This is a genomic window from Vibrio sp. OY15, from assembly GCF_000742455.1.
Lineage (GTDB): Bacteria > Pseudomonadota > Gammaproteobacteria > Enterobacterales > Vibrionaceae > Vibrio > Vibrio alginolyticus.
Genome location: NZ_JPIL01000009.1, coordinates 691,116 through 748,786, shown reverse-complemented (window position 1 = coordinate 748,786; position 57,671 = coordinate 691,116). Strand labels below are relative to the sequence as shown.

Sequence of the window (57,671 nt, the reverse complement as noted above, 5' to 3'; positions counted from 1 at the left end):
TGAGAGTGTTCCGCTATTCGGCTTCTTTGTCTGAGCCAACGTATTCCGACAAGATAATGCCAATTTCAAGCGCATCTAGCAGCTCTAGGCTCTCATCGTTTTGGTATTGGTCGCTCATTGTGACCTCCTTTATTTTAAGCTCTCTTGCTTTTACTTGCTGACGGCCTGGCTCTTGCCATATCCACATCAGCAACTCCTTTTTATAGTCTTTATATGACACATTCATGACAGCGAGAAGTAAAGATTTAAAAACCTATGAGCATAATCAAAAGTAAACGATTGCAATTAGATTTCATATCCGCTTAACACTTTAGAGAAATGACTCTTTTATCAACATTCATGTCAATTTAAAGATATAACATACTGTTATAGGCGTCCTTAGATCTCATTTCTTAAACTAAATTTAGTATTCGTTACATATTTTGCTGATTAACTTCGCATATTTTGTTTCGATATAGCAATAGATTTGGTCAATATCTTTTATCTCTAATGGAGCTTTAAATGAGAGAAGTTGAGTTTAGAACGATAGACAGGCTGTTTATCAAGATGTCTATCAACGACAAAATGTGGGTTATATTCCTACTATTTTTAGTAGCCCTCACTTCAGTGGCTGGAAGCCGCTACTTCAATGAAATACAACAATTTGAGCAGCAAGCCATCTCGGCGAGCGAAGCGAAGCTTTCTGGTATCGTTGATGCTCAATCAAACCGCGCTACAGAAATTGACGGCGTATCGAAATCGAACCGCGTAAGCGAGAGTTCTTTTGTCGATGGGTCTGTGACCGCTTATGCCAAGTTGCATTCTGGAGAAGTGATTAAGCTGACTCAAAATGTGTCCACACAATACGAATCGTTAAAATCATCAGCTCTATCGTCACTATTACTCAGCTTCTTATGGGTTATTCCTTTTGCCCTATTCTCTTACTGGGTGGCAACGTTTATCGGAGGAGCTCTGTGGGTTTTATATACAACAACCGAAAAAATTGGTGACGGTGACTTAACCTCTCGTCTTGGTTTCCATCCAGGTCGAGATGAATTCGGTACCATCGGCTGTGCGCTAGACAAGTCTATGGATACCTTAAGTGAACTGGTTAATAGTGTTAAAAATAATGCAACGATGTTGAGCGAGACATCTTCTGCATTCGAAAAAGATATGCAGTTGAGTGAAACCCAGATATCTCATCAATATCAAACGCTTGATTCAGTCGCGACGGCAATGGAAGAAATGACAGCCTCTGCAAAGGAGGTATCAAGTATTTCTCAACAAGCAACGACGCAGTCAGACCAAGATGCCCAGAAGATCGAACTAAGCAGAAGCCGTGTACAAAACGTGATTGGCGAGATAGAGACGTTATCTAGCTATATTGAACAAGCCTCTACGTCAGTAACCAATTTAAACGAGAATACGACGCAGATTAATGACGTGATCACAACGATTAACGCCATTTCAGAACAAACTAATCTGTTGGCACTAAACGCAGCAATCGAAGCAGCCCGTGCTGGTGAACAAGGTCGTGGATTTGCAGTGGTTGCCGATGAAGTACGTACATTAGCAAGCAGAACTCAACAGGCAACAGTAGAGATCCAAGCCATGATTGAGAAGCTTCAAATTGAGAGCCAGAACATTGCTTCAATCACCAACCGAACCGTTCAGCAAGCTCAAACCAGCAGCCAGCTTATTGATGAAATCGGCCATGATGTTACCTCTATTGCCGAGTCAGCACGCTCATTAATGGACATGAGCATTCAGATTTCCACATCTGCTGAAGAACAAAGCGCAGTGGCTAACGATATTGCATCGGAACTTTCAGAAATTCGTAGTCAATCAAGCACAATCAGAGAAGTGGCGGAGCAATCTACCGCTGGCGTCGCTAATCTCACGCAAGCCTCCGTTTCTCTTGGTGAGATATTACAACGCTACCGCACCGCATAACATTGTGGAACTTATGATCAACAAGGGCTCCTTAAGGAGCCCTTTTCTTTAAACCGTGTTCAACTATTACCTTCGATATTTTCTACGACATCCAAGTGGATATTTGAAGTGAATCTCAAGTTCTCGCTGTACCGGATGAAATAATGTTCTTAAACAAAGCGTTCCGCTATGCTTGATCTTGCCAATTCCAATTTGCTGCTGGAAAACAATATGAATAATTACAAAGACACAAAAGACATAGAGAACCTGAATTGCCCACTCTGCCAAGGAGATGAATATCTCATTTCATCGGATGGCGAGAAATTCACATGCGCTGCTTGCGGATTTCATACAAAAAACTTCTCATCTATCCAATGTCTACATCAAACGCCTTACCTACAGTCTAAACTTAAGCACATCCACAGCTTGAGTCCGGTTTGCCATTAGTAGGTCAAACAGAGCAGCCACACAGCTGCTCTTTTAATTCATCTAAATGATGGATGCGAATTACACGCTCGTCATCAACAAGATTGATAGCTTCACCATTAAATAACTGTATCGTTTTTATACCGGCGTTTAGTCCCGCCTCAACTCCTTTAGGCGTGTCATCAATATAAAGACAGTCACTTGGTAAAAAGCCCATGCTCATAGCACTGTACATGATTAAATCGGGCTCAGGCTTCCAACTATTCGCATCGAATGCCGAGAACACTTTCCCTCGGAAAGCATCGAGTAAACCGGTTAACTCCAAAGCGTATTCAATTTTATCTTTAGGTCCATTAGACGCCACACAATATTCGATATTATGCGAATCCAAAAACTGAATTAATCGTTTTGCGCCATCCATCGGCTGTAAGTGACGCACAAAAAGAGACTGGACTTCTTCTCGGTATTGCGGCTCTAAAACATCAATTGGGACTTTGATATCTTTCAATTCTTTAGTATCTAAAAGGATGTCAGCGAGCTTTCCTCCTTTAAAGTGAGAAACGCACTCTTCCATCGTTAACTCAGCCCCATGCTGGTTAAATACATTGACGAGCGCTTGGCAACACAGTCTTTCGCTGTCGACCAACGTACCATCACAGTCAAATATCACGCACTTAATATTGGTAATTGCCATAGCCATCTCCAGACGTCTTAAAGGCTCAAGCCCAAGCTGATTTTAAGAATGTTTGGATTAATCTTATTTGAGTTTGGGATTGTTGAAACGACGAGCTTGGCATTTCATGGAAATAGAAGGGAGCAATTACAGTTTTTCTAAGCAAGATCACCCAACGTCATCTTGCTTTACTTTTTATGCACATTGATGTGTAAGTTAGTTTTCGATAACCACTGAGTCTAACAGTTTTTGCTCGGTGCTTAGTCTTTTAGCCAGATCAGCCACAAACGAGCTTTTGTATTTTGATTCAGAAACAGCAACATCAGAGATGAGTGTATTTCCTTCGAGATGGCTAACAATAGCAGCACCAATTGGGACTCCAGATTTAAAACCAACATATAATTCAAAATCTGGCGTGAGGATAATCTGTGTCAGATATTCAATGATCATATCTTTATCATACTGCTGTTCCCAGCGCTGAGATTGCAAGATAGAGAACATAATGGTCAGTCGATGAAAATCGACCAGAAAAATATCGTCGGGGTTAAATTCAGAGTCACTTTCCAGTAGTGTGTCTTTGTCGACTACTTGATACGTTGCTTTTTCTAGCGTTTTGAAATAGACATCGCGCCCTTTCAAACTCTCTGGTGTCGGAAATTCAACTTCGACCAGATCATACAGCCATGTATTTTTACGCTCGATACTGGCTAACTGTTGTTCATTCATCTTGATACCTTCGTTTAGAGCAGTACATTAGCATGAAGCCCGCAACAAACCTAGCGCACATAGACCTTTCCGTGGCTAAATTTTGTTTTAGGTGCAAACCTCTGATAGATTTCATCAATATCTTTCCTAGTTAAGGACAAAAATAATGAAAAAGATGCTGTTAAGTGCATTGCTTGCTACTACTCTAGTTGGTTGTTCAGATAACGATGTTGCTGACGTGGGGCTCGGTTGGTTTACTTTGAAAGACATCAAAGTCGGTGAGTTGAAAGACGAGGTGGTAACAGGTGTCACATGTCACATCGCCTCTATCGAAGCGGATTTCAGCTTAGCAGATCCAAGTGATAGCTCAATATCATGTCGTCAGACTGGCGAAATCACACCGGAAATGATTGCAAAAATAGATAAGAGTAAGTCCGGTGAAATTGTATTTAAGAAGTCAAAAAGCATTTTCTTCAAAACAATGAAGGTTCGCCGTATTTATGATGCCGATAACCAAACCTTACTCTACTTGTCTTATACAACAAAAGAGACCGATGGTAGTTTTAAGCATAGCCTTTCGACAGTCCCACTTTGGGGTACCAAGGCTTACGTTGAGCCAACTGAAGTGAAAAAGTAACGCGGGTAAATTTAGTTAGCGCGGAGCAGGCTCTTTCCGGGCGCTGCTGAGCAACAAGTTTAAAAAACAACCCATTACAATACGACAAGCGTCATAAATTGCAGCTGCTTTGGTTGCTATTTACTCAGCTCGCTGATTTTTTCAGCGAGCTGACTTCTTTGTAATAAATCGCCACGATTTTCATTTTTTTGTGATACAATCCCGCCTCTTTTTTTTCTCACTCAAGAACAAGCATGAAGTTTCCTGGTCAGCGTAAATCTAAACACTACTTCCCAACTCACGCTCGAGATCCATTAGTAAACCAAATCCGACAGGCACCTAAGCTATATCGCCCAACTATTGTTGGTGTCGGTCAAACCATTGTAGATATCGAAGCACGTGTAGATGACGCGTTTTTAGAGAAATACAACCTGAGTAAAGGACATTCGCTCGTTCTTGAAGAAAGCAAAGCAGATGCACTTTACGAAGAACTGGTTGAACAAGGCCTGATCACACACCAATACCCAGGTGACACGATTGGCAATACTCTTCACAACTACTCAGTTTTAGCCGACAGCAAATCCGTTTTGCTCGGTGTGATGTCTAAGAACATTCAAGTCGGTTCTTTTGCTTATCGCTACCTTTGTCGTACGTCTTCACGCATGAACCTTAACCATTTACAAACGGTAGATGGCCCTATTGGTCGCTGCTACACCCTAATTTCTCAAGACGGTGAGCGTACATTTGCTATCAACGAAGGTCATATGAATCAACTACTTCCGGAAAGCATTCCTGAAGAGATCTTTGAGAAAGCATCAGCCCTGGTTGTTTCTTCTTACCTAATGCGTGGTAAAGAAGAAGATCCAATGCCTAAAGCGGTACAAAGAGCGATCGACTTTGCTAAGAAGCACGATGTCCCTGTTGTACTTACGTTAGGGACGAAGTACGTTATCGAAGGTAACGCACAGTGGTGGCAAGAATACATTCGCGAAAACATTTCTGTTGTCGCTATGAATGAAGAAGAAGGTGCGGCGCTAACAGGTGAAACAGAGCCGCTAGCAGCTGCTGATAAAGCACTTGAATGGGTTGATCTCGTACTTTGTACGGCAGGACCAAATGGTCTGTACATGGCTGGTTACACCGACGAGAAAGTAAAACGAGAAACCACACACGACATCCTTGAAAGCTCCCTCGAAGCCTTTAACCAGTACGAGTTTAGTCGTGCGATGCGTAAAGAAGACTGTCAAAACCCAATGAAGGTCTACTCTCACATCGGCCCTTACCTTGGTGGACCATTAGAGATTAAGAACACTAATGGTGCAGGTGATGCAGCCCTTTCAGCCTTACTGCATGACATGGCAGCAAACTCTTTCCACCAAAAAGAAGTGCCTAACTCAGAAAAGCACGAAGTACGATGCTTAACCTACTCCTCTCTTTCTCAGATTTGTAAATACGCAAACCGAGTAAGCTATGAAGTGTTGACGCAGCACTCTCCTCGCCTATCGCGAGCGCTTCCTGAACGAGAAGATAGCTTAGAAGAGACTTATTGGGATCGTTAAAACGACAGCTTTAAAGCTGAAAATATATCAAGGTCACCATTTGGTGGCCTTTTTGTTTTTATCTAGCACTGTAACGAGTAGATTTTGTTAGTATGTCGCACAATACGAAGCAGTAAACTCTTTACAAGCCTAACCGAAACAGTACCATCACCAAGCAGACCTTTGCCTCACAATAATACTCGTTATAACTCAGGTAGTTTTTCAACGCTACCTGTGTGCCACTTTGGGGATTCTCCATGCAGTCAGATATCGAAATTTGCCGAAACACACCACTTTCTTCTATTGATGTTATCGCGGAAAAAGTAGGACTATCACCCGAAGAGTATGACACTCACGGGAAGCACAAAGCCAAAGTCCACCCAAAATGTTTGGAACGACTCAAAGCAAATGATGACGGTAAACTTGTACTCGTCACTGCGATCACGCCGACTCCTCTTGGCGAAGGAAAAACCGTTACGACGATAGGCCTGGCGCAAGGTTTAGCAAAGCTTAATCAATCTGTTATTGCATGTATAAGGCAGCCTTCGATGGGACCTGTCTTCGGTATTAAAGGTGGCGCTGCGGGCGGCGGTTACTCTCAAGTAGCTCCAATGGAAGAGTTAAACTTACACCTTACTGGTGACATTCACGCAGTGACAGCGGCGCACAACCTTGCTTCAGCCGCTCTTGACGCTCGCTTGTTCCATGAACAACGCGAGGGTTATGATGCCTTTGAATCACGCACCGGGTTAAGAGCACTTAAAATCGACACGGCCAATATTACTTGGAAACGAGTGATGGACCATAATGATCGTACACTACGTAAAGTCAAAATTGGCCTCAATGATGCGGGAAAAACCATCAATGGTTTCGAGCGTGATGAAGGGTTCGATATTTCAGCCGCTTCCGAGTTAATGGCTATCATTGCACTAGCCAAAGATTTAAAAGATTTACGCCAACGTATCGGGAAAATTGTCGTAGCGTACGATTTGAACGGAAATCCCGTCACTACGGAAGATCTACAAGTTGCAGGAGCAATGGCAGTAACACTAAAAGAGGCGATTGCACCAACACTGATGCAAACTCTAGAAGGTGTTCCTACGTTGATCCATGCAGGTCCATTTGCAAACATCGCCCATGGAAATTCATCCATTATCGCGGACGATATTGCGCTAAAACTATCAGGTTACACGGTAACTGAAGCCGGTTTTGGTTCGGATATGGGATTTGAGAAAGCGTGTAACATTAAAGCTGCTGCCGCCAACAAAGCTCCAGACTGTGTAGTGATCGTAGCAACATTACGCGGCCTCAAAGCGAATTCTGGACACTACGATTTACGGCCAGGTATGGCTATTCCAGATTCCATTTTTAATCCGGACCAAGCAGCATTGGAGGCTGGGTTTGAAAATTTAAAATGGCACATAAATAACGTTCATAAATACGGTTTACCTGCTGTCGTTGCCATTAACCAGTTTCCACAAGATTGTGTGAAAGAGCTTAAAGCTCTTGAAGATCTAATTCACCAATTTAATCCCGAAGTTAAAGTAGCCATCAGCACCGCTTTTTCGCAAGGCGGACAAGGCGCAACGGAACTAGCTCAACATGTTATTGATGCGTGTAACACGCCTGTAGAGTTTTGTCCGTTATACAACAAAGAGCAATCATTACTCGAAAAGCTCATGGCAGTATGTGAAGCGGGCTATGGAGCAACCAATATAGAAATGACTCCTATCGCGACTGAACAGCTCAAACATTTTGAGCAATTAGGCTTTAACAACTTAGCGGTTTGCATCGCGAAGACACCACTATCGATAACCACAGACTCCGCAGTCAAAGGCGCACCAACTGGTTTTACCGTCCCAATCCGCGAGCTGCGCTTGTGTGCGGGCGCAGGATTCGTTTATGCATTATCTGGTACCGTGATGACGATGCCAGGCTTACCTGATAAACCCGCATTTATGAATTTAGATCTTGATGATGAAGGAAATATCGTCGGTCTCTCTTAGTGCAGTGATAACGTATCGCTATCAGTGAAGTGAGCATATTGTGAGTGGTCTACTTACCTATCCACTCACTCTCAACAACTGTGAAAAGAGTTATCTCAGGCCTTCTACTCTTGAATCGTTGATACAAAGCTCTCCTGCCTTACATCAACGCGCCTGTTTTACACCTTTAGAGTTAAGACGCTAACCCTAAGCCTTGTTTAGCCATAGTTATTAAGCTAGAAAACCCTATTTATCTTCTTGTTTTGTCGCCACTTTACATTGTAAATCCATACTTGTTGACTTCTCCTTTCTACAATTTTGCGCCAATTTGATGCACGGGTTATTTAGCACTTCACTAATATGGTGCAGTTGTCTTACAGTGAAATTTTAACCTCCTTGATTTTTAAGGAGATATTCTATGGCTCGATTCTTGTAGTAGACTTTTCACTAATAAGCACATTAGCACATGCTTTTCAAAACCTCTGCGTTGCATACCACCTCCTTCAGGTTAGCACCGTTTTGATGCATGTCAGAAAAGGGAAAGGGAATACTATGGAAGACGCACTCGCCGTAATTTTAGCAGGAGGGATGGGGTCTAGACTCAGCCCACTCACCGATGACAGAACCAAGCCAGCCGTACCTTTTGGCGGAAAATATAGAATTATAGATTTCACACTAACCAATTGTTTACATTCGGGTTTACGCAAGATCCTTGTTTTAACCCAATATAAATCTCATTCACTTCAAAAACACTTACGAGACGGCTGGTCGATATTCAATCCAGAGCTAGGCGAGTACATCACTGCTGTTCCACCACAAATGCGCAAAGGTGGTGCATGGTATGAAGGAACCGCCGATGCGATTTATCACAACATGTGGTTGCTATCGCGAAATGATGCAAAGTATGTGGTTGTGTTATCTGGCGATCATATCTATCGAATGGACTACGCCGCAATGCTTGAAGAGCATAAAGAGAAAGGTGCTAAGCTCACCGTTGCCTGTATGGATGTTCCCGTAGAGGATGCTTCAGCATTCGGTGTAATGGGCACCGCAGAAAACGGGCTCGTTACTTCGTTTATAGAGAAACCTGAAACCCCACCTACTCTTCCTGGAAGCGCGACCAGAAGCCTTGTTTCTATGGGAATATATATCTTTGATATGGATGTTTTGAAAGAAGCGCTTGAAGAAGACTCAAAACTCGATTCATCAAGCCATGACTTCGGAAAAGACATCATACCTAAGCTGATTGATACCGAATCCGTTTACGCTTATCAATTCTGTGGCAGTAAAGGGCGCGTCGATAAAGATTGCTATTGGCGCGACGTGGGTACCATTGATTCCTTCTATGAAGCGAATATGGATCTACTAGAACCTGTGCCGCCAATGAACCTTTATCAGTCTAATTGGGCGATTCGTACTTACGAGCCGCAGTTTCCACCAGCTCGTACTGTATCGTCGGCTACGGGTAATGAAGGCATTTTTATTAACTCCATCATTGCTACCGGTGTCATCAATTCCGGAGGCTCAGTACAGCACTCCATTATTTCCTCTAATGTACGCATTCAAGATAGTGCAACGGTAGTCGATTCCATCATTTTTGATGACGTAGAAGTCGGTGAAGGAAGTCAGTTGGTCAACTGCATAGTTGATAAACATGTTCGTATTCCGCCACATACTCAAATTGGCATCAACAAACTTGAAGATGCGAAGCGATTTAAAATCTCAGACAAAGGTATTGTCGTCATACCTGAAAGTTACCAATTCGATTAAACGACAAACTATCACAACAAAAAAGCGCACGATAATCATCGTGCGCTTTTGTTTAAGTGCCTGTAAACATTAGGCTATAACAAGTAATCCATAATAATTAGATGTTACATACCGTTGACCAGCTACCATCTGTACCCGGTTCAGCCGCTGTCCACCAGTTCGCTTGGTAAACCACACCGTTGTGGATGATCTTATCACCTTGGTTAGCGTGGCTTGGATTACCTGCCCAATCCGTTTGTGGCAGAGCTGGGTATGTCACTAAACCTGTCGTATCACACGTACCTGGTTCAGTGGTACCACCACCCGTGCCCGCATTGAGATCACCAATTGGTAGATCTGGCTGTTCAAACTTAAACGCAAACTCTTTACCACCAGAAATCACTGAGTAGTTAGCAGGACCAGAGATTGGTAGATAGTAAACCATATCAAGCTCGTAAGTGCCGCCCGCTGGCAAGTCTTTCCATGCTGGTAGAGAGAACGACACACGGTGCATTACGCCATCTAAGCCACCAATGTTGTTTGCTCGAGTATGTCCAGAAGCAATCACTTTCAAACCACCACCTGATTGGTCTTTCGCATTGTCCGGCGCAGATACTGGGATATCGAATTGGAATTCAGTACCGCCAGGGATCGCTTGACCAGTGTTATTTGTAAACGTGATTTTCGGGTTAATTGGGTAGTTTTGGTCGCCAACTTTGAAGCCGCCAACACTAACAGTAATGTCTACTGCTTCAGTTGGTGTTGGACCAGTAGCTACTTTGTTACCGTAAGGCGTCGCAGACTTAAACTTGTCGTAGATAGCTTTGGTCATAGTGTTACCCATGTGGTATTCACCATTACCCGCCGCACAAGCTTGTTCAGTGGCATCTACTGCCGTACGATTACCATTTGCATCCAGTACGTAACAGTTGTAGTCACCGGCTAGTTCCCAGAACATGATACCGCCGATCTCTTTATCGATAACGTAATCGGCTTTCACCTCGATAGAAGCTTTATCTTCCGTAGATAGGAATACGCTCTTCTCTGCGTTCCACAACCAAGGTGCCACAGCAACGCTATCGTAATGACGGGTATAAGTACCAACAAACTTATCTGAAGGATCGTTGACAGGGTCGAGACCGTAAGCAGCTGCGTAAGAGCCCCAAATACCGTTTTCTAGGTTCTTAGCATGCCACATTGGGTTAGAACCAGCGCCCATTTCGTTTCCTTTAGGGTCGGTATCATGCCACATGTTGTCGATACCAATAGCACCGTGACCACAGTTGTTCTTCTCACCTTCACCTGTGCCCGGTTGGCACTCTGCTTGGTTTGGTAGTGCCGCTCGGCCCCAAAGGCCATTTTCGCCACCAGTAACACCTTGCCAACCACGGGTGTAGTAAGGAACACCAATGTTGATACGACCTGCTGGCATAGAACCACGGAAGTAATGGTAAGCCCAGTCTGTGTTCAAGTAACCGATACCACCGTATGCAGCAGTGCCGTATACGTTCCACTGCGCTAGCTCAGAGTCTTTACCTGTATCGAATAAAGCCGCGTTATGACCAACGTGATCATTCCAAGCCCCATGCAAGTCGTAAGACATGATGTTTACGTAGTCTAGGTACTTAGTTACATCGAAGGTTTCCATCCCACGTAGCAAGTAACCTGAAGATGGTGCTGCGATAGTCAGCATATAATGAATACCATCTTGCGCGGATGCCACATCAAGTTTCTCACGCAATACTTTCATCAGCTCTTGGTAAGACGCCCATAAATACTGACGACGTGGTTCCATGAAGTCTTTGTCGTAAGGGTTACCAGCACCAGCCATTGACGTCGGGTATTCATAGTCGATATCCAGGCCATCGAACTTGTACTGACGCATCATTTCAACGGCTGAAGTTGCGAATTTCTCAATACCAGCATGATTAATAGAACCGTCCGCATTCGTCGTCATGGTGTAGAAGCCACCATCAGCTACACGATCGCCGTTCGTATCGAAGTGACCGCCCGTTTCAGCCCAACCACCAATCGAGATTAGCGTTTTAACATCATGTTTTTGCTTGTAAGTTGCTAGTGCACCAAAATGACCTTTAAAACCAAGAGCAGGATCTACCTCAACGCCTGGCCAAGTTTTGCCTGTAGCAGGGTTGTTTGGATCATTAACGTCGCCAACGTTTACTTTGCCGTCAGAACCAATGCTCACAAACGCGTAGTTAATGTGAGTAAGTTGTTCCCAAGGAATGTCTTTAACAAGGTAAGTCGATTGTGGGTCGTCACCTGCTCGCCAACTGGTGAAGTAGCCGATTACACGACGTGGGTGATCAGCCCCCATTTTCTCACGGCCTTCTTCGTCATAAATAGAACAGTAAGGAACATCTACACCCGTTGTTTGATAAAGACCATCAGGACGACAATTAGATGTCACTGCGCCGCCGTTTACCGTTAACGTTGCAAGTGCAGAATCTGCTGTTGCTCCAGCATCATCGGTTGCTTTCGCATAAACACTTAATGAGCCAGCTTGTGAAGGGGTTACATCCAGCGTGTATGGCGCTGTTGTAGCAGTGCCAGCAAGCACACCTGCAACATAAAAATCAACTTTAGCAACGGTACCATCCGCATCCGTAGCATTTGCAGTCAGTGTTACGGAACCACCCAGGTCAATAGAGTTCGCAGAAAGCACGACATCCACTGTCGGCGCTTCATTACCAGGTTGCGCTGATGCCACAGTTAACGTCACAACACTTGCCGTACTAACGGCACCTGCATCGTCATAGGCCTTGGTAGAGAACTCGTGCTGTCCTTCAGTTGCTGTCCACGATGCAGCATACGGCGCAGACGTTGCCTGACCAACTAATACACCATCAACAAAGAACTCTACTTTGCTAACAGTCCCATCAGTATCTGCCGCATCTGCAGCTAGGTTAACAACATCACCCGCAGTCACAGAAGCCGACGCAGAAGGCGATGTCAGAGTAACCGTCGGGACTTCATTCTGAGGTGGATCAACCGGTCCAGTGCCATCACAAGCGCCAAGTGTTTCCCACTCGCCCCACTCACCAGATTGCGCTGGATTGTTGTTTTGCGTCCAGTAACGCGCTTTATAAGCATTACCTTCATGCTGAACTTGGTCGCCACCGTTATAAACTTTTGATGATTGCCAAGTTTCTAGAGGGGCACAGTCAACTGCTGCGTAGCTATTGAAGGCCATAAGACAAGAAGCGGTGAGTGTGCTTAGTGTGAACACGTTTTTCACTGCGTTGCCGTTGTTAAGGTGCATAATCGCTCTTCCTTAAGTTATTGTTAAAACAATACTAAATGCGCTAAACGAAACGCATCTATACTTTTATTTCGACGTAAAATAACTTAAGTACAAGTTGGTGATTTCACACTATCTATTTACGAGTTTTCCACACCGCCTCGCAACAATCCACTAAATGATTGCAACAACGTACCTATTATTTGGCACCAGTAACTAATTTTATAACTCAAATAAATATGTCACTCGCAAATTAATAAAAAAGGTAAAAAAAGTCGCCATTTTGAAATAAAGATCACTAAGCCTTTGTTGACCTTGGCGTTTCATTAAAATGCCGCTTGTACTCGCGACTAAACTGTGATGGGCTCGTGTACCCGACCATTCTCGCTGCATCATTAACACGTCGCCCCTCTAACTGGATCAATTCGCGCGCTTTGTTAAGTCGAACTTTCTTAATATATTGCAACGGAGATTCAAGCGTGACATTGCGAAATGCTTGATGGAAAGCAGACACACTCATGTTGGCTTCTTCAGCCAATGCTTGTACGTTCAACTGTTCATGATACGCTTGATGTACACGATTTAGTGCTTTAGCGACCCTCGCGTAAGAACCTTCTTGATGTGCTAGGTCAAATAAAACATACCCCTCTTTGCTCACCAAAGTACGATACACAATTTCCTCAAGAAGCAGCTCGCCAAGCATGATAACATCAAGCTCGTCACACATTGCTTTCATTAACCGCTTGCACGCATCCAACATACCTTCATTCATACGTACCGACTTAAGGCCGCAACGGGTAGCATCCAGACACTTATTACTGAATTTCTCAGCCTCTAATTTTTTAACGAGTTTATGAAGAAGCGTTGGCGAAATATCTATCGAAATGCCAAGTAAAGGCTCATTGTTTGTCGCAAACGCTTCGCACTCTAGTGGCATGGGAACCCCGACAACAAGGTAATCATCGGGCCCATATTGCACTGGTGTATCACCAATATGAATGTTCTTATGCCCTTGACCCAAGACGATGATGCCGGACTGATAGACAAACGGCTGGCGATGATTCCCTTTGCTACTGCGATAAAACCATACGCCATCTATCGCTGTTTTCTTCATACCTTCTAGGTCATGCAGCCCCTGCTTTTCAACATATTGCTGCATGATATCTGCGAGAGTGTGCATTAGAGCGCTCCATCAATGACCAACGAGTTTGGTCTCTATTATCGTTTCGAGCACTATACTTCCTCTCGACTTTAACTTTCTAGCTCAAGAGCATCAATTTTGTAGAAATAGGCAAATTATTTGCAGAAATCGACCTGTTAACCATCGTTAATCAGGACTAATATGCATGTATTCAATCTCCTTCACTGGAAGCAAGAGGGCTAATAATGAACTTTTCTTATGTAAACCCAACCAAGATTTTCTTTGGTCAAAAACAAATCGCAGCAATCAAAGAAGCTATCCCATCCGACCAAAAAGTTTTAGTGGTATACGGTGGTGGCTCCATCAAAAAAAATGGCGTGTACGACCAAGTAGCAGAAGCTCTTGAGGGACATGAATGGCTAGAGTTTTCAGGTGTTGAACCAAACCCAACCAAAGAAACACTCGATAAAGCAGTCGCAATGGTAAAAGAGCATGGCGTTGACTTTATTTTAGCGGTAGGTGGTGGTTCAGTCATCGATGGCTCCAAATACGTAGCAGCGGCATCAAAGTATGATGGTGATGGTTGGGATATCATGATTGGTAAGCACCAAGTCACTGAAGCGACGCCTCTAGCTGCAATTTTGACATTGCCAGCAACAGGCTCAGAGTCAAACATGGGCGCAGTTATCACTAAAAAAGAAACTCAAGACAAACTTCCGTTCATGTCTCCAGCAGTGCAGCCAAAATTTGCCGTGTTAGACCCAGATGTAATGAAAACACTGCCAGAACGCCAGCTTATCAACGGCATTGTTGACGCATGGGTGCACGTATGTGAGCAATACTTGACGCTTCCTACCGGTGCAATGGTTCAAGATGGTTACGCAGAAACACTGCTGAAAACTTTAAAAACACTCGGAGAACAGTTTACGGAACGAGACGACGATATGTGGCGCGCAAACTTAATGTGGTCTGCTAACCAAGCATTGAATGGGTTAATTGGTAGTGGCGTTCCACAAGACTGGGCAACACATATGATCGGCCATGAATTAACGGCTCTATGGGGCGTTGATCATGCGCGTTCTCTTGCAATTGTCCAACCGTCGTTACTTCGTAACCAAATGCAGTTTAAGCGCCCTAAGTTAGAACAAATGGGTCGCAACGTATTTGGTCTTGAAGCAGGTGAGGATTTAGCAGAGCGCACAATCGAAGCTATCGAAGCGTTTTATCATCAACTTGATGTCGCAACTAAGCTCGAAAACTATGGTGAGAGCCGTGAACAAGCTATCGATGCCATCATTGATCAACTAAACAAACACGGCATGACTGTTTTAGGTGAAAACCAGGCGATCACACTTGAACGTAGCCGAGAAATCTTAGAGTTAGCTGTCTCATAACTGCAACAATTCTTCACTGCCCTTCCTAGGGTTTAACGGTATTGTGACTTAACAGTCACAATACCGTTTTTTTATGCTATTTTGTAAGCCACATCACGTTCAAAACGAGGAGGCTTCTAAAAACAACGATTCCCTCCAGACAAAAAATCGGCCGTGTTGGTTAGTAAAGAGACAACTGTCCAGCTTTACACAAATAAAAATAATTGAGATCAAAGAACGAGTTAACTCGTTAATTAAGTTTTGATTTGTTGTAGTGATGTACTACATAATTTTGTCTGTTCGAGAAAACACTTTATGTGGCTAGTTGTTGTCGTATTAGCATTCATACATATCATCAGTATCCGTAAAGGCTCTAAATGGCTCTTTTACGTTTCTAAACCATTACCAGTGCTCTGTATGCTTGGTATTTTAATTCAGTCCCCGGCTTACCCAATGCCATATGCGCATTGGATTTTGATTGGCTTATCGCTCTCGTTGCTTGGTGACGTGTTATTAATGCTCCCTAGAGACAAGTTCATTACAGGATTAGTGCTCTTTTGCTCTGCCCATCTCTCCTATAGTTATGGTTTTGCCATCATGTCAGCGTGGCATTTTACACCTTGGCTCCCAATTGCCTTGTTCGGACTCGGTATATGCGTCTACTGGTTGTTCCGACCGGATCTCGGTAAAGAAAAACGGCCAGTTGCTAGTTATATATTGGTACTGATGACTATGTGCTGGGCTTCGATCGAGTATTATTTGAGTGGGAAAACACAATCCTCCTCTTTTGCAGTGCTCGGAAGCTTTATCTTTATTATCTCTGGCATCGTATTGGCTTTCGAACGCTTTGGAGGACGGTCAATATTTTCACGACAAGTTGTCATGGTGACCTACTATTCTGCACAGACACTAATGGTTATGTCTGTTGTTGCGATTGTTGTTCGTTATCCGTATCTCGTTGAACTGAGTTAGTCATACTCTAGACTGCACCAACATTAAAGAAACATGGATGTATCTTGTAAGCGATCTGAATAGAGTCTTAAAATCATCGCCTAAACATTAGCTTATTCTTAATGAAATTACGCGCACAACTTGCTATTGTAAAAGGATATTTTTCCGTTATAGCGTGCCCCTTTGAAAGAGAATACTCCCGTCGTTGAGTTTAGCGACGTAAATAAGTGGTATGGCGATTACCACGCTCTAAAAGACATCAACTTCTCCGTGCATTCTGGCGAGATCGTCGTGGTGTGTGGCCCTTCAGGTTCCGGAAAATCAACGCTCATTCGTTGCATCAATCATCTTGAATCGATTCAAGAAGGCCAGCTTCATGTGTTCGGCCAGCCTTCTCACGCAAAATCTCTCAAGCCCGGTAAAATCGGCATGGTGTTCCAACACTTTCACCTTTTTCCTCATTTGACTGTACTGGAAAACCTCACCTTAGCGCCGATTCGCACACACAAATTATCAAAACAAGAAGCTGAAAAACGCGCAAGACATTACCTAAAGCGAGTCAATATTGAAGAGCAAGCGAGTAAGTATCCTATCCAGCTTTCTGGCGGTCAGCAGCAACGCGTCGCGATTGCCCGCTCCTTGTGTATGGAACCGGATTTACTCCTGTTTGACGAACCGACTTCGGCGCTTGACCCGGAAATGATCAACGAAGTGTTGGATGTCATGGTTGAACTGGCTCAAAGTGGAATGACGATGATTTGCGTCACGCACGAAATGGGATTTGCCAAAAAAGTAGCGAACCGCGTGGTATTTATGGATGAAGGCCAAATCGTGGAAATGAACTCACCGATCGCCTTATTTGAAACACCACAGCATCCACGAACCCAAGCATTTTTGAACCAAATTTTAAGTTACTGATGATAGTTCGCGTAATCAAACCCGTCCTTCAAGCTTTGCTGCAAATGATGCTCCTCTTCATCGCGATTGTGTGGGTGTTGGACTCTGGTGCCGCTGCTATGGGCTATCAATGGCAATGGGAACGCGTACCTGATTACATCGCTTTTTATGAAGATGGGGAATGGTGGCCAGCAGAACTTATCGATGGGTTATTGGTCACGCTAAACATCTCGGGTATTAGTCTATTCTTCACCTTAGTGTTGGGGTTGGTCACCGCGTTACTAAGGCTTAGCGATTCGAAAGTCGGCAATGTTATTGGCACCACTTATGTCGAGGTAATACGCAACACGCCGTTGTTGGTGCAAATCTATTTGCTCTACTTCGTGTTTGGCCCCGTGATTGGTTTGGACCGATTCAGTACCGCCGTTTTGGCATTGTCCCTTTTCCAAGGTGCTTACACTGCAGAAATATTCCGCGCAGGTTTAAACAGTATTCCTAAAGGGCAATTCGAAGCAGCACAAACACTCGGGTTATCACCGTTTTACACTTACAAAGACGTAATTTTGCCCCAGGTTTTACAGCGCACATTACCGCCATTGACCAATGAAGTGGTTTCTTTGATCAAAAACTCTTCCATTGTAAGCGTGATGGCGATTTTTGATTTAACAACACAGGCACGCAACATCGTCTCAGAGACGGCGATGCCGTTCGAAATTTGGTTTACCGTGGCAGCAATTTATCTTGCTCTCACTCTGTCACTTTCTGGCTTGTCTGCATGGCTAGAACACAAACTCGGAGCCAGTTGGCGCAAATTATAAGGAGATAACATGAAGTTATTCAAAGCGACCATTACTGCATTATTAGGGCTAGCCATAGCTATGCCTACAATCGCGAAAGAAGATGTCGCCACACCCAATGTAGATCAAATCAAAGAACGAGGAACTTTGCGCGTTGGTATGTCAACATTTGTACCTTGGGCAATGCGTAACAAGCAAGGTGAGTTAATCGGTTTTGAAATCGATGTTGCCAAACGCTTAGCACAAGATTCAGGTTTGAAAGTGGAATTCGTACCGACTGCGTGGGATGGCATTATTCCCGCACTACTGGCGAAAAAGTTCGACGTGATCATTGGTGGCATGTCTGTTACGCCTGAACGTTCCAAAAGCGTCTTGTTTACTGCGCCCTACTCGCACTCAGGCGTTCAAGTAGCAGCAAACAAAGAACTCGCCTCTGGTTTTAGCGAATTTTCGGATTTTGACTCACGACGCGTAAAAATTGCGGCTCGTCGCGGCGCATTCACCGTTCAAGTAGCCAGAGAAACCTTCCCGAAAGCGAAGATCCTGCAATTTGATGACGACGCGCAAGCGTTCCAAGAGGTGCTGAATGGTAACGCCCACGCGGTCATTGCTTCTAGCCCAAAACCTGAACATGAGACAGTGAAACACAGCGACAAACTATTCCTTCCATTCTCTGAGCGACTATCAAAAGGTAACGAAGCCTTTGCTGTTCGCTTGGGGGAAGAAGATAAAAAAGCCTTTTTCAATAAATGGATTGAAGCAAGAACCCAAGATGGATGGTTAAAACAACGTTATGAATACTGGTTCTCGACATTAGATTGGCAAGATCAAGTCGCGCAAGGCCAGTAATCTAAATGGCTCGTGGACGCCGCGAGCCTATACTTTTGAATCATCTATTTTACTTTTCCATCATCTATCGGAGTTAAATTTTTGGGCGAACACACTACCACTCGCACTGCACCCGCGAAATCCAGCACAGGCTACCTTTTACCGCAATTAAACACACTAGACTGGGTACTACTTGTTATGTGCGGTATCGGTGGTGTTTGGCTGTACCATCGGTCCACTATTGGTGTGCATTATTTGTGGCAGTGGAAAGAGGCGCTTGAATTACTTTTCACGCCTAGAGCAGATGGTGGTTTGCCCTACTTCTTCCAAGGTTTGATTTCGACGTTAAGGCTCAGTATTTGGGGCATCAGCTTCGCATTAGTGTTTGGCACTTTGTTAGGCTTAGCACGCTTCTCTCGTTCCGTTTGGTTGCGCACACCTGCCAATGCGTTTATCCAGTTAGTGAGAAACATCCCTCCGTTGGTGTTTGTTTTTATTTTCTACTTTTTCATATCTAACCAATTGATCCCGTTACTCGGTTTGGAAGATCTTCTACGAAACTACAACGGCGAACCAAATACGCTACAGCACTTTCTGTTTGGGCCTTCGAACCTTTGGGAAAACCTTGCCTCTGGCGTGTTATGTGTCGGCTTACTTTCTTCTGCCTACATTGCAGAAGTTGTGCGCGGTGGCTTACTAAGTATCGACCAAGGTCAGTGGGAAGCGGCTGACTCATTGGGCTTGTCTCGATGGGTGAAATACCGATTTGTTATCGCGCCACAGGTGCTTAAATCAATAACACCTGCACTTGCCGGTCAAACCATCTCTTTGGTGAAAGACACCTCTATTGTTTCACTGATTTCGATACAAGAAATGACGTTTGTTGGGACAGAGATGGCAAATTCATCAGGGTATATATTTGAAATTTGGTTGATTGTCGGCCTCGCTTACTTCTTAATTTGTTTTGGTCTGTCACTTATTTTTCGCCATATTGAAGCAAAATCGGAAGCCATTTCAAATTAACTCAACCGCATATGTAATTAGGCACATTTGATTCTTCAAATCAGAATTGCACCCTGTTACATTGGCAAGATGCTAAATTTTCGGCGTTTTTCATGGAGTTAAAGAATCAATCCGACTACGAGCGATACATAAAACAAGATAATCTTGGTGAATATTACGTAGTTCTCAATCAATTCACTTTTCACAGTGTTTATCAGCCAATTTTTGATAGACGCCAACGTATTATTGGTATGGAAGCCTTACTGCGTATTCGTGGCATTGATGGTTCCCTAATTCGTCCTGACGTGTTTCTGGCCAATAATGGTCTTGATCCCTACTTTCGCTTATGTGTAGAGTTTTTATCTAGAGCAATGCACATTCGAAATTTCGCACGCTATTTCGCAGGGACGCCGATCAAACTGTTTCTTAACGTCATGCCTCAAACGCTACTCACACTAACCAAAGACATGGGCTTTAAAGATAACGGCCTGCTTTACAAACGCCTTTCCGAACTTGGTATGAGCCCATCAGACGTAGTTTTTGAAGTAGTCGAAGAGTCATGCGGAGATACGGATTTATTAATCAAAGCCGTACAGTTAATGAAAGCAAATGGTTTTATCTTTGCTATCGATGATTTTGGCGCCCAACATTCTGATATCGCACGTGTTCAGCAGCTCTGCCCTGACATCATCAAAATCGATCGTTCCTATTTGCTAGACTACTGCGCCGGAGAAACCTTTTCCATACATAGCGCCGTTGATCTAGCGGATCATATGGGAGCAAAAGTCATTATAGAAGGGGTTGAAGAAGACGTGCAGCTACAAGCTATGTATCAACTTAATTTGGATTATTACCAAGGCTTTTACTTAGGAAAGCCTTGCGCCATTCATCACTGGACAGATCGCCTAAACATCGAGACGACAGTGCATTAACACTGCCCACTTACAGCACAGTGAAACCAAAAAAGCGCCGATATAATATGCTCGGCGCTTTTTAGTTTTACTCAGATGTCACTTATTTAGTTAAGCGTTCATTTCCCTAGAAAAAATCAATAGAATTACGACCGCTCTTCGGATCACGAGTGGCTTGTGGTTTGTCTTCTTTTTTGCCTTTCTTAGCAGACTGAGACAACGCTTCTTTCTGCGCTTTACGCTCTTTATGTGCCGCTTTGCGGCCTGTTGATTTAGGCCCAGAGGCTTTAGGTGACTTACTTTGACGAGACTTATCTTTACGAGAAGACTGCGCTTCTTTTTTCGCTTTCTTTTCTGCTTTTTGCTCTGCCGTTTCAGGTTCGGTTACTGGCGCATCGCAAACCACAACATAATATTCCTGGTTAAACTCGAAAAAGTCACCATCATACATCTTGCGGCGCTTACGTGTTTCTAGTTCACCATTCACCGCGACGTAGCCTTCCTCGATGATATGTTTTGCTTCGCCGCCACCGCTGACCAAGTTTGCGATTTTAAAAAGCTTGTACAGTTCGATTGGATGCGCATCAACATCGATGCCAATCGCTTCGATCTCAATCTCTTCGCCTTCTAAATACTCTTCGTGGTCGTAATCTTGGGTCATGTTACTTACTCTTACTATTTGATGCCCTGAAGTTTAAACGCAATGCTTAAAAATAGAAACCTCTGCCGATGTTCAATCACCGATTCGCCTTGGCATTTGAGCACCTCTTAACCCATTTAACTTGTCGCTTGTTAACTTGTATACCGATGCGTAGCTCAAACGAAGCTGCAATTACGCAACCTGAAGGTATATACTCTCTAAGTTATTGTTGAAAAGAGCGAATACTTTGTCTCAACCAAGTAGAATTACCTTTGTCACTGCGAACTTGTTTAATTTTGTCGCACCGCCTAACGCCTACTATGATTTCGAGAACATATACTCGTTAGAGCAATGGCGAGACAAACTTTCGTGGACACAACGTCAAGTTGAAAAACTGGAAGGCGACGTGATTGGCTTACAAGAAGTATTCAGTATCGAGAAGACCCAGGCATTCTTTTCAACCATCGGCTACCCCTACTTTGCGACCGTTGACACCCCACATGTTGAAGATGAGTACATTTACTCAAGCCCTGTTGTGGCAATCGCATCTCGGTTTCCAATAGAAAAAGTACAAGCGGTAGAGTTTGACTTAGCAACGCTTGAGCCTTTTGGAGTAAGTGTTGTTCCAGAGTTCAGTCGCAAACCTATCTATGCCCAAGTAATACATCCTGTACTTGGTCATATCGCCGTTTACGTAACGCACCTGAAATCTCAACGCCCAGCCGACTCAGAACAACCAGAAACGTCTAGCACGATTATTGGGCGCTGGTTATCCACCCAGCAAAGAGGCTGGGAAGCAGCGATGTTAAGAGACGCGATGCAAAAGAGGTATCGAAAAGAACCAATGCCGACAGTGTTAATGGGCGATATGAATGAACCTATCACTCCTATCAGCGTTAACAGCTCATTGGTATCCAACACTGGTGACAGCGTCACTGAATTACAACTCAAAGATGGTTGGTTATTGCAAAGTGACACCCTGAAGGATGAACGCCCAGCCACGCACTATCATTTTTCCACTGGGAATGTACTCGACTATATCTTGCTCTCACAAGAGTTTGATACCTTATCAGATATATCGGTTGCCGAGGTTGTTGACTATCAGGTGTCTAACCAACATCTGATCAACCCGATTTATAACAGAGATAAAAACGCCAGCGACCACGCATTTGTGGCGCTGACGGTTGAAGTAAAGCTTTGAGCAACCTATTTAGTTACTTAGTGACGTTTCACAATTTTACGCGGGATAAGTTCTACGCCAGGCTTGTAACGCTTGGCGGAAGCGTTGAGTGCTAACTCCATTGCGCTGTCCGCGATCAACTCAAACTGTTGAGGCAAAGAGTTGATTTTCACAGGCAAGAAGTCCAGCAGTCGATTATCACCAAATGTCGCTAAACGCACCTTTCCCATCAGTTCTGGTTTTTCTAGCATTACATCCAACACACCTTCTAACAGTGTGTATGACGTTGTAACAATGGCATCTGGCAATGCGTTCTCTGTTAACCATCTCTCTAAGACTTTCTTGCCTTCTTCCCGAGAGAAGTGTTGTCCATAACCCACTGTTGCCGTTTTGCCACCTTGTTGAGAAGCAGATAGAAAACCGAGCTCACGCTCTTTTGAGACTTGAAGATCTTGCAATGCACCGATTAAGCCAATGGACTTAATATCTTCGGACAGTACTGACTGAGTGAGTTCAAGTGCGGCGTCAAAATCTTCGCTGATGACACAACAAAAGTGCTCATCATCCATTGGACGGTCTAGCGCGATAACTGGCGTACCTGAATTTTGCAACTTAAGATAATACTCGTTTGCAGTGGGCATACCACTTGCCACAAACAACGCATCAATGCGACGACTGACTAATGCTTCCGCCACCTTTTGCTCTGTATCAGGATCATCATCAGAGCAGCCAATCAAAATTTGGTACCCCGCTTTCCGAGAGTTCTGCTCTATCAGCTTTGCAAGACGCGCATAACTGGTGTTCTCTAAGTCTGGGATGATAAGCCCAAATGAGCGTGAATTACCTGCCCGCAAGGAAGACGCCGCATGATCTGGCTTATAATTGTACTCATCTACAACGGCCATCACCTTTTTCTGAGTCTTCTCGCTGATGCGGTATTTCTGCGCTTTTCCGTTAATCACATAGCTTGCAGTTGTCTTAGAAACACCCGCTAATTTGGCTATTTCATCCAGTGTCATATTCTAAACCTTATTCTGTGCGCGCGATCATATTAATACATCAACGATCTTTCGATAAGTTGAATTATAAGCTGAACCGATTCAGTATAAAAGCTGAAAGGATTCAGCAAAACTTAAAAATTGACGTAAATCACCCGAACACGCAACAAACCAATTTGTGAGCTAGGCTATAGGACAGCGGCAAAGGCTCGTTTGTTAACGTCAGTTTTTAAAACAGTTTTTCTGAGTCTTTTAAAAAATTTACCAACAAGCTGAATCGATTTAGCTTGAAAGATAAAAGGTTTGAGGAGTGATAAGCGCTCAGAAGAAGCGGCGTTCAACTTCTCACACAGAATATTAAATTGATACCTTAAGGCTGGAGAAGCACCATGCTTAAGCTAAATAAGAACGACATTACCCTCTCGCAATCAGCGACAGATAAGTTTGAAGCAATAAAGAGTATTGCTCATAGCCTGACTGATAAAGGCCTAGTTGAACGCGGTTACGTTGAAGGCATGCTAAACCGTGAAAACCAAAACTCTACGTTTTTGGGGAACGGTATCGCCATACCGCACGGTACAACCGACACTCGTACAATGGTGAAAACAACGGGTGTTGCTGTGCATCACTTCCCACAAGGTGTCGACTGGGGTGATGGCAATACTGTGTTCGTCGCTATCGGTATCGCAGCTAAATCTGATGAGCACCTTGGTATTCTTAAACAGCTCACCAAAGTGCTAGGCGCAGATGGCGTAGAAGAGCGTCTGCGTAATGCAAAAAACGAAGACGAGATCATCGCCCTACTGCACGGTGATGTTCAGCTTGAAGCAGACTTTGACGCTTCTTTAATTCAACTCATGTTCCCTGCGAGCGACATGCTACAGATGAGTGCTGTTGCTGGTGGTCTGTTAAAAAATACTGGATGTGCTGATAACGAGTTCGTTGCAGATCTCGTTACCAAACAACCAACTCACTTAGGTAATGGCCTGTGGTTAATTGGCAGTGACAAACATGTCACTCGCACAGGTGTGTCATTTGTCTCGACGGCAAACGACTGCGAATATGAAGGTCAAAAAGTGCGTGCACTTGTCGCGTTCGCGGCATGTAACAATGCTCACCAACCTATCCTAAAAACGCTTTCTAACATTGTGTTTAACAATGAACACGGCAAGCTTTTAGATGCATCAGTAGAACAGATTCTTGCTTTGTTCAAAGGTGAAGAAGTCACAGCCGCACCTTCAGAAGAAGGCAATACCGCTGTATTTAAAATCAAAAACTCTCACGGCCTACATGCTCGTCCGGGGGCAATGTTAGTCGCAGAAGCGAAAAAGTTTGAATCCACTATACGTGTTTCCAACCTAGACGGAGATGGAAAAGCAGTAAACGCGAAGAGCCTAATGAAAGTCATCGCGCTGGGCGTTAAGCACGGTCACCAACTTCAATTTACAGCAGAAGGCCCTGATGCGCCGCAAGCCTTGGAGTCTATCGGAAATGCAATCGCTTCTGGCCTTGGTGAAGGTTAAGGATCCGATATGACAAACAAAACAAATAAGGTTGTCACTATTACGCTCAACCCAGCATTGGATTTAACAGGTTCAGTAAATGAACTAAACGTTGGTTCCGTGAGCTTAGTACAGCAAAGCAATCTCCACGCTGCTGGTAAAGGTGTCAACGTAGCAAAAGTATTGAGCGATTTAGGCGCAGACGTCACGGTTACCGGCTTTCTCGGTAAAGATAACCCTGAGCTATTTCATCAGCTTTTCAATGACATCAACGTTAAGAATGAATTTGTGGAAGTAAAGGGTGCCACTCGTATCAACGTTAAGCTGGTTGAGGCCAATGGCAACGTCAGTGATATCAACTTCCCTGGCGTTCAAGTAGCGGCCGACGAAATTACTCGCTTTGAGGAGACACTATTTCGTCTAGCGGAGACGCATGATTACTTTGTACTTGCAGGTAGCTTACCTGGAGGCGTAACCGCCGAACAATGCGCTGCATGGATAGAAGCACTGCATCAACAAGGCAAAAAGGTGTTGTTCGACAGTAGCAAAGCCGCATTGAAGTCAGGTATTGAGGCTCACCCATGGTTGATTAAGCCTAACGATGAAGAGCTTGGTGATTTTGTTGGCGAACATCTAGCAACACCTGAACAATGCCAAGCTGCAGCGCAAACACTGAGCGACAAGGGCATAGAAAACATCGTGGTTTCTATGGGTCCTGACGGTGTTATGTGGCTCAACCAAGGCGAATGGCTTAGTGCAAAACCGCCTCGAATGCATGTCGTGAGCACCGTTGGCGCAGGCGATACGCTGGTCGCTGGCTTGTGTTGGGGCCACATGCAACTGATGCCTAAAAACGATTTATTGCGCTTCGCTACGGCACTTTCTGCTTTGGCAGTTAGTCAAGTTGGCGTAGGGCTAACCAGTCAGGAAGAACTGGAAAATATCAAGCGACAAACTGAAGTTAGCGCGCTTTACCCTATTACAAACTTAGAACAAAACTAAGGAACAGAAGGTTATCGTATGAATATTGCCATTATTACTGCCTGTCCGAGCGGTGTAGCAAATAGCATCCTTGCGGCAGGATTACTAGAACAAGCCGCCGCAAAATTAAACTGGAATGCCAAAATAGAATGTCAATCAAGTGTGGTTGAACCAACACTATTGACGGAAGCTGACGTTGAACAAGCAGAAGTCATTGTCATTGCGGCAAATACTAGCGTCGACACTTCTCGTTTTGTAGGAAAAAAGGTTTACCAAGCGGAAATTAGCGAAGTAGCAAAAGACGCAACTGCGTTTCTCCAGCAAGCGGTTGAAAACGCCACTTTACTTGAAAAAGCAACCACACTTGCAGCCCCTATCACTACAGATACAACATCAGCATCAAAGAAGATTGTTGCAATCACGGCATGCCCTACTGGCGTTGCGCATACCTTTATGGCGGCAGAAGCTTTAGAAGAAGAAGGCAAGCGTCGTGGCCATCAAATCAAGGTGGAAACTCGTGGTTCAGTTGGCGCTAAAAACCAACTGACTGAGCAAGAAATTGCAGATGCCGATCTGGTGATCATTGCTGCGGATATTGAAGTGCCACTTGATCGCTTTAACGGCAAAAAGATGTACCGCACGAAAACAGGCCCAGCTCTGAAAAAAACAGCCGAAGAGATGGACAAAGCATTCGAGCAAGCCACGATTTACCAACATTCAGGTTCTGCAAATTCTGCTTCGGCAGCAGACGAGAAGAAAGGCGCTTACAAACACTTGATGACAGGGGTATCGCACATGCTGCCTGTGGTTGTCGCTGGTGGTTTGATCATCGCCCTATCGTTCGTGTTTGGTATTGAAGCATTTAAAGAAGAAGGCACACTAGCAGCAGCCTTGATGAACATTGGTGGTGGCTCTGCATTCGCATTGATGATTCCTGTACTTGCTGGCTATATTGCGTTTTCAATCGCTGACCGTCCTGGTCTGGCTCCTGGTCTTGTTGGTGGTATGCTAGCAAGTTCTACTGGCGCAGGTTTCCTTGGCGGTATCGCGGCTGGTTTCATTGCTGGTTACGCAGCGAAACTCCTCGCAGATAAGGTGAAACTGCCACAATCGATGGAGGCGCTTAAACCGATTCTGATCATTCCATTTGTGGCAACATTGTTCACTGGTCTTGTGATGATCTACATCGTAGGCGGCCCAGTTTCAGGCATCATGAACGGCCTGACTGACTTCCTAAACAACATGGGTTCTGACAGTGCAGTACTACTGGGTATTATCCTTGGCGCTATGATGTGTTTCGACCTAGGAGGCCCGGTAAACAAAGCCGCTTACGCATTTGGTGTTGGCCTTCTGGCTTCACAAACTTACGCACCAATGGCGGCAATCATGGCCGCAGGTATGGTTCCTGCGCTAGGTATGGGTTTAGCGACCTTCATTGCGAAGAACAAATTTGAACAAAATGAACGTGAGGCAGGTAAAGCATCATTTGTCTTGGGCCTTTGTTTCATCTCTGAAGGCGCAATTCCATTTGCTGCGAAAGATCCAATGCGCGTGATTCCATCTTGTATGGCAGGTGGCGCGCTTACTGGTGCCCTATCGATGCTATTCGGTGCGAAATTAATGGCACCACACGGCGGTCTATTCGTGCTGCTAATTCCTAACGCAATTTCACCAGTATTAATGTATTTAGTGGCTATTGCAGCAGGTACAGCGGTAACTGGCTTTACTTACGCATTCTTAAAAAGCAAAGCAGAAGCGAAACAAGAAGTCGCAGCTTAATTAGAGCGACTCCGGTTAACAATGCCACCCTCGAATTTGGCATTTAGCACCTCCCTTTAATTCCGGTTAAGGGAGGTGTTTTTTATTCCGCAGCCGGAACGGCTACAATGTCTACTTCCCCACTGCTCATATCCACCGTTGCTTGATAAGCGCTATGCGGGTCACCGTAGTGCTTGAAGGTAAAGTGGTAAACGTTAGCTGGCGTCCACAAGGTTTTTGATTCTGCGGGCAGAATGTCATAGCCGTCTTGCTGATAAAGCTCTGTCGCCATTACATTTGCGATTGCCGCCTGCTGGTTAGCGTCTCGATCCACCTTTGGCTCTAGTGACGGGTTACTTGGATAAGACTCACCGTTGTAACTCATGAGTCGATAGGAGCCATTACTCCAAACGATAAAGTCCTGCCAACCATTACTGTAACTGTCGGCTAGTACAATAGGCGTGCGAGTTACCGACATTCGATTAATAACGTTTCCCTCATTATCAAACATATATGCAGCACAGCCACCACTACCACAGAAATAGCGATCTTGAAGCAACACTATGTATTCTGCCTTGCCGTCGCTGTTTAGGTCGGCGCTACCCGATAGATAACGTAGATTGTCTTGCTCGAGCGACAGCCCTTCAGGGGCTAAAACCTTACTATCAATCCAACTGGAAATGACTTCAGCACTAACACTGTTGACTTTAGGGGCAGGTTGTTTGGTTTCTGTCGGCATGCTATCCGTCGCGGTGCAGCCAACCAAGGTGAAAGAACCAACGAAGAAGAGTCCGTTTAATATGCGCTTATTCATGTAATCTCAATCTTTGATGTGTCGTTACATCAGTATACGCATGATTTGCATTGTAATCGTAAGAAAATCATTAAAATCAAGCAAATGAATGGTTTGGTATATATTAGTAAGATCAAAAAAGCCCCGAAGAAAACCTTCAGGGCTAGGCAGGAAGCTGGCAAATAGCCAGGAGTCCCTATGCAGTGGTCGGTTTTACCCTAAACAGAATTGCAAACATCACTGGCACCACTATCAGTGTCAGTACAGTAGCAAAACCAAGACCTGCCATAATCGTTATTGCCATCGAGCCAAAGAAGGCGTCGAAGACCAGTGGAATCATCCCCAAGATAGTTGTTAGCGCAGCCATACTTACCGGACGAACGCGGCTTATCGCACTGTCAACAATCGCGAGGTAAGGATCTTTACCTGACTCCAACTCAAGGTTAATTTGGTCAAGCAACACAATACCGTTTTTCAAAATCATGCCACTTAGGCTTAACAAACCAAGGAATGCTGTAAAACTGAACGGCATGTTCGTGGTAAGCAAACCAAAAGCAACGCCAATGATCGCTAACGGAACGGTGAACCAAATTACCAACGGCTTTTTGATTGAGTTAAACAATAAAATAGTAATGATGAACATCAACAAGTAACCCATCGGCAATGAACCGAATAGGCCTTCTTGTGCATCTTTGGATGATTCGTACTCACCACCCCATGTGATTTCGTATCCTTCTGGAACATGCAATGCCATCACTTTAGGCTGTACACGAGCAAATAAGCTTGCTGCCGTGTCGTCACTCAACACATCATGGTCCGCGAGAACGGTTAACGTACGCTTACGGTCACGACGCTGAATTAGCGGCTCACTCCAATCCAGTTGAACGCCATCAATCACTTGATCAACCGGAATATACGTTTGCAACGAAGGACTCCAAATGGTCACGTTTTGTAGTGATTCAAAATCTACGCGTTCTTCTTCAGGAAGGCGTGTCATAATTGGCAACGTATGTGTACCATCACGCAAGTAACCTAAGGTGCTACCACCAAACGCCATTTGCAGTGTGCTTGAAAGATCTTCTTTCGAAATACCTAAGCGACGAGCTTTAGACTCGTTGAAAACGGGTACAAGTTCCTTGGTGCGCTCTCGCCAATCGTGACGAATGTTTCGGGCACCAGGGTCGGTATGAAGGATGTCTTCAACTTGCACCGCCAAGTCACGTAAAACTTGTGGATCAGGGCCAGTAATACGCGCTTCGATCTTAGACGCTGGTGATGGACCAAATTCCATCAATTTAAACTGGAACGTAGGCGCATCAAATGTTTTCGCCAGATTCGCATCTAACTTATGCAGCAAACCAAACATTTTCTCACGGTCAGTCGCGCGAACTTGGAACTGAGCGTACGCTTCGTAACTTTTTTCTGGTTGATAGGTTAAAGCAAAACGCTGTAGACCCTGCCCAATCGAAGCAGAAACAAAGTCAATATCATCTTGCTGACGAATGTAGCTTTCGACCTCTTCAGCTTTTTTGATCGTTTCACGGATGTCAGTACCCTCTGGCATCCACATATCCACGTAGAACATCGGCGTATTCGATGGTGGGAAGAACTGCTGTTTTACATTACCAAATGCCACGACAGCACCCACTAACAGCGCCACCATGCCAGCAACGGTAAGCCAGCGGAATCGTAATGCAAATTTCAGCGATGCCCCAAATACGACAAACAACCAGCCTTTATAAGGATCATCTTCGCTAGTACCCTGCTCTTTGTTTTCCTCTTTCAACAAAAGATCGGCAAGGAAAGGCGTCAGTGTAATAGCGGTAATCCAGCTTAAAAATAGGGAGAAACACAGCACCCAGAATAGAGAGCCCATGAACTCACCTGTCGCATCTTGCGACAAACCGATAGGTGCAAAAGCCGTAATTGCAATAACAGTTGCGCCCAGCAAAGGCCATTGTGTTTGCTTTACAATATCGACAGCCGCTTGAACTTTGGTACGCCCTTTCTTTAGGCCAACCAATATGCCTTCCACGACAACAATCGCGTTATCAACCAGCATACCTAAGGCAATAATTAACGCGCCAAGAGAAATACGATGCAGTTCGATGTTGTTGTAATTCATCAAAATGAAGGTACCAAATACCGTCAATAACAACACAACTCCAATGATGACACCACTGCGTAAACCCATAGTAAACAGCAACACAATGATTACGATCGCCACTGCCTCCGCTAGACTAATTACAAACGCTTTAACAGATTCATCCACCTCATTGGCTTGGTTGTAAAAGTAGTTCATATCGATGCCAGCAGGCTTGATAGACTCAAGGCTCGCGAGCTCCGCATCCAAACGTTCACCAACCTCAACCACGTTCACACCCGATGCAAACGAGATACCGATATTAATCGCTTTTTGACCGTTAAAGAGTACGACGTTGCTTGGCTTCTCTTGAATACCGCGAGAAATCGTTGCTACGTCTTTTAGACGAATTAGATTTCCTGTGTCACGGCCATGAATGATCAGATTTTCTAGTGCTTCTACAGTGTTTAAGGTGCCGCTTGGGCGAATAACAAGGCTTTCGCCATTGACCATCACTTCACCTGCTGAAACCACATTGTTTTGCTGGTTCAACAAGCTCGAAACCACATTCATGTCTAAGTTCAGTGCAGCAAGGCGATCAAGTGAGATCTCAACGAATAGCATTTCTTGCTGATCGCCCGTGATGTCTACCTTACCAACACCATCAACAAGCTCGATTTCACGGGTCAGGTAATCCGCATAACGTTTCAGCTCTACATAGTCGTAATCGTCACCAGTGAGCATTAACATCACGCCATAAACGTCACCGAAATCATCAATGATCTGTAAAGACTGAACACCTTGAGGCAATGATGGTCGTAAATCATTAATTTTACGGCGCATTTCATCCCAAATTTGCGGCAGTTCATCAGGACCATAGTCCATTTCCATGCTCACCGTTATTTGAGACATACCATTAGAAGACGTAGAGGTAATTTTGTCGATATAAGGGAGTTTTCGAATCTCTTTTTCTAGAGGATACGTCAGCTCTTCTTCAACTTCTTTTGACGTCGCGCCAGGGTATGTTGAGATGATCATGGCATCTTTGATCGTAAATGCCGGGTCTTCTAATCGTCCCAGCTCCAAAAATGACGTTAAACCACCAACAGCAAGGATAATAATGAACAACCAGCTGATGACTTTGTTTTTTATTGAATACTCAGCAATGTTCATTATTGGTTATTCTCCACAACATCCACATGTTTACCTTCGCGTAATTTACGCAGATTTGAATTAATCAGAATATCGCCCTGGCTAACACCTGACGACACAATGGCTCCATTGCCATTCACTTGAGAAATCATGACAGGCACCCGTGTGACAATGTCACCTTCTTTTTTCCACACAAAGAACTCATTCCCTTCACTGCCTGCTTGAAGCGCCGTGACAGGCACACTGTAACCATCGATAGAGGTAATGCCCGCCTTCACCATATCGACCAAAACGCTTACGCTGGTTCCCGGCAATATCTCTGTTTTTGGCTGTGGCATCGTCAAGTACATTTCGTAGGTTTGAGTTTCAGCGTTGGGTTCACTTGTGTGCTCTAAATAGTCCAAAGCAAATCTGCCATCGATGCCGGAGAAGGTTGCTCTAGGCTTGTAGCTCATGCTGTCTGAGTTCGGGTCTACCATCGCTAAAACATTGTCGGAAAGCTCAATACGCACGTAAACCAAATCGTTTTGGTATAGGTTTAACACGGGTTCACCAATTGCCACACGCTCAAAACGTTCTTTGAAAACATCGGATACTTTACCGGCGAACGGGGCGAATAAACGGGTGTAATTCAATTGATTGGTCGCGTTATAGAAAGTAGCCTCAGCTAGCTCTTTATTGGCGGTTAGCTCATCAAGTTCCGCTTTTGAAATCATTTGACGTGCATGCAAGTCTTCACCGCGTTTAAGCTGACGAATTGCAAGTGTGTATTGTGCTTCTGCGTCATTCACGGCTTGCTTCTCTTTGCTATCATCTAGCTTTGCGATCATTTGCCCCTGCTTCACAACGTCACCCGCTTTAACCAATACGTGCTGAACTTCCCCAGCGCGGCGAAATGCCATTGGCGTTTGCTCTGCAGGCACTACTATGCCTTTGAACGCGCGATGTTGACTTTGTACTGGTGCATCCACCGAGATAGTCGACACAAAAAGTGGCTGCTCGACGATAGCTTGGTTTTCATTTTTGCACCCTGTTAAAACTGCAAGTGCAATCGCAGAGATCGTAAGTAGAGAACGTTTCATTAAATGCCTCCCTCACGAACCCAAGCTTTCACCACTTGTCCTTCAACCAGTCTCTCAACACCAGCAATAACAACGTAATCATTGTTATCAAGCCCGGCTTTCACACCACCTGCTGCGTCAAGTGACACAGTGACTTTATTGACCTGCTGCGTGCTTCTGTCCATTACCCAAACTTCACCTTGCGTCCCATTTTTGTTGACCCAAGCAGACTGAGGTAACGTCATCGCGTCCGATACATGTTGTTTAGCAATGTGTACCTGCCCAGTCATACCTGTCAGCAAATTGCGATCTTCTGGTCGAGTGATGGTCACGATCGCCTCATAACTATTGGTATCGATGTTTGGCTGCGTCGAGATTTCTTTAAATTGCCCAGGGATACGTTTTCCTGGCTCGCTATCCATCGTCACCCACATATCGGAGTTTTGCAGTGACTCAAGTGATACAGATTCCGCATAACTTACTGGCAAGGTGAAAGATACATCCAACGTCGTGTTATCAATGAGATTCAAGATCTCCTGCTTCTCTGCTACTACTTGAAACGGGTTGACATAGGTATATGACACAATGCCATCAAACGGTGCGTGAATTTTGGTATAGCTCAAATCGGTTTTAGCTTGTTCGTAGTTCGCCAATGCCGCTTTATATTGAGTTTCTTTCTGATCGTACTCATCAGTACTAATGAGTTTTTTTCCGTAAAGGTTTTTCGCGCGGTCCCATTGTGTTTTCGCTAACGCGTACTGCGCTTGAGCGGCATCTAACGCAAGCTGAAGATCTTTAGGGTCTAACGTTGCGAGCACTTCACCTTTTTGGACTTTTTGACCCATGCGTACACGTAATTCATCAACCTCTCCACCAACCTGAAAAGAAAGCTGCGCGCGATGTGTTGCATCAATACGCGCTAAAAAGGCGTGCGAGTCTTCAAGTTCTAGGTCTTTCACCGCCAGTAATTTTACAGGTTTGATTAAAGGTTCAGACGGCTCAGAAATGGCTTTATTACACCCAGTTAGCATCCCAGAAAGACTTAATGTCACCACTGCGCCAACTAAAGTGCGCTTTAAATATTGTTTTCGCACCCGCTTTCTCCGTAGGTTTTATATATTACACAGCCGTGCAGTATAAGCAGAATTTGAAATTGATCAACATATTTTCCAGGTGGATAGCAAATTAATTAGTCAAAGCGTTCGGTTTCTGGTAAAAGTAAGCGCGTGATTAATATTCGGGAAAATTCGAACTATGAATGAAAGAAAGCAGGGGCGTAGAAGTGCTGAAGCAGCAGAACAAACTAAGTGTCTGATCCTTAAAGTGGCAGCAGATATGTTTTGTGAACTTGGTTACGAGCGTGTCTCGCTGCGCAATATCAGTGAAAAGGCTGGTGTTTCACATAGTTTGATCCGTCACCACTTCGGCAGCAAAGAGAAAATCTGGCAAGCGGTTAGCGATGCAATGGACGAGTTCATGCAGTGCTATATGGCTGAACTCATCAATGAAATGCCGGAGAACACACCTTCGAATAGAAAAATTTATCTGTTTATGGTTCGCATGCTAGCATTTGCTCTCGTCAATCCTCACCCAGTACAGATGATCGCCGATGCCATTCGACAAGGCGATGACGGTGCTCTGCTGCAGTATTTCTTAAAGTCAAAAGATGAGTTCGCTGCGATATTTACCGGAATTTTCGAGCAGTACAACAGCGAAAACCCTAATGCACAATTTGATCAGTGGGAATCAAAGTGGCAAATGTTGATCTTCGCACATGGTGCTGTCAGTCTCGCGCCAATGATGCAAGAAACATGGCCGGATATTGCAGATAATCGCGAAAAACTGCTGATCAAGCATTGGGAATTGTTTAATACCATTATGGCCTCTCAATTTGGGATCCCAAAAGAAGAGATGATTCATCCGGAAAAGCTTGAAGATATCGTTATTGATATGTGCTGTACTATTGATGAAGCAGTAAACTAAAAGTAAACAAGCGAAAAGAAGACATAAAAAATGCCGAGCTACAAAGCTCGGCATTTTTGTTTCAATTCGTTTTAACCACGGTAGTAGCGTTGTGGTACGAACGGCATTTTTTCAACTGTCATTGGTAGCATTTTACCACGCACTTCAGCGAACACTTCAGTACCAATCGCCGCCAAATCCGCACGAACATAACCCATTGAGACTGGCTTACCTGCATTCGGACCCGCCGTACCGCTGGTTACAACGCCAATTTTAACGCCGTCAGCATCAAACAGTTCAACACCTTCACGCACTGGCGCTTTGGTTTGACCTACTAGACCCACACGCTTACGCGCCACATCTTTAGTCTCAATCTGCTTAAGAATAATGTCTGCGCCAGGGAAACCACCTTCACGTTCACCACCAATACGACGAACTTTTTGGATACCCCATAGCAAGCTCGCTTCAACAGGTGTTGTTGTTGTGTCTAGGTCATGACCGTATAGACAAAGGCCACACTCAAGACGAAGTGAATCACGAGCACCAAGGCCAATCCATTCAACTTCATCTTCCGCAGTCAGTTTACGTGCTAGCTCTTCCGCTTTGTCAGCAGGAACCGAGATTTCGTAACCGTCTTCGCCTGTATAACCACTACGAGAAACAATGCACTCGGCGCCTAAAATATCGACTTTACGAATATCCATGAACAGCATTTCAGAAACTTCTGGTGCAAAACGCGCCAATACAGCCGCCGCTTTAGGGCCTTGGATTGCAAGTAGAGCTCGGTCTTCGATAATTTCTAGCTCAACACCAGATGGTAAATGCGCTTGTAGGTGTGCGATATCTTGCGCTTTACATGCTGCGTTCACAACCACAAACAGATGATCGCCTAGGTTAGCCACCATCAAGTCGTCCATGATGCCGCCCTCTTCATTAGTGAAAAAAGCGTAACGCTGTTTACCAGACTCAAGATCCACAATATCCACTGGAACTAATGTTTCTAGGAACGCAGCTGCACCGTCACCAATTAGGCGAAGCTGTCCCATGTGAGAAACGTCAAACAGACCTGCCGCATCACGAGTATGTAAGTGTTCCTTCTTTACGCCTAGAGGATACTGAACAGGCATATCGTAACCCGCGAACGGGACCATTTTGGCACCAACTTCAACGTGAAGTGCGTGTAGTGGTGTTTTCAGTAGTTCTTGAGTCATTTTCGTCTCCATTTAGATAGACCCGAGAATGCTATCGGCATTCGATGTGTTTCCAATAATAAACATGGCTCATTCTATTTTGCACGAACAAGACGTAGATCGACTTGCAAAAGTGTGACTCTTAACATTTTAATCACAACAAATCGTACAAAAAAAGCGCTTTAATGAGCAAGTTCTCATCAAAAAAGCGCCTTTTCATCATAACGACCACCAACAGCAATCGTTTGCTTTCACTATAGGAAATTTACAAGTATTTATCACTATTTGGCTGTCACCCACAAAATGAGCGCATCTTCCTCGCTAACACTGGTCAACATATGTCCCATATTTGCATCGTAATAAACGCTGTCTCCCTCGCTTAAAACAACAGGTTCGTAAAACTCAGAATAGAACATGACCTCACCAGATAAGATAAGCAGAAATTCTTCGCCATCATGACGAACCCAGTCTTTATATTCATCAAAACTACGAGCTCGAATTTGGCTCTTAAACGGCATCATTTTCTTATTGGAAAGTTGTGTCGCGAGCAGTTCATGTTCATAAGTTTGTGTTGGGTGTGGTTTACCTTCATTCTTCTTGGTAACATCCCTACGCCCTGTCGCTACCTTTTTTCTAGGTGGTTCAAATAGTTGTGGCATGTCAATTTGTAAGCCAAGTGCCAATTTTTGCATCGCTTGAAACGTCGGGGAGATCTGCTCATTTTCTATTTTGCTCAGTGTAGATCGAGCAAGCCCGGTTCGCTGACTGGCCTCTTCTAATGTGATACCGAGTTTCGAGCGGATATCCTTAATACGCTGGCCCAGTTTTAACGGCTCGATATTTTGGTCATGTTGCTCTTTTGCCAACGTCATCGATGGGTATTCATCGTAAATACTTTCTGCCATAAATCCCTCTATAGATATCCATATTTTTTGTCTTACTCGCATTGTGCATGAAGCACATAGTGGATAGAAGTCCACCAAGTGAATTAAACCGTGCTCTTGTTAACAAATTTTGAAATCTTGTTTCCTATAGGAAATTTTTGGTTGATTGTTCCCGTCACAGGCGCTATGTTACCAACTTGTTAGATGTAGAGATGCATATTTCCGTAAGAGATTGGTAAAGGAAACACGCAATCCAACGGAGTTTTTGCCCAAATTTAGGGCCGGATGTTCACTCTGTTCTGCTACGCAGTTCAGCTGTTTTTGAGGACAAATGAACCACAACCGCAAATCATAACTCATCTATTGCGGGTTCATTTTCAGATTTGGAAGGTCAACTACCATGAATAAGAGTTACCCTAACCACAGCTTGGAAAACTTTTTCTCTACCAACCTCTCTGCGACAGATGATGCTGTCTTTGCTGGAATTCAAGCGGAATCCGCTCGCCAAAACGAACAAATCGAACTTATCGCTTCTGAGAACATTGTTTCTAAAGCGGTAATGCAAGCTCAAGGCACATGCCTAACAAACAAATACGCTGAAGGCTACCCAGGTCGTCGTTACTATGGTGGTTGTGAGCACGTAGATACAGTGGAAGCCATTGCTATCGAACGCGCAAAAAAACTTTTCAATTGTGAATACGCAAACGTTCAACCACACTCAGGCGCACAAGCAAACGGCGCAGTAAAACTAGCACTGCTTCAACCTGGTGACACCATTCTTGGTATGTCTTTAGACGCAGGTGGTCACCTGACGCACGGTGCACGCCCTGCACTTTCTGGTAAATGGTTTAATGCAGTTCAATACGGTGTTGATCGCGAAACACTGGAAATCAACTACGAAGATGTTCGTGAGCTAGCACTTGAGCACCAACCTAAAATGATCATCGCAGGTGGTAGCGCTATTCCACGTACTATCGACTTTGCAAAATTCCGTGAAATCGCAGACGAAGTAAATGCAATTCTTATGGTCGACATGGCACACATCGCCGGTCTTATCGCAACAGGCGCGCACCCTAGCCCACTGCCACACGCACACGTTGTTACGACTACAACACACAAAACATTGCGTGGCCCTCGCGGCGGTATGATTCTTACTAACCACGAAGACATCATTAAGAAAATCAACTCAGCCGTATTCCCTGGCCTACAAGGTGGCCCACTGATGCACGTTATCGCAGCCAAAGCGGTCGCATTTGGTGAAGCGCTTGGCCCTGAATTTAAAACTTATATTGATTCGGTGATCAATAACGCAAAAGTCCTAGCGGAAGTATTGCAAACTCGCGGTTGCGACATCGTAACTGGTGGCACAGACACGCACCTAATGCTGGTTGACCTTCGTCCGAAAGGGTTGAAAGGCAATAAAGCAGAAGAAGCTCTAGAGCGTGCTGGGATCACATGTAACAAAAATGGCATCCCATTCGATACAGAGAAGCCTATGATTACATCGGGCATCCGTTTAGGAACGCCTGCGGGTACAAGCCGCGGCTTTGGCGCTGAAGAATTCAAACTCATCGGTAATTGGATTGGTGACGTACTGGACGGTTTAGTGAACAACCCTGAAGGTGACGCAGAAGTTGAAAAACGCGTTCGCAAAGAAGTAAAAGAACTTTGCAGTCGCTTTCCTCTATACCAGTAAACGATTTTTTAAAATCATAATAATTCCTGACAAGTTATTCGGAGATTAAGCAATGGACAAAACACTGAAGTTTGCAGATAGCCACGAGTGGGTACGTGACAACGGTGACGGCACAGTAACAATTGGTATTTCTGAGCATGCACAAGAAATGCTAGGTGACGTGGTATTCGTTGACCTACCAGACGTAGAAGACGAAGTTGAAGCAGGTGAAAGCTTCTCTCTCGTTGAATCTGTAAAAGCAGCGTCAGACATCTACGCACCAATCACTGGTGAAATCGTAGAAATCAATGAAGAACTAGAAGACAGCCCAGAGCTAATTAACGAAGAGCCGTACGAAGGTGGCTGGATCGTAAAAGTGAAGATGTCTGATGTATCTGAACTAGATAACCTGAAAGACGCAGACGAATACCTAAACTCTATCGAAGAAGAGTAATTAGGATGTGACGAAAGCTGTTCCCTAGCCTGTTTAGAGAACAGCTTTTTTTCTAGGTTCGGACGTATAATTTAATTTATCAGTAACGCAAATCCGTTACCCGAACCAAGGAGTAGGTAAAGGACAATGACTGAATTACTTCAAAGCCTCAGCACACAAAACGAGTTCGTTGCTCGCCACAATGGACCAAACAAATCTGACCAACAGAAAATGTTGGAAGCGATCAACGCAGTTAGCCTAGATTCGCTTATCGACGAAACCGTACCAGCACAAATTCGCCTAGAGCAACCAATGAGCTTGGCAGAAGCGAAAAGCGAAGCAGACATGCTGGCAGCAATGCGTAAGTTCGCCGATCAGAACCAAGTTAAACGTACATTCATTGGTCAGGGTTACTACAACACCTTCACGCCGAACGTGATTCTACGCAACGTGATGGAAAACCCGGGCTGGTACACTGCTTACACCCCTTACCAACCAGAGATCTCACAAGGTCGTTTAGAAGCACTTCTAAACTACCAACAAATGGTGATGGATCTTACTGGTATGGAAATCGCGAACGCGTCATTGCTCGATGAAGCAACGGCAGCAGCAGAAGCGATGACACTTTGTAAGCGTGCGGGTAAAAGCAAGAGCAACGTATTCTTCGTTGCTGACGACGTTCACCCACAAACCATCGAAGTGGTAAAAACTCGTGCGAAATTCATCGGCTTTGAAGTCCTAGTTGGTTCTCTAGAATCACTACCAGAGCAAGACGTATTCGGCGCACTAGTTCAATACCCAGGCACAACAGGTGAAGTTCGTGACCTAACGGACATCATCGCAAAAGCACAAGCGAACAAAACGCTAGTAACCGTAGCGACTGACCTATTGGCTTCTGCCCTACTGAAACCTGCGGGTGAAATGGGCGCAGACGTAGCAATCGGTTCAGCACAACGTTTTGGCGTGCCGATGGGTTACGGCGGTCCACACGCTGCTTTCATGGCAACGCGTGATAAGCACAAGCGTACAATGCCTGGTCGCGTTATCGGTGTTTCTATCGATACCAACGGTAACCAAGCACTGCGTATGGCAATGCAAACGCGTGAACAGCACATCCGTCGTGAAAAAGCGACTTCAAACATCTGTACTGCTCAAGCACTGCTAGCGAACATGGCGTCTTTCTACGCGGTTTACCACGGCGCAGAAGGTCTACGCACGATTGCTCGTCGTACGCACCACATGACAGCCATCCTAGCCGCTGGCCTAACTAAAGGCGGCTTCGAGCTTGCTCACAACAGCTTCTTCGACACCATCACTATCAACACAGGTGCACAAACTGAAGACCTATACGCGAAAGCACTAGCCGCAGACATCAACCTACGTAAGTTGGGTACTCAGCTAGGTGTGAGCTTCGACGAAACCACAACCGTGGCAGATGTAGAAGCCCTATTCGCAGTATTCGGTGTGAAAGAAGAAGTCGCAGCACTATCAACTGAAATCGCAGGCAACGAGTTTGCAGCCATTCCAGAAGCATTGCGCCGCACAACAGAATATCTAACACACCCTGTGTTTAACACGCACCACAGCGAAACACAGATGATGCGTTACCTAAAACAGCTAGAGAACAAAGACTTCTCACTCACGCACGGCATGATCCCACTGGGCAGCTGTACGATGAAGCTGAACGCAGCAGCAGAGATGATTCCAGTAACTTGGCCTGAGTTTGGTTCGATCCACCCGTTCGCACCAGCAGAACAAGCAGCTGGTTACGCAGCACTCGCAAAAGATCTTAAAGAAAAGCTATGTGAAATCACTGGCTATGACGCATTCTCACTACAACCAAACTCTGGTGCATCGGGTGAGTACGCTGGTCTTATCGCGATTCAACGCTACCACGAAAGCCGTGGCGAAGGTCACCGCAACGTATGTTTGATCCCAAGCTCTGCGCACGGTACTAACCCTGCGACAGCATCTATGGTGTCAATGAAAGTGGTTGTGGTTAAGTGTGATGAAGAAGGCAACATCGACATCGACGACCTAGCAGCGAAAATCGATAAACACAAAGACAACCTATCAAGCATTATGATCACTTACCCTTCTACGCACGGCGTTTACGAAGAGAAAGTGAAAGAAGTGTGTGAAATGGTTCATGCCGCTGGTGGTCAGGTTTACCTAGACGGCGCTAACATGAACGCGCAGGTTGGTCTAACATCACCAGGCTTCATCGGTTCAGACGTTTCTCACCTAAACCTACACAAAACCTTCTGCATCCCGCACGGTGGTGGCGGTCCGGGTATGGGTCCTATCGGTGTGAAATCTCACCTAGCTCCTTTCCTACCAGGGCATATTGAAGACGGTGTAGAAGGCGCAGATTTCGCAGTATCAGCAGCAGATATGGGTAGCGCTTCTATCCTACCTATCTCTTGGGCTTACATCGCAATGATGGGCGAAGCTGGCCTAACAGATGCTACAAAAGTAGCTATTCTGAACGCAAACTACGTGATGGAAACACTTCGCCAACACTACCCTGTTCTTTACCGTGGCAAAAATGGCCGCGTAGCGCACGAATGTATTATCGACATTCGTCCGCTGAAAGAAGAAACAGGTATCAGCGAAGAAGACATCGCGAAGCGTCTAATGGACTACGGTTTCCACGCACCAACTATGTCGTTCCCTGTAGCGGGCACGCTAATGGTTGAGCCAACGGAATCGGAAGATCTAGAAGAGCTAGACCGCTTCTGTGATGCGATGATCGCTATCCGCGAAGAAATGGAGAAAGTGAAAAACGGTGAATGGCCACTGGATAACAACCCACTTGTTAACGCGCCACACACACAAGTTGATCTTTCAGCTGAAGATTGGGACCGCCCTTACTCTCGCGAGATTGGCTGCTTCCCGTCTAAAGCGACCAAATCTTGGAAGTACTGGCCAACGGTAAATCGCGTAGATAACGTATACGGTGACCGTAACCTAATCTGTTCATGCCCAAGCATCGATAACTACGAAGATTAATTTTTGTAGAATCTAAATAAACAAAGGCGAACCGATTGGTTCGCCTTTGTTTTTGGTGTGCCGCCCTAACATTTGTTGATACATCGAGAAGGAATGATGGCTAGTTATTGTTTGCACAAAAGTGATTTAGAAATACAGTGACTTCTGAGAACCTTTGAATTAGCACTAATATCTCAGAGCCTTAAAAGCTTGTTGGAAACTCCTCATGAACACTATGTTATGCAGGTGCTGTATAGTTTCTCAGTTCAGTTGCAGTAAGTCCCACTTATTACCATAGAGATCTTGGAACACCACCACTGTCCCGTATTCTTCCACACGAGGCTCTTCATTAAATACAACACCATTTTTCTTCATCAACTCGTAGTCACGCCAAAAATCATTAGTTTGCAGAAACAGGAAAACACGACCACCTGTTTGATTTCCTACTGCATGCGTTTGCTCCGGTGTACTCGCTTGAGCTAAAAGTAGGTTTGTACCATTGGAGTTTGGAGGAGAAACTTGAACCCAGCGTTTACCACAACCTAGGTTGGTATCTTCAACCAGAGTGAATTGAAGTTTTTGAGTATAGAATTCGATAGCATCGTCGTAATTTTCAACGACTAGAGCAATGTTTCCGATTTGCTGCTGAACAGTTTTGGCCATGATGATTTCCGCTGTGTCAAAACGCTAATTGTACTCTATTTTGAGACTTTTCTAGAAAGCACATAACGCCTTGCAAATGTGTAAGGCACACAATACGAATGCTTACGCACGGCGCCTTTGTCACTAGAACCGACAAACAATATAGCTGCCACCAGTGTCGAATCTTGATTGAGCAACTTATTAAAGCCTTAGCTATAACTCAAGAGCAAATCTCTAACCTAATAAAGAAGGCTGCTCGTATACCACGGTATTATAGTTCTTCTAGTTTTCCCTTAGCTAAATCTTCTTGTTGCTTAAGGAACATGAAGAAGTTTGCCTCACTGATAAACGGGTTACCGCTTGTGCCGAGCTTCTTCCTATTTTCAAAAAGGAAATTTTTATGTGGATGGTTCGAAAGGTTAACGTTCACAATAGGTGCCTGTAGTGAAATTTTTCTAATTTTCTCCATGCTAGTCAGGAACTGGCCAATAACTTCTGGATCATTGCTACTTACGCTATGCCCACCAACGATAAAAGCACGATATTGTTCGCCATTATCTTCAACAGCGAAGTCTAAGGAATAATCACCTTCCGTGTGGCCAGGTGTGAGATAGAACTTAAACTCATGTCCACCAATAACCATAGAGCTATCGCTTTTTATCTCTATGTCTAAATTTGGAGGAAGGAACTTGTTCTCACCTTCGCTTTTGTTTGATTGCTGTATAGATAGTTCATGAGCGCTTTTGGTCATCACAACTTTGGAACCATACTTCTCTTGAAGTAACTGGGCGCCTCCAACATGGTCAGAATGCCCATGAGTTACCAATATGTGCGTTATTGGCTTATCTTTTAGCCCTAGCTTTTCTAGGTTGATAGGTATCCACTCAGAGTAAGGGAAATCAAGCGTATCAATGATAACCAGTCCGTCGTCTGTAGCAATGGCATATGATGAGACCCACTTGTCTCCTACATAATAGACATTATCAAACATTTGAAATGGTTCTACATAACCGTTCTTATCATTCATTGCTGGAACATATTGACTTAAGGAAGCAAAAGACGAAGCACTGAAAAGTAAACCTACAATAATTTTTTTCACGAAATCACACACAAATATATCCTTAATAATTTCTTATAGAACCTCGCGGATGAGAAAGCTCTAAACGATTTTCAGACGCAAATACAACTGCAAATACTTTCTACTTAGCTTTAGTTTTAGCTGACCGAATCACTTGTAAACTCGAATCCCATTAACTGCCTATGTATTCATGATTCTTTTAGAGGTTAAATAAATGAACTCAATTGAAGCAGAGTCATGAAGCTTCAATTGAGGTTACCGGCACAGCACAATGTGATAAACCTCTTTCAAGCAAACATTTGAATGCGATTTTTCCAATTTAAGACATGTTCAATAAATGCATCAACTCTTGCAGGCCTTTTATCGCGGTCTCGATACATAATGAATACTTCTTTACCCGAGCATTGCCATTCTGGCAACAAAGGCAGCAGGTTATGTTGATCATGATTTAGCTCATGAAAGTAATAGGTTGGAATCCACGCAATTCCTAAACCATGGATGACGGCGTCTCTAACTAGCAGTACATCATTTGAAGTGAATTGAAACTTTAGCGGATGATCAAATGTTTCATTGGTGATTTGATTAACTAATTTCCATTGGCTGTCGTTGTTTACCGTAATTAGGCGATGATGAACAAGTTGTTCTGGATGGGTAATCGGTTGGTGTTGTTCTAAATAGCTTCGTGATGCACAAAGCGCAAATGGAATCGACCATAATTTCTGAGCAATCCAGTCTTGTTCAATAAGATCACCAAGACGAAAACTAACATCGACACGGTTAGATACAAGATTGATTTTTTCATTCTGTACATCTAAATCGATACATATCTTCGGATGTTGCTCTGCAAATTCATAAACGCACCGCTTTAACCACATCTGTGTCATGTTAATTGGCGCTGATATTTTGATCGTTCCGCTTAAAGACTGACGCTCAGTCGCAATTCTCGATGTCACATTATTTAAGCTAAGAAGTAACGGCTCACAGAGTTGATAATATTTTTCGCCATCAGTTGTTAACGCAAAGTGGTGTGCACTGCGGTTAAATAGTCTGCAATTTAAGTTTATTTCCAGCCTTTTTAACTTCCGGCTTAGCGTGGCTAACGGGACATTAAGACGCTCAGATGCTTGTGTTAGGCTTTGATAGCGAGCAACAGAAACGAATAACAAAAGGTCATCCAAAGAGTGACGTTCCATATTTGGGATTAACCCTCTTAAATTTGGCTATTAAAAATCAAATATGAAATATATAGCATTATCGCGTCAAGTTAATTTTTATCAGGAAGATCTATGTCTAAGCATTTATCAATTTGGTGCGGTGTTGTTGTCGCTATCTTTTTTTGGTCTAGTAACTTTAACGTAATAAAGGCTATTAATAGCGATGTCTCTCCTTTGGATTCAGCGACGTTACGATTTTCCGTTGCAGCTTTAATACTCTTACTGATAAGAGGAACTAAACGCTCTCCATATGGAGCCAAACTCACACGAAAAAGTATGTTGTCGTTGTTTGTTATAGCAACCGTGGGTGTAACTATCCAAAACTTCTCTATTTTCTCTGCAATGAGCTTTACTACCCCAGTTAACGCAGCGGTTGTTCAGGCAAATCTACCACTTGTCACTATCTTGTTGTCGGGCTTTATTCTCAAAACTTCCATTTCGGTTAAAACTATTTTAGGTGCACTAATCAGTTTTTGTGGAGTGGTAATCGTCATTACAGGGGGAAATATTCATTCTATTAGCAGCAATAGTAATATTGGTGATCTATACATGTTATTTGCTTTAATTAGTGGGTGTTTATACACAATTCTAGCGAAGCGTTTAACATCTCATATCCCAGTAACTCAGCAGTTACGTTGGGTGTTAAGTATTGGTGCCATTCAAATGGTCGCTATAGCGATGTACCACGGCGACTTTAGCCGTAGCTTAAATGCCATAACATTTAAAGACCTAGCATTAATAGCTTACATGAGCCTGTTTGGAACTTTGATTGCTTATTACTTTTGGATGAAAGGCGCTATCGTTCTTGGTCCAGATAAAATGTCTCCATTATTTAATATTATGCCGGTATTCACTCTACTGATTTCGTCCATTTCTGGTGATCAGGCTCAATGGGAAAATGTTTTAGGCGTCTTTATCGTTGCGGCTGGTGTGTATATAGGTAACTCAGCACCTTTTGCTCGTTTACGGAAGGTGGTGGAGTAAAAATAGACGCCAACCTTAAGTCGCATTATTTAGAGCAATACTTTGTTAATTGGCATAAGTTTTCTTGGTTTCCAATAGGTACATTTTTTCGCTTTCGTCGTTCACTCTTTTATCTAACTTTATTGAGTGCATGTCGAAAATCTTCAATCTTTTGCTAAGAGCGTTTTTTACTATGTAAAAAACAAAGGAGAATGACCATGAAAAAACGACTCAAATATATTGAAGTAGCGCCAAAAGCAATAGAAATCCTATACGCTCAGGAAGCTTACTTCCATGAACAATTTAGCCAATCAGAAACTATGAACATGATCATATGGGAACTGGTTAAGTTACGCATATCGCAAATCAATCAATGTGCATTTTGTATCGACATGCATAGTAAAGATGCGCTTAAGTTAGGTGAAAAGCCGGAACGCATATGGGGGCTTAGTGCATGGAAAGATATGCCATTCTACAGCGATGCAGAACACGTTGCACTAGGTTGGGCTGAATTACTAACTGCTGGCCTACCAGTAGATGATGATACCTATCAGCTGACCTTGAATACCTTCGGAGAAGAAGCTATGGTCAACCTAACAATTGCAATCAACGCGATCAATAGTTGGAACCGAATAGTTAAGGCATTTAAGCCAAAGGTTGGAGTCTATAAACCTCGATAATTCTATTTGACGGTTCTTACTTGTAAGCCACTGCTTATACCTCAACTTAATAGGATGAAAAGTACATGTGTATCACTTTCTCATTTAAGTTGAGGTTAAATAGGATGATTCATTTGAACTTAGAATTTGATATTTTAAAACCTCAAAAGGCTTTAGCTGGCTATGTTCAAGCCATTTGGTCAGCATCCGTCAAACCTGATACGACGCAAACCGTACGTAAACAATTACTCAGTGATGCTGGTACAGGTGTGGTATTCATTTTACAGAATGAAGTACAAATGGATGGTGAGTGGCAAACGCCAGGGGTTGTCCTACTACCTATAAGCATTCTGGCACATCAGGTCTGCCTACCGCCAGGTGCGGTGATGACTGGCGTACGCTTTCATCCTGCTGTTAGTTATCAACTATTTGGTAAACGTCTAGAACAGCTATTGCGGATTCAAGACGACCACCCTTTGGCTTCTTCTGCGCTAGCAACATTTGAGTCTCTGCAAACAGCGCGTTCGCCATATGCAAGGATTTCTACGTTATATCGCTGGGTTCAAACACTGATTGACGAATATGAACCGCGGTATGTCGGCCACATTATTGACCAACCTACAGGGACCATCAGTCAGCGCCAGAGAGAGCGCAATTTTCAGAAATGGTTGGGGATTACTCCTAAACATTACCAACGCATTAAACGAGTTAAGCACACTTTAGAGCAACTCCGAGCGCAACCCGATCTTACTTTATCGGAGTTGGCGCTAGAGCAAGGTTTTTCCGATCAAGCACACATGACTAGAGAGTGTAAGCAGATTGCGCGCATGACACCGAAGCAGTATGTCCGAAAGAGAAACCTCTAAACCTTATTAGCTTTCTACATCAAACCCAATTGATTCAGAATCGACCATATACTTGTTACAATGTTCGATCATATATCACCTACTTTTTCGATCGCTCATTCCAGCTTGATGTGAGTTGGTTAGCTCGCTTTTGATGCCGCGTGCCGCTCTACCATAAACGCGATCGCTTCTTCATTTAAGCAAGATTTGCTGATGTATTGGCGTTGTTTACCAAGGTGAAGGATAAAGCCCAAATCAGTTTGTTCGAATTGGTCGATATCATTGATAGCTAGGTAGAGTTGGTAATCATGCTGTTCAACACGGCCACAGTATTCAGTGCCTCGGTCAGTCAAATTCTCGGTATTAGCATAGGTCGAGCTCCAACGTTGAAGTATTCTCTCTGGGTGCTTTTCTAAGGTTGTTAGGACTTTTCTTACTGGCTCTAGTCAACTAAAGCTTGTACTTGCCTATCTGTCATCGGACTCTCAGCATCCTTTAACACCGCCCAACGAAGAGCTTTTTGCATGTCATTGTTTTTCGAGCGTCATCAACAGCCAGTGTAATAACTGCACAATATGGAACCAGTCGAGAGTAACATTCGCTTTCGGAAGCTCATCTTTGACACCACTCCAACCTGCCCAGGCACATCGATGAGCTTTATAGTGAACTCGAGGTATTTTCGCTGTGATATAGCAATGGTGCTGAAAAAGTTGAGATGGCGCCATGTTTTATCGGTTATAAAAAAACAACCATTTTCGCGGTAGCTATTGTTAACTGGTCTTCATGATAAGAATTCAGAATGAGACAATGAGTATGCAAGCTTACGAAATGGACGTGGATAGGTACTTTAACGAATAGCTCGGTATTTTTTTGCCAGAGGGAGTCTACTTATGTTTACCCCATGAAAGTAATAGACATGTCATTTACATTATTTTTTAAAGTATGCCTAGATATAAGCTTTGACATGACTTATTTTTGAGAATTGGGGCGGTCCTAGGCTAGCACTTGAGAGCATTAGGACATAGTATCGTCTCACGCGTGGATATGGGTTGACCTATGTACAATATTGGTAAACAAATGACTAAAATACTGGTTTCCCTTATGAGTGCCACAATATTATTGCTCTCAACAGGTTGTAACGCAGATATGTTTAATTTCTTCAAATTAAAAAAGTTTCAATACATACTTAGCTCAGAGATCACTGGTCGCTTATACTTAGACGGGAAAGCGTTTACTAGCGAGGTAGTTTATCTACACACGGCTTTTTCTAAAAACCGTTATATCACCGAGACAATTACGTCAGAAAATGGTTATTTTCATTTCCAACCTACATATCACTATCAGACGTTTAAAGAACCTGCCCTTCATGAATCCTCTAGCTACATTGGTATTTACATTTTTGTAGATGGCAAAAAATACTACTTACTAGAGGCTCGCTTTTCTGACGTGAAACCCTATGAATTTATTTCAGATAATCTTCTTGATTTAAGTTGTGAGATTAATTCGGACGAATATCGTTACTTTTTTAAAAATAAATTTGTTGAGAATGGCCTCGATCTTGAAATTATTAGTAGGTGTGATTTGAAAGGATTTTCTGAAAAAATATTACTAAATAAGGACACGTAATGGCAAAGTTAACACCAAAAATGGCTTCAGAAATAGCGGATATTCCTTACAAAGCTTATGAAAATAATGGCCGTTTTATCATGCCGGGCAAAAACAGTTTTTCAAATCACTTTTCTTTTTCTGAAGATGATGTATTTGATGGTTTTACAGGCGGTGTAGCGGGTTTATCCAATGTACCGGTATTGCGTAAAGTTATCCCTGGCTTGATGAGAACTTCAGAGGCGTTTGCAGTGGTTGGCACTGGTAAAGGTTCTACATTTGAGAATGAAATTGTCATTTCAATTCGAGGAACACAAAATGCTAATGACTGGATCACAAATGCGAATATAGGGGTGAAAGGATCACCAAACGGTTCGCCCGCTCATGCTGGTTTCAACAATTGTTTTCAAAGTCTTAGCCCCAAGTTGAAGCAGTATATTATGCAGATGAATCCTAAACCAAAACGTATACATTGCGTTGGGCACAGCTTAGGTGGAGCACTCGCATCACTTTGCGCTGATTGGGTGCGTAATGAGATGAAGGTCAGAACCACCTTATACACCTTTGGCGCTCCTAGAGTTGGTCTGGAAGCATACGCACGCTCATCGGAAAAGCTAAACGATGGTGTTTATCGATGTACGCATGGTGCTGATCCTGTACCCAAAATACCGCTTTGGCCATTTATTCATGCTCCAATCTCAACAGGCGAGTACCGCTTGGACTCTGGCACTGGGTTAAGCATATCAGCCCATTTGATGGCAAGAAACAAAAATCCGGGTTACTTAAACACTGCTTCCTCGGATTCTTGGGGAGCGTTGAAGAGGAAATCGAATGACCACTTATTTACCCCTATCCGTCTAAAGTATGAGCAACGAAATCAAGCTTCTTTTTCGGAGTATTGGGCCGATAGAATACAGGGCGCACTTATCACCTATTTGAAAGATGTGGCTCTTTTGTCAACGGTAACGATTCAAGCAGGCGTGATTGCTGGCTTGACCTTTTATGATTGGCTTTCAAGAAAGCTAGAAGCCGTTGCTAAATCATCTAAGCGCAATGAAGAGCAACTAAAAGGCTTATTAGGCCATATGCTTGTTTTTGCCGGTCACTATGGGACCATCGTTGAGGATCTATCCGCCCGATTCATTAGATGGGTTTTCGAAAGAACCATTGGACGACTAGTCAGAGTATCTAAACAAGCGATATCGTTGCTAAGTTAACCTAACCATTGCAATGGCATAGTAACGTGAATGCTTAGTTAGAGGTGAACTCGTCACCTCATAAGTTAACTGGTGACATTGACATAACGCCGCTAAATGGGATTCTTATTAAGCACTTTTTAGATGAAACTTTCTAACCAAATCGGGTCGCGATTTATCAAAACGAATTTGAAAATAATGAATTTTTCACTATTTTCAAATTCGTGATTAGGAGCCAAAATGTAGGTTTACAGTTTCAACTGTTTTTGGATTTCTGTTGGAAAAGTAACTTAAACAATTGACATTAAATAGATTTAATGGGAAATGGCTCTTACAAAACCCGAACTGCGCCCCCTTCCAAGCTGATGATGATGTAGGTTCGATTCTCGCTGTACACTCCATTCTCATAGGCTACTTTACCTAAAGCTTCGAACGCCTCCCATGGGGCTCGAATCGCAATTCCATGGATAGCCCCCTCAAATCGAATAAGTTTCTTCCGCATAGAAGTTACCTTTAGACGCATAAGTCCAACACTGGCCACATGAACTTTATTAGGGAAAACCCAACAAACTAACGAATGTCAAACCTTTGCCGAACATAGTAATCGAGCAAAAATGCTCTAGAAGTTGGCGTCATCACTGTAGGCTCACAATAAACTATCTCATTGTCACTTTTTTGGTTCAGTTTACACACTAACTCCGCAGCACACTTAAGGAGTCCATATACTGGAAAGACGCAACCAGAAACACCGAGTGTAGTGGTTCAGATTTTGAGCCTGAATCAGAGCTACCCCATAAGCATCAAACTCTAAGATCAAAAAAGCAAACCCACGGACTCGCTTTTTTGTTAGCTCGCTTTTGATGCCGCGTGCTGCTCTACCATAAACGCGATCACTTCTTCGTTTAAGCAAGATTTGCTGATGTATTGGCGTTGTTTACCAAGGTGAAGGATAAAGCCCAAATCAGTTTGTTCGAGTTGGTCGATATCATTCCAAGCGAGGCTGCGGTCAACTTTACCGCTTTTGTAGCGTACGCCATCTGCATTCACTTCAAACACCACTTTACTGCCGCGACTTGAGCTGATGGTTTGACGCCACAGCCACCAAGTTCTTTTGAAGTAAACGCTGCACGCTTCAATCACACTCAATACGATAAAGAACCAACCGACGTAACCGTTAGGTAGCAGTTCAAACTCCAATAAAACCACACCAAAAATTAGAAAGAGGATCCCTTTCAAATACGCTTGCGGGAACTTAACTGGCTGGCTAGTTTGATCATAACACTCAGCAAAAAATGGCTTGTCGAGTGTGTATTCTGTAGTGAATTCGAAATCTTTAGACATGTATGGTTACTTCAAGGCTTCTGTAAATGAGTATTCTTGGTTGCACTCTTGCAACGCGAGCATTGTAGCGCTTCTCTGGCTTTATCTTTAGCCCTTTTGATACTGTTTTGTAAATCAATGATAACGAAACATTAGAAGACCTCGGTGCACTCGCCAAGATCAAACAAGGCGAACCATTTGGCTCGCCTTGTTAATTAATGACCTATATGACTTATGAGGTTTTCTACTTTAGAGGGTCGTTGTCTGGCAATGCACTGTGTATCCAGACTGCCAGTCGGTGTTTGATGCTTGCGCCGTCTAGCTTGCTTTCCGGTAATGGGGTGATCTGTTTGGCATCAACCAAGAATAGGTAAATCGCTTTTACTCTTAGAGGTTGTGGTGACTGAGGAAGGTCAAAGCCTTGTAGCTTCGCCATCTTCCCACCAATCTCTAGTGCCTTCTTAACCAGTTTGTCTTCATTGTGAAGTTTGGAGCTTTTTGACATTGATAAATCCTCTTCTTCGCTTCAATTAAGAATACATGAAGTGTCGCGTATGGCGTGTTAGTAAGCTCGCATATTGATAAGTTTATGCCTTCTTACCGAGTAACTGATTGAAAAACGACCTTAATTCGTCATCACCAAGATTGAGCAGGTAGTCACCAATATACCATTCAACAATCGATTGATTTGGATGTGCCGTGACTTGCGGGTTACCAAACCAAATGCCCTTTTCCGTGGCAAACGTGTGTTGGAGTTCTTTCAACTCTTCGCAGCTAAATGGCAGGATAAGGTGCAACATGTTTGCTTGAGGCTGGGTTGGTCTCACCGCCAAAGATGGGAACTCTTCAATGATCTTGTAGATCTGTTTTGTTCGCTCAAACAGAGCCGGCATTTGTGACAACCTTTCATCAAACTGCATTGCCGCAGACACCACATAAGGTGTTCTGTGATAGAGGTTGCCACCTTGCCGCTTCATCCACATTGAAGCCAGTTCAATGAACGACTTTGAGCCAAGCAACATAGATCCGCCCATGCCGTTGATGCCTTTGTAAAGTGAAACATAGGTCGTATCAAAACCAGCGGCGATCTCGCGGTATTCTTTCTGATAGTAAGCTGCGGTTTCCCAAAGTCTTGCGCCATCCATATGGAGATGAATTTTGTTTTCGGCGCAGTACGCTTTGATTTCTTCCAGTTCTTGCCATGAAGGTAGCTGACCACCAATTTCTCGCATCGGGAGTTCATAAAGAACGGCTGCGATTTCATCCGGCCAAGCAGTGAGATCCTCAAGCTTCCATGTTTGATAAGGGTTCCCTACTGGCAAAATACTAAAGCGATGTTGAAGCTGATAGCCTTGTTTTTCATGCACCGGAATATGGCTAGATGCGTGCATGGCGACAATAGGATTACGCTTTTGTCTTGTGACAATTTCAAGCACCGTTGGCTGCGTCATCGTCCCTGTTACAACAAAAAGCCCTGCCTCGTAACCCAGCAGATCGGCAACCTTTTGCTCGAACGCTTGAATCGTTTCTCCCTCACCGTAGACATCGTGATTTACGTTGTTCTCTTCGCACCACTTTGTCATTTTCGCAAAGTGTTCGGCTGGAGAATCTTCTTTATTACCAGAGAGATGGATATGACAAAGCTGTTTTAGGTGGGCACTCATTGTTCTGTCCTTTGAATCAAAGCTTCAACAATGTAACTTGTTAAAACGGAGGCGTAAACTGCATTTTCGCGATGTATTTTCTGCGTATGCCTCCGTGCTGAACCTCCGGTTGGACATAGATTTAACTTAAGAGTGATTTACGCAGAACAAAGATCATGCTCACCGTAAACAAGCCATTTAGGTAAATATGCGGCTTCTGGAATCGTCCAGCCATACTTATCGTATGCTAATGCAGCAAGACCAGTCAGTTTCAGAGAAACATTTCCTTTTGGCGAATAGCGAACATCTTCATTCATGTAGAACTGGTAATGCGCCTCTAACGCATCCCTCAGTGCCTCTTGATAATGTGCCTCATCGCCATCGATAATGGCAACAAACACATTCACAAATGGAATAAACAAAGAGTGTACATATGGCACTCTGGTTGATTCTAAGTATTGCGGAGAAGATTTCTCCATCACAGTTTGCAATAACTCAGGTAACGCTGATGAATTGCTAAATACACCGTTAACGAACTCGACTAGCGCAACATTAAACGGCGTCTTTATAGAAACTAACGACTCATCCATGATGGTCATCAGCTCTACGCAGCGCCAATCTCTCGCTGCCATTGCTAAACAGATTTCATCCAACCAAGCATCCATTGTTCCTTCTGCAACAGAACGGTTACCCACTTCCGAAAAGTGTCGGTGCCCAACGGAAAATTCAACCACTTGGTCTGAATGATTGGCCAGCAAGTACACGTTATTCAGTAACTCAAGCGCCCTTTTTATGTAAGCTGGCGAGGCCTGATGTTGTCCGAATTCGGAAGCGGTGAAGAATGCCTCAAGCGAATCCCAAGCATCGCCTTTCATTCTTTTAAGAGGTTGCTTATAAAAAGATTGTTTTTCATCAAGCATTCTTTCCCAGAAGCTGTAGAAATCTTCATCTTCTTCACGAAAAATACGCAATTTTCTTTCTTCAGGTATCTCTAAATAATGATTCTTCATTGGTTCCATCGTTCCCTAGCCTCTCATTATAAGTTGTTCTAATTTTTTGCCGTGATGATATTCATACTCAAAATCAAGCCGTGAATGATGCCGAAGTTGATTTATAAAATCAATTTATAATCAGTATGTTGTATCGAAAGTTAATGCTTAATTGAAATGAATCGAAAAGCCGAAAAACATTTGAAATATAAGGCTACCGCACAAGCCGCGATGGGTAAGCCAGAACGTACCTGTCCATAAACAGTGGACGACGAACACTGACTTTGTGGAGTAAAGATAGACAGATATTCACCATTGTGTTCGCCTTTCTTTTTCTGTCGCTTTCGATAATACTCTTGCGCAATATTACTCAGCTGGAAAATTTTATGCCTCAAGCAAACTCTGTGGTCGTACTCGACTTTGAAACCACAGGTCTCTCTCCTACTTTAGGTGATCGCGCAATAGAAATTGGTGCAGTAAAGTTAGTCAATGGCGAGGTTGTCGATAGTTTTCAGCAACTCATGAATCCCGGTTTCAGAGTGAGTTCTTTCATTGAGAACTACACCGGCATTACCAACAATATGTTGCGATCGGCACCAAGCTGCGAAGAGGTAATGGCGTCATTTAGTGAGTTCATTGCAGGCGAAAACCTTATCGCTCACAACGCGTCCTTCGATAAACGATTTTTAGATGCGGAGCTTGAACGAATCAACTGTGGTTATTCGGGTGAGTTTGCTTGCTCCTTACTAGTGGCAAGACGGCTCATTCAAGAAGCCCCATCACATAAGCTAGGTGAACTTGTTCGCTATAAAAATATCGACAACGACGGTGTTTTCCACCGAGCACTAGCCGATGCGCAAATGACAGCCAAGCTTTGGCTCTTAATGGTCGAAGGGATAGAAAACTCAGGCGTCGAAAAACCAAGTTTTCAGTTGATGCAAACGGTCAGTAAAACAGCCAAAGGAAAAGTCGACCTGCTACTCGCCAAAAGCCGTGCGTAACCCCCTCCGAACTAAAAGCTGATTCTAGTCTCTTCGACGTTTAAGTGATTTTCGATATACATGCGATATTGGCTATATCTGTCAATATCGCAGTGCTTCTTATTCAAAACAAAGATCGCCTGGGTCACTCTATCCTCCAAAACTTCTAAAAAAATCGTGAATTATGTCTCACCGATTTAGATACTCGCTATAGTCACTCGAGACAATACGCAACAATTCGAGGTGTATTCACTGACTACTGATTTGTAAGCGATGATCAACAATGTTTTTCTGTTCTTAGAACAGTTTGCAGCTTTACTCATACTCGTACTGATTTCTGTTTTTGCTGTTGGCTTTTTATTTTTTGGTAAGGAAGCTCAAGAGTTTACACCAAGCATAAAAGGACGTATTACGAAGAACGATACCCCCATAAAGAATGCAAATGTAGTACTTACCATTCGGTCAGAAAATCGTTCTTTCGAACGTAGCTTCACCACGAATACAAATGGGGAATTCAAGTTTGATCCTGTTTTCAGAAAAAGGAATAAAGTTCTAAGTATTTTCGACGGTCTATTTCAAACAATATGCAGTGTAGAAGTGACCACAACCGTTGCCAATCAAAAGGTTGTTATTTGGAAAGGAGTTTTCAGGCATCATGTCATCGGTATGAAGGAAAGAGTAAATATGTCTAATTTAAACTGCGAAGCCACCAACCCCATCAGAAAGTTTGAATTTCAATCCCATGGGGATTCCGTAAGTAGTCAATGTGACTTAAGTGATTACTTAAAAGTAAACAGATAGAGTAATGTTTACTCTATCAAACTCCTCAACTTCCTAATCCGAAAGCGGTAGTTCGCTGGTCTCACCAACCAAACTGGCTTACTATGCCAGGTACCTAAAACGCTTTGTGAGTCACTCATGAGCAGAAAAAATAACAAAAATCTCAGCATTCTTCTTAAACTCAGCACCTTTATTGCACCTTATAAATGGCGGGTTGCGGCAGCCTTGGTTGCCCTTGTCGCGACAGCAAGTTTGACGTTATCCGTTGGCTATGGAGTGCGCATTCTTATCGACCAAGGCTTTGCTCAGCAATCATTGCAAGAGCTCACCAATGCGATTCAGTTTATTGTCGGTGTCACATTGTGTATTGCCATTGGGACTTTCTTTCGCTTTTACCTTGTCTCTGCCGTAGGTGAGCGCGTTAGTGCGGATATTCGCCTTGCGGTGTTTAATCATGTGATTACGCTGCATCCGAGCTATTTTGAGACCAACAGTAGCGGCGACATAATGTCGCGCCTGACTACCGATACCACATTGCTGCAAAGCATTATTGGTTCATCGTTCTCGATGGCGATGCGTAGCGCTTTGATGTGTTTTGGTGCCATCATTATGTTATTCGCTACCAACGTTAAGCTCACGCTGATTGTGCTTGCTTCTGTGCCTTTGGTTTTGGTGCCAATTTTGTTTTATGGACGACGCGTGCGTGCTCTCTCTCGCCAAAGTCAGGACTCAATGGCCGATGTCGGAAGCTACGCTGGAGAAGCGATAGAACATATTAAAACCGTGCAAAGTTTTAGCTCAGAGTCGCATGAACGAGCGGCTTTCGCTGTCGAGGTGGAAAAAGCTTATGAAGTAGGCAGACAGAGAGTAAAGCAGCGAGCGATCCTGATATCAGGCGTTATTGTGATTGTGTTCAGCGCGATTTCAGGCATGCTTTGGATAGGCGGCAGCGATGTGATTCACGGAAAAATGTCTGCGGGTGACCTAGCCGCATTTGTGTTTTATGCCATTATGGTTGCCTCATCGACTGCAACCATTTCCGAAGTCATGGGTGAATTGCAAAGAGCCGCAGGTGCTACCGAACGGCTGATTGAGATCCTTCAAGTAGCCAGTGATATTAAAGCGCCAAGCAACCATTTGCCTGTCCGTGCCGACATGCCTGCTGAGGTTAACTTTAATTCGGTGAGTTTCAACTACCCTTCTCGCCCAAATCAACCAGCTATCAAAGAGTTAAATCTAACTGCTGAACAAGGAAAAGTGTTGGCGTTGGTCGGCCCTTCTGGTGCCGGTAAAACAACACTATTCGAACTGCTGCAACGCTTTTATGATCCGCAAAAAGGGCAAGTGTTGTTTGGTGGTGAAGATATTCGACAGTTCGATCCAAACGAGCTTCGACGTCAAATGGCGCTCGTACCACAACAACCAGCGCTGTTTAGCCATGATGTTTTCCATAATATTCGCTACGGTAATCCTGAAGCGACGGATGAACAAGTTATCGAAGCCGCGAAAAAAGCCCATGCCCATGAGTTTATTGAGAAGCTTCCCGAAGGCTATCACAGCTTTTTAGGGGAGCGCGGCGTTAGGCTATCGGGCGGACAAAAGCAGCGCATTGCGATTGCTCGCGCGATTCTAAAAGATCCAAAAATCTTACTGCTAGACGAAGCTACCAGCGCCCTTGATAGTGAAAGTGAACATCACGTTCAGCAAGCACT

Annotated in this window: 50 protein-coding genes and 1 pseudogene (1 of these 51 only partly in view); 28 read left to right on the top strand and 23 right to left on the bottom strand. The window is 43.9% G+C overall.

Annotation, left to right across the window (positions count from 1 at the left end; all coding sequences use genetic code 11):
- Positions 1-13 precede the first annotated feature (13 nt).
- A complete protein-coding gene (locus tag IJ23_RS25425; RefSeq protein WP_162564177.1) occupies positions 14-187 on the bottom strand; it encodes a hypothetical protein in 174 nt (57 codons plus the stop codon).
- A gap of 314 nt (positions 188-501) precedes the next feature.
- Between IJ23_RS25425 and IJ23_RS13675 the strand changes: the two genes are divergently transcribed.
- The gene (locus IJ23_RS13675; RefSeq protein WP_005376380.1) at positions 502-1,932 is read left to right on the top strand and encodes a methyl-accepting chemotaxis protein; all 1,431 of its coding nucleotides are present in this window, start codon (positions 502-504) and stop codon (positions 1,930-1,932) included.
- Between the two features lie 430 nt (positions 1,933-2,362).
- Here IJ23_RS13675 and IJ23_RS13670 read toward each other — a convergent pair whose 3' ends face one another.
- Positions 2,363-3,031, bottom strand: a complete 669-nt coding sequence (locus IJ23_RS13670) for an HAD-IA family hydrolase (protein WP_017820949.1) — start codon at positions 3,029-3,031, stop codon at positions 2,363-2,365.
- 195 nt (positions 3,032-3,226) lie between these two features.
- Positions 3,227-3,736, bottom strand: coding sequence for a hypothetical protein (locus IJ23_RS13665; RefSeq protein ID WP_005376378.1), 510 nt, complete (start codon positions 3,734-3,736; stop codon positions 3,227-3,229).
- Positions 3,737-3,881: 145 nt separating this feature from the next.
- Between IJ23_RS13665 and IJ23_RS13660 the strand changes: the two genes are divergently transcribed.
- The 4 genes from IJ23_RS13660 to glgC all read left to right on the top strand — a co-directional run bounded on the left by IJ23_RS13660 (position 3,882) and on the right by glgC (position 9,624).
- Positions 3,882-4,352, top strand: a complete 471-nt coding sequence (locus tag IJ23_RS13660; RefSeq protein WP_005397614.1) for a CreA family protein — start codon at positions 3,882-3,884, stop codon at positions 4,350-4,352.
- A 233-nt stretch (positions 4,353-4,585) separates the two neighbouring features.
- Entirely contained in the window at positions 4,586-5,890 is a 1,305-nt protein-coding gene (locus IJ23_RS13655; protein ID WP_005376376.1) for an inosine/guanosine kinase, read from the top strand.
- 236 nt (positions 5,891-6,126) lie between these two features.
- On the top strand, positions 6,127-7,875 hold the full coding sequence (locus tag IJ23_RS13650) for a formate--tetrahydrofolate ligase (RefSeq protein ID WP_033906542.1): 1,749 nt from the start codon (positions 6,127-6,129) through the stop codon (positions 7,873-7,875).
- Positions 7,876-8,406: 531 nt separating this feature from the next.
- Complete coding sequence (gene glgC / locus IJ23_RS13645) at positions 8,407-9,624, top strand: glucose-1-phosphate adenylyltransferase (protein WP_033906540.1); 1,218 nt, start codon at positions 8,407-8,409, stop codon at positions 9,622-9,624.
- Between the two features lie 97 nt (positions 9,625-9,721).
- Here glgC and IJ23_RS13640 read toward each other — a convergent pair whose 3' ends face one another.
- The gene (locus tag IJ23_RS13640; RefSeq protein ID WP_033906539.1) at positions 9,722-12,883 is read right to left on the bottom strand and encodes a chitinase C-terminal domain-containing protein; all 3,162 of its coding nucleotides are present in this window, start codon (positions 12,881-12,883) and stop codon (positions 9,722-9,724) included.
- A 277-nt stretch (positions 12,884-13,160) separates the two neighbouring features.
- Positions 13,161-14,042: an AraC family transcriptional regulator gene (locus IJ23_RS13635; RefSeq protein WP_033906538.1), complete on the bottom strand. Its 882-nt coding sequence runs from the start codon at positions 14,040-14,042 to the stop codon at positions 13,161-13,163.
- Between the two features lie 206 nt (positions 14,043-14,248).
- Between IJ23_RS13635 and IJ23_RS13630 the strand changes: the two genes are divergently transcribed.
- The 7 genes from IJ23_RS13630 to IJ23_RS13600 all read left to right on the top strand — a co-directional run bounded on the left by IJ23_RS13630 (position 14,249) and on the right by IJ23_RS13600 (position 20,783).
- Positions 14,249-15,397, top strand: a complete 1,149-nt coding sequence (locus IJ23_RS13630; RefSeq protein ID WP_033906537.1) for an iron-containing alcohol dehydrogenase — start codon at positions 14,249-14,251, stop codon at positions 15,395-15,397.
- 294 nt (positions 15,398-15,691) lie between these two features.
- Positions 15,692-16,348: a lysoplasmalogenase gene (locus IJ23_RS13625; RefSeq protein ID WP_005376394.1), complete on the top strand. Its 657-nt coding sequence runs from the start codon at positions 15,692-15,694 to the stop codon at positions 16,346-16,348.
- 162 nt (positions 16,349-16,510) lie between these two features.
- Positions 16,511-17,245: an amino acid ABC transporter ATP-binding protein gene (locus IJ23_RS13620; RefSeq protein WP_033906536.1), complete on the top strand. Its 735-nt coding sequence runs from the start codon at positions 16,511-16,513 to the stop codon at positions 17,243-17,245.
- Positions 17,245-18,042, top strand: a complete 798-nt coding sequence (locus IJ23_RS13615) for an amino acid ABC transporter permease (protein ID WP_033906535.1) — start codon at positions 17,245-17,247, stop codon at positions 18,040-18,042. Before IJ23_RS13620 ends, IJ23_RS13615 begins: the two co-directional genes overlap by 1 nt.
- A gap of 9 nt (positions 18,043-18,051) precedes the next feature.
- Positions 18,052-18,870 carry a transporter substrate-binding domain-containing protein gene (locus IJ23_RS13610; RefSeq protein ID WP_033906534.1) on the top strand — a complete coding sequence of 273 codons (819 nt, stop codon included), beginning with the start codon at positions 18,052-18,054 and terminating at the stop codon, positions 18,868-18,870.
- A gap of 81 nt (positions 18,871-18,951) precedes the next feature.
- Entirely contained in the window at positions 18,952-19,872 is a 921-nt protein-coding gene (locus IJ23_RS13605; RefSeq protein ID WP_033906533.1) for an amino acid ABC transporter permease, read from the top strand.
- Between the two features lie 92 nt (positions 19,873-19,964).
- Entirely contained in the window at positions 19,965-20,783 is an 819-nt protein-coding gene (locus tag IJ23_RS13600; RefSeq protein ID WP_033906532.1) for an EAL domain-containing protein, read from the top strand.
- A gap of 106 nt (positions 20,784-20,889) precedes the next feature.
- On the opposite strand, the gene IJ23_RS13595 is transcribed toward IJ23_RS13600, so the two are convergent.
- Positions 20,890-21,423 carry an RNA-binding S4 domain-containing protein gene (locus tag IJ23_RS13595; protein ID WP_005376400.1) on the bottom strand — a complete coding sequence of 178 codons (534 nt, stop codon included), beginning with the start codon at positions 21,421-21,423 and terminating at the stop codon, positions 20,890-20,892.
- 226 nt (positions 21,424-21,649) lie between these two features.
- On the opposite strand from IJ23_RS13595, the gene IJ23_RS13590 reads away from it, so the two are divergent.
- Positions 21,650-22,603 (top strand): endonuclease/exonuclease/phosphatase family protein, encoded by a 954-nt coding sequence (locus IJ23_RS13590; RefSeq protein WP_033906531.1) that lies wholly within the window; start codon positions 21,650-21,652, stop codon positions 22,601-22,603.
- A gap of 17 nt (positions 22,604-22,620) precedes the next feature.
- On the opposite strand, the gene cra is transcribed toward IJ23_RS13590, so the two are convergent.
- Entirely contained in the window at positions 22,621-23,601 is a 981-nt protein-coding gene (gene cra / locus IJ23_RS13585; protein ID WP_005386066.1) for a catabolite repressor/activator, read from the bottom strand.
- Between the two features lie 368 nt (positions 23,602-23,969).
- On the opposite strand from cra, the gene fruB reads away from it, so the two are divergent.
- Genes fruB through fruA form a run of 3 tightly spaced genes read left to right on the top strand, consistent with a single transcriptional unit; the run spans position 23,970 to position 27,842 of the window.
- Positions 23,970-25,103, top strand: coding sequence for a fused PTS fructose transporter subunit IIA/HPr protein (gene fruB / locus IJ23_RS13580; RefSeq protein WP_017634190.1), 1,134 nt, complete (start codon positions 23,970-23,972; stop codon positions 25,101-25,103).
- A gap of 9 nt (positions 25,104-25,112) precedes the next feature.
- Positions 25,113-26,084 carry a 1-phosphofructokinase gene (pfkB, locus tag IJ23_RS13575; RefSeq protein ID WP_017634191.1) on the top strand — a complete coding sequence of 324 codons (972 nt, stop codon included), beginning with the start codon at positions 25,113-25,115 and terminating at the stop codon, positions 26,082-26,084.
- Positions 26,085-26,102: 18 nt separating this feature from the next.
- Complete coding sequence (gene fruA / locus IJ23_RS13570) at positions 26,103-27,842, top strand: PTS fructose transporter subunit IIBC (protein ID WP_033906530.1); 1,740 nt, start codon at positions 26,103-26,105, stop codon at positions 27,840-27,842.
- Between the two features lie 82 nt (positions 27,843-27,924).
- On the opposite strand, the gene IJ23_RS13565 is transcribed toward fruA, so the two are convergent.
- The 4 genes from IJ23_RS13565 to IJ23_RS13550 all read right to left on the bottom strand — a co-directional run bounded on the left by IJ23_RS13565 (position 27,925) and on the right by IJ23_RS13550 (position 34,004).
- Positions 27,925-28,635, bottom strand: a complete 711-nt coding sequence (locus IJ23_RS13565) for a hypothetical protein (protein ID WP_033906529.1) — start codon at positions 28,633-28,635, stop codon at positions 27,925-27,927.
- Between the two features lie 175 nt (positions 28,636-28,810).
- The gene (locus IJ23_RS13560; protein WP_005386052.1) at positions 28,811-31,870 is read right to left on the bottom strand and encodes an efflux RND transporter permease subunit; all 3,060 of its coding nucleotides are present in this window, start codon (positions 31,868-31,870) and stop codon (positions 28,811-28,813) included.
- The gene (locus tag IJ23_RS13555) at positions 31,870-32,931 is read right to left on the bottom strand and encodes an efflux RND transporter periplasmic adaptor subunit (RefSeq protein WP_005376420.1); all 1,062 of its coding nucleotides are present in this window, start codon (positions 32,929-32,931) and stop codon (positions 31,870-31,872) included. Before IJ23_RS13555 ends, IJ23_RS13560 begins: the two co-directional genes overlap by 1 nt.
- Complete coding sequence (locus IJ23_RS13550; protein ID WP_017820965.1) at positions 32,931-34,004, bottom strand: efflux RND transporter periplasmic adaptor subunit; 1,074 nt, start codon at positions 34,002-34,004, stop codon at positions 32,931-32,933. Before IJ23_RS13550 ends, IJ23_RS13555 begins: the two co-directional genes overlap by 1 nt.
- 160 nt (positions 34,005-34,164) lie before the next feature.
- Here IJ23_RS13550 and vdeR point away from each other — a divergent pair, with 160 nt between their 5' ends.
- Entirely contained in the window at positions 34,165-34,893 is a 729-nt protein-coding gene (gene vdeR, locus IJ23_RS13545; RefSeq protein WP_005376423.1) for an efflux transporter transcriptional repressor VdeR, read from the top strand.
- Between the two features lie 71 nt (positions 34,894-34,964).
- On the opposite strand, the gene gcvT is transcribed toward vdeR, so the two are convergent.
- Both gcvT and IJ23_RS13535 read right to left on the bottom strand, forming a co-directional pair.
- Positions 34,965-36,083 carry a glycine cleavage system aminomethyltransferase GcvT gene (gene gcvT, locus IJ23_RS13540; protein WP_017820967.1) on the bottom strand — a complete coding sequence of 373 codons (1,119 nt, stop codon included), beginning with the start codon at positions 36,081-36,083 and terminating at the stop codon, positions 34,965-34,967.
- A 260-nt stretch (positions 36,084-36,343) separates the two neighbouring features.
- Positions 36,344-36,967 carry a helix-turn-helix domain-containing protein gene (locus IJ23_RS13535; RefSeq protein WP_005376429.1) on the bottom strand — a complete coding sequence of 208 codons (624 nt, stop codon included), beginning with the start codon at positions 36,965-36,967 and terminating at the stop codon, positions 36,344-36,346.
- A 379-nt stretch (positions 36,968-37,346) separates the two neighbouring features.
- Here IJ23_RS13535 and IJ23_RS13530 point away from each other — a divergent pair, with 379 nt between their 5' ends.
- The 3 genes from IJ23_RS13530 to gcvP all read left to right on the top strand — a co-directional run bounded on the left by IJ23_RS13530 (position 37,347) and on the right by gcvP (position 42,066).
- Entirely contained in the window at positions 37,347-38,642 is a 1,296-nt protein-coding gene (locus IJ23_RS13530) for a serine hydroxymethyltransferase (protein ID WP_005376430.1), read from the top strand.
- Between the two features lie 52 nt (positions 38,643-38,694).
- Entirely contained in the window at positions 38,695-39,075 is a 381-nt protein-coding gene (gene gcvH / locus IJ23_RS13525; protein ID WP_005376432.1) for a glycine cleavage system protein GcvH, read from the top strand.
- A 126-nt stretch (positions 39,076-39,201) separates the two neighbouring features.
- Positions 39,202-42,066, top strand: coding sequence for an aminomethyl-transferring glycine dehydrogenase (gcvP, locus tag IJ23_RS13520; RefSeq protein WP_033906528.1), 2,865 nt, complete (start codon positions 39,202-39,204; stop codon positions 42,064-42,066).
- Between the two features lie 240 nt (positions 42,067-42,306).
- On the opposite strand, the gene IJ23_RS13515 is transcribed toward gcvP, so the two are convergent.
- The 3 genes from IJ23_RS13515 to IJ23_RS13505 all read right to left on the bottom strand — a co-directional run bounded on the left by IJ23_RS13515 (position 42,307) and on the right by IJ23_RS13505 (position 44,958).
- Positions 42,307-42,708, bottom strand: a complete 402-nt coding sequence (locus tag IJ23_RS13515) for a VOC family protein (RefSeq protein WP_005376435.1) — start codon at positions 42,706-42,708, stop codon at positions 42,307-42,309.
- A gap of 250 nt (positions 42,709-42,958) precedes the next feature.
- Entirely contained in the window at positions 42,959-43,786 is an 828-nt protein-coding gene (locus IJ23_RS13510; protein WP_235213038.1) for an MBL fold metallo-hydrolase, read from the bottom strand.
- Between the two features lie 266 nt (positions 43,787-44,052).
- Entirely contained in the window at positions 44,053-44,958 is a 906-nt protein-coding gene (locus IJ23_RS13505; protein ID WP_033906526.1) for a LysR family transcriptional regulator, read from the bottom strand.
- 93 nt (positions 44,959-45,051) lie between these two features.
- Between IJ23_RS13505 and IJ23_RS13500 the strand changes: the two genes are divergently transcribed.
- The 3 genes from IJ23_RS13500 to IJ23_RS13490 all read left to right on the top strand — a co-directional run bounded on the left by IJ23_RS13500 (position 45,052) and on the right by IJ23_RS13490 (position 47,467).
- Complete coding sequence (locus IJ23_RS13500) at positions 45,052-45,963, top strand: DMT family transporter (RefSeq protein ID WP_033906525.1); 912 nt, start codon at positions 45,052-45,054, stop codon at positions 45,961-45,963.
- Between the two features lie 197 nt (positions 45,964-46,160).
- A complete protein-coding gene (locus IJ23_RS13495; RefSeq protein WP_033906524.1) occupies positions 46,161-46,622 on the top strand; it encodes a carboxymuconolactone decarboxylase family protein in 462 nt (153 codons plus the stop codon).
- 104 nt (positions 46,623-46,726) lie between these two features.
- Complete coding sequence (locus IJ23_RS13490) at positions 46,727-47,467, top strand: helix-turn-helix domain-containing protein (protein ID WP_172563782.1); 741 nt, start codon at positions 46,727-46,729, stop codon at positions 47,465-47,467.
- A gap of 119 nt (positions 47,468-47,586) precedes the next feature.
- On the opposite strand, the pseudogene IJ23_RS13485 reads toward IJ23_RS13490, so the two are convergent.
- Together IJ23_RS13485 and IJ23_RS25825 are read right to left on the bottom strand one after the other, a co-directional pair.
- Positions 47,587-47,739, bottom strand: a pseudogene (locus tag IJ23_RS13485) (YcxB family protein); the annotation flags it as partial.
- A 234-nt stretch (positions 47,740-47,973) separates the two neighbouring features.
- Positions 47,974-48,171, bottom strand: coding sequence for a transposase (locus tag IJ23_RS25825; protein ID WP_033906523.1), 198 nt, complete (start codon positions 48,169-48,171; stop codon positions 47,974-47,976).
- A gap of 352 nt (positions 48,172-48,523) precedes the next feature.
- Here IJ23_RS25825 and IJ23_RS13475 point away from each other — a divergent pair, with 352 nt between their 5' ends.
- Both IJ23_RS13475 and IJ23_RS13470 read left to right on the top strand, forming a co-directional pair.
- Positions 48,524-49,072 carry a DUF6795 domain-containing protein gene (locus IJ23_RS13475; RefSeq protein WP_033906564.1) on the top strand — a complete coding sequence of 183 codons (549 nt, stop codon included), beginning with the start codon at positions 48,524-48,526 and terminating at the stop codon, positions 49,070-49,072.
- Entirely contained in the window at positions 49,072-50,268 is a 1,197-nt protein-coding gene (locus IJ23_RS13470; RefSeq protein WP_033906522.1) for a lipase family protein, read from the top strand. Before IJ23_RS13475 ends, IJ23_RS13470 begins: the two co-directional genes overlap by 1 nt.
- A 310-nt stretch (positions 50,269-50,578) precedes the next feature.
- Here IJ23_RS13470 and IJ23_RS25420 read toward each other — a convergent pair whose 3' ends face one another.
- From IJ23_RS25420 to IJ23_RS13450, 5 genes are all read right to left on the bottom strand, one after another.
- Positions 50,579-50,749 (bottom strand): hypothetical protein, encoded by a 171-nt coding sequence (locus IJ23_RS25420; RefSeq protein ID WP_162564176.1) that lies wholly within the window; start codon positions 50,747-50,749, stop codon positions 50,579-50,581.
- A gap of 344 nt (positions 50,750-51,093) precedes the next feature.
- On the bottom strand, positions 51,094-51,588 hold the full coding sequence (locus IJ23_RS13465; protein WP_033906521.1) for a YcxB family protein: 495 nt from the start codon (positions 51,586-51,588) through the stop codon (positions 51,094-51,096).
- A gap of 223 nt (positions 51,589-51,811) precedes the next feature.
- Entirely contained in the window at positions 51,812-52,072 is a 261-nt protein-coding gene (locus IJ23_RS13460) for a DUF5062 family protein (protein ID WP_005376453.1), read from the bottom strand.
- A gap of 82 nt (positions 52,073-52,154) precedes the next feature.
- Positions 52,155-53,231: a threonine aldolase family protein gene (locus tag IJ23_RS13455; protein WP_033906520.1), complete on the bottom strand. Its 1,077-nt coding sequence runs from the start codon at positions 53,229-53,231 to the stop codon at positions 52,155-52,157.
- Positions 53,232-53,368: 137 nt separating this feature from the next.
- Positions 53,369-54,229 carry an immunity 49 family protein gene (locus IJ23_RS13450; protein WP_033906519.1) on the bottom strand — a complete coding sequence of 287 codons (861 nt, stop codon included), beginning with the start codon at positions 54,227-54,229 and terminating at the stop codon, positions 53,369-53,371.
- Between the two features lie 356 nt (positions 54,230-54,585).
- Between IJ23_RS13450 and IJ23_RS13445 the strand changes: the two genes are divergently transcribed.
- The 3 genes from IJ23_RS13445 to IJ23_RS13435 form a co-directional block, all read left to right on the top strand.
- On the top strand, positions 54,586-55,200 hold the full coding sequence (locus tag IJ23_RS13445) for a 3'-5' exonuclease (protein ID WP_005376459.1): 615 nt from the start codon (positions 54,586-54,588) through the stop codon (positions 55,198-55,200).
- Between the two features lie 252 nt (positions 55,201-55,452).
- Positions 55,453-55,980, top strand: a complete 528-nt coding sequence (locus IJ23_RS13440) for a DUF6795 domain-containing protein (protein WP_033906518.1) — start codon at positions 55,453-55,455, stop codon at positions 55,978-55,980.
- 117 nt (positions 55,981-56,097) lie between these two features.
- A protein-coding gene (locus tag IJ23_RS13435; RefSeq protein ID WP_033906517.1) for an ABC transporter ATP-binding protein/permease crosses the window boundary here: on the top strand, positions 56,098-57,671 show its 5' portion. The gene runs 187 nt beyond the window's last position; only the first 1,574 of its 1,761 coding nucleotides appear in the window; its start codon is at positions 56,098-56,100; its stop codon lies beyond the right edge, outside the window.

Coding starts and splice junctions, on each gene's coding strand:
- IJ23_RS25825 (WP_033906523.1), bottom strand. CDS start 48,171: ATGGCGCCATCTCAACTTTTTCAGCACCATTGCTATATCACAGCGAAA.
- IJ23_RS13670 (WP_017820949.1), bottom strand. CDS start 3,031: ATGGCAATTACCAATATTAAGTGCGTGATATTTGACTGTGATGGTACG.
- IJ23_RS13640 (WP_033906539.1), bottom strand. CDS start 12,883: ATGCACCTTAACAACGGCAACGCAGTGAAAAACGTGTTCACACTAAGC.
- gcvP (WP_033906528.1), top strand. CDS start 39,202: ATGACTGAATTACTTCAAAGCCTCAGCACACAAAACGAGTTCGTTGCT.
- IJ23_RS13460 (WP_005376453.1), bottom strand. CDS start 52,072: ATGTCAAAAAGCTCCAAACTTCACAATGAAGACAAACTGGTTAAGAAG.
- IJ23_RS13560 (WP_005386052.1), bottom strand. CDS start 31,870: ATGAACATTGCTGAGTATTCAATAAAAAACAAAGTCATCAGCTGGTTG.
- gcvT (WP_017820967.1), bottom strand. CDS start 36,083: ATGACTCAAGAACTACTGAAAACACCACTACACGCACTTCACGTTGAA.
- IJ23_RS13515 (WP_005376435.1), bottom strand. CDS start 42,708: ATGGCCAAAACTGTTCAGCAGCAAATCGGAAACATTGCTCTAGTCGTT.
- IJ23_RS13535 (WP_005376429.1), bottom strand. CDS start 36,967: ATGGCAGAAAGTATTTACGATGAATACCCATCGATGACGTTGGCAAAA.
- IJ23_RS13555 (WP_005376420.1), bottom strand. CDS start 32,931: ATGAAACGTTCTCTACTTACGATCTCTGCGATTGCACTTGCAGTTTTA.
- IJ23_RS13495 (WP_033906524.1), top strand. CDS start 46,161: ATGAAAAAACGACTCAAATATATTGAAGTAGCGCCAAAAGCAATAGAA.
- IJ23_RS13470 (WP_033906522.1), top strand. CDS start 49,072: ATGGCAAAGTTAACACCAAAAATGGCTTCAGAAATAGCGGATATTCCT.
- IJ23_RS13600 (WP_033906532.1), top strand. CDS start 19,965: ATGGAGTTAAAGAATCAATCCGACTACGAGCGATACATAAAACAAGAT.
- IJ23_RS13455 (WP_033906520.1), bottom strand. CDS start 53,231: ATGAGTGCCCACCTAAAACAGCTTTGTCATATCCATCTCTCTGGTAAT.
- IJ23_RS13505 (WP_033906526.1), bottom strand. CDS start 44,958: ATGGAACGTCACTCTTTGGATGACCTTTTGTTATTCGTTTCTGTTGCT.
- IJ23_RS13530 (WP_005376430.1), top strand. CDS start 37,347: ATGAATAAGAGTTACCCTAACCACAGCTTGGAAAACTTTTTCTCTACC.
- IJ23_RS13615 (WP_033906535.1), top strand. CDS start 17,245: ATGATAGTTCGCGTAATCAAACCCGTCCTTCAAGCTTTGCTGCAAATG.
- IJ23_RS25420 (WP_162564176.1), bottom strand. CDS start 50,749: ATGCGGAAGAAACTTATTCGATTTGAGGGGGCTATCCATGGAATTGCG.
- IJ23_RS25425 (WP_162564177.1), bottom strand. CDS start 187: ATGTGGATATGGCAAGAGCCAGGCCGTCAGCAAGTAAAAGCAAGAGAG.
- IJ23_RS13665 (WP_005376378.1), bottom strand. CDS start 3,736: ATGAATGAACAACAGTTAGCCAGTATCGAGCGTAAAAATACATGGCTG.
- fruA (WP_033906530.1), top strand. CDS start 26,103: ATGAATATTGCCATTATTACTGCCTGTCCGAGCGGTGTAGCAAATAGC.
- IJ23_RS13635 (WP_033906538.1), bottom strand. CDS start 14,042: ATGCACACTCTCGCAGATATCATGCAGCAATATGTTGAAAAGCAGGGG.
- IJ23_RS13610 (WP_033906534.1), top strand. CDS start 18,052: ATGAAGTTATTCAAAGCGACCATTACTGCATTATTAGGGCTAGCCATA.
- cra (WP_005386066.1), bottom strand. CDS start 23,601: ATGACACTGGATGAAATAGCCAAATTAGCGGGTGTTTCTAAGACAACT.
- IJ23_RS13565 (WP_033906529.1), bottom strand. CDS start 28,635: ATGAATAAGCGCATATTAAACGGACTCTTCTTCGTTGGTTCTTTCACC.
- IJ23_RS13440 (WP_033906518.1), top strand. CDS start 55,453: ATGATCAACAATGTTTTTCTGTTCTTAGAACAGTTTGCAGCTTTACTC.
- vdeR (WP_005376423.1), top strand. CDS start 34,165: ATGAATGAAAGAAAGCAGGGGCGTAGAAGTGCTGAAGCAGCAGAACAA.
- IJ23_RS13490 (WP_172563782.1), top strand. CDS start 46,727: ATGATTCATTTGAACTTAGAATTTGATATTTTAAAACCTCAAAAGGCT.
- IJ23_RS13500 (WP_033906525.1), top strand. CDS start 45,052: ATGTCTAAGCATTTATCAATTTGGTGCGGTGTTGTTGTCGCTATCTTT.
- IJ23_RS13625 (WP_005376394.1), top strand. CDS start 15,692: ATGTGGCTAGTTGTTGTCGTATTAGCATTCATACATATCATCAGTATC.
- IJ23_RS13675 (WP_005376380.1), top strand. CDS start 502: ATGAGAGAAGTTGAGTTTAGAACGATAGACAGGCTGTTTATCAAGATG.
- pfkB (WP_017634191.1), top strand. CDS start 25,113: ATGACAAACAAAACAAATAAGGTTGTCACTATTACGCTCAACCCAGCA.
- fruB (WP_017634190.1), top strand. CDS start 23,970: ATGCTTAAGCTAAATAAGAACGACATTACCCTCTCGCAATCAGCGACA.
- IJ23_RS13595 (WP_005376400.1), bottom strand. CDS start 21,423: ATGACCCAAGATTACGACCACGAAGAGTATTTAGAAGGCGAAGAGATT.
- IJ23_RS13650 (WP_033906542.1), top strand. CDS start 6,127: ATGCAGTCAGATATCGAAATTTGCCGAAACACACCACTTTCTTCTATT.
- IJ23_RS13465 (WP_033906521.1), bottom strand. CDS start 51,588: ATGTCTAAAGATTTCGAATTCACTACAGAATACACACTCGACAAGCCA.
- IJ23_RS13630 (WP_033906537.1), top strand. CDS start 14,249: ATGAACTTTTCTTATGTAAACCCAACCAAGATTTTCTTTGGTCAAAAA.
- glgC (WP_033906540.1), top strand. CDS start 8,407: ATGGAAGACGCACTCGCCGTAATTTTAGCAGGAGGGATGGGGTCTAGA.
- IJ23_RS13655 (WP_005376376.1), top strand. CDS start 4,586: ATGAAGTTTCCTGGTCAGCGTAAATCTAAACACTACTTCCCAACTCAC.
- IJ23_RS13660 (WP_005397614.1), top strand. CDS start 3,882: ATGAAAAAGATGCTGTTAAGTGCATTGCTTGCTACTACTCTAGTTGGT.
- IJ23_RS13450 (WP_033906519.1), bottom strand. CDS start 54,229: ATGGAACCAATGAAGAATCATTATTTAGAGATACCTGAAGAAAGAAAA.
- gcvH (WP_005376432.1), top strand. CDS start 38,695: ATGGACAAAACACTGAAGTTTGCAGATAGCCACGAGTGGGTACGTGAC.
- IJ23_RS13445 (WP_005376459.1), top strand. CDS start 54,586: ATGCCTCAAGCAAACTCTGTGGTCGTACTCGACTTTGAAACCACAGGT.
- IJ23_RS13475 (WP_033906564.1), top strand. CDS start 48,524: ATGACTAAAATACTGGTTTCCCTTATGAGTGCCACAATATTATTGCTC.